The organism is Serratia sp. Je.1.23.a (assembly GCF_051129805.1).
Classification (GTDB): domain Bacteria; phylum Pseudomonadota; class Gammaproteobacteria; order Enterobacterales; family Enterobacteriaceae; genus Serratia; species Serratia liquefaciens.
In genome coordinates this window covers 1-55,278 of record NZ_JBCPSR010000001.1, presented here as the reverse complement: position 1 = coordinate 55,278, position 55,278 = coordinate 1, and the positions used below count along the sequence as shown (strand labels likewise).

Below are 55,278 nucleotides of genomic sequence, written 5' to 3'. Positions count from 1 at the left end.
GCGCCGCAGCTGAGGTGACCGGTGTGTCGGGCAGTTTTGGCTCATGCCAATGGGCGCCAACCGATGCGCAGGTTTACAACCCGGCGTTTGACGTCACACCGGCGAAGCTTATCAGCGGTTGGGTGTTTGACAGCGGCGTGATTACGCCACAGCAGGTCAATGATGGGATCTTCCAGCGGGCGTTAGGCTAACGCCCGCGCAGTATCAGTTGAGACGCGGATAAGCATCGGCGATTTTATCGTCGGTGAAATGTGCCACCCAGCCTTCCGGGTTATCGAACACGCGGATCGCCGTGAAATTCGGTGCCGATCCCATGTCAAACCAATGGCGAGTGTCTGCCGGCACGGAAATCAGATCGTTCTTCTCGCACAGGATCTGGTAGATCTTGCCGTTCAGATGCAGACAGAACAGCCCCGCGCCTTCGACAAAAAACCGCACTTCATCTTCACCATGGGTGTGTTCGGAAAGAAACTTCTCGCGCAGCACTTCGCGCTGGGCGTTGTCCGGACGCATGCTGATCACATCCCAACTCTGGTAGCCTTTTTCCGCCACCAGACGATCAATTTCATGCTGGTAAGCGGCAATCACCGCCGCCGGTTCCGGGTTGTCACCCAGTTCACGATCGGCCTGCCAGCGTTCAAAACGCACGCCGATTTGTGCCAGTTGCTGCTGAATAGCTTCGGCGTCGCGGCTCTGCCACAGCGGCTGCTGCGGCTCTTTATCGCTGAAAATCGTCAATCCACTCATGAGGCAAACTCCCCTAAATCGATGTGATCAAAACGGTTAACCTGCGGGTGCCGGCTCTGCGCATCGGCGTCGTCGCGGATCAGCTGACAGGTGTGCCAACCGGCGGCTCGCGCGGCATCCAGCTCTTGATGAATATCGGAAAGGAACAGCAGCTCGTCAGCGGTGATACCGATTTCATTGGCAATATTGCGGTACGAAGCGGTTTCACGCTTGGCCCCGACGTGGGTATCGAAATACCCGCTGAACAATGGCTGCAGATCGCCGGCATCACTGTTGCCGAACAGCAGTTTCTGCGCTTCCACCGAGCCGGAAGAGTAAACGTATAGCTTCAGCCCCTGCTGCTGCCAGGCGCTCAGTTGCCCGGCCACTTCAGGGTATAAATGCCCGCGGAAATCACCGTTGTGGTAACCACTGCGCCAGATGATGCCTTGCAGTGCCTTCAGCGCGGTGGATTTGCGATCTTCGTCCATAAAACGGTAGAGCGCGGCAATAAGTTGCTCAATATCCGCCTGTGGTTGATCAATCTCATGACGCAGGGCAGCCAGCGGCGCAGCCACCTCAGCCTCTGCCTGGTGCTGACGGATAAACGGTGCCAAACGTTCACGCGCATAGGGAAACAGCACCTGATGAACAAAGCGGATATCGCTGGTGGTACCTTCAATGTCAGTAACGATGGCGCGGATCATTTTGCCTCCAGTAAACGGCGTTGCAGTTCGCACTGGAACAAGAATTCCAGCCCTTCAAGGTGACGACGAGCCTCCGCAACCTGGCGGCCCCAGCAATACAGGCCGTGACCCCGCACCAGAAAACCGTACTGCAATGGCGTCACTTCGGCATAGGCCGCGACGCGTGCGGCCAAGCGCGGAATGTCCTGATCGTTGTCGAAAATGGGGATCGCTACGGTATCCAGATGAGAGCTCTGCCCGGCGAGAGATTTTTGCATCTCATAGCCCTGCAACACCAAACGCTCACTGGATTCAACGCGTGACAACACTGTCGCATTCACCGAATGCGTATGCAACACCGCGCCAATCTGCGGGTACAGCCGGTAAATCAAGGTATGCAGGCCGGTTTCCGCCGAGGGTGTGCGGCCACTCGGCACATGGTTGGTGGCGGTTTCCACCAGCAGGAAATCCGATTCGCTCAGGCTGCCTTTATCCTTGCCGGATTCGCTCACCAGACAGTGTCGGTCATCAAGACGCAGCGACATGTTGCCGCCGGTCGCCGGGCACCAGCCCTTTTCGCCAATCCAGTGACAGGCAGACAACAGCGCTGTAAGTTGCGGATTTTCGGTCATTATCGTTTCCCGGTTAGTAAGGCCGTCCAGCAGGTGAAGCTTAGAATGATTTGATTAATGATTAGATTTTTTCTTCATTTAGCCATCTAAGCGTCTTGATTGCCAAATACTAACATCGTGTTATATTGACGGCAACATAAGCGCCAGGAGTATTAGCCTGCTATGAGCACTTCAGCATTGATTCCCGAAAGCAAACTGCCCGCTCTGGGCACCACCATTTTCACCCAGATGAGCGCGCTGGCAGCGCAGCATCAGGCAATCAACCTGTCTCAGGGTTTCCCCGATTTCGATGGCCCGGACTACCTGAAAGAGCGTCTGACCTGGCATGTCAGCCAGGGCGCAAACCAATATGCACCGATGACCGGCGTCGCGTCTCTGCGCGAAGCCATCGCCGAGAAAACGGCGGCGCTGTATGGCTGGCTGCCGGACGCGACCACCGAAGTTACCGTCACGGCTGGGGCTACCGAAGCGCTGTTCGCCGCCATCAGCGCGTTGGTGCGTCCGGGAGATGAAGTAATTTGCTTCGATCCCAGCTATGACAGCTATGCGCCGGCGGTCACCTTGTCCGGCGGTACGCTGAAACGCATTGCACTGCAGCCGCCGGCCTTTAGCGTCGATTGGCGACAGTTCGAAGAATTATTGTCGCCACGCACCCGCCTGGTGATCCTCAATACGCCGCACAACCCTTCCGCCACCGCCTGGCAGGCGGAAGATATGCAACAGCTGTGGCATGCCATTAGCGAGCGTGAAATCTATGTGCTCAGCGATGAAGTCTATGAGCACATTTGTTTCGCCAAAGGGGGGCATGCCAGCGTGCTGGCCCACCCGCAGCTGCGCCAACGCGCCATTGCGGTGTCATCCTTCGGCAAAACCTTCCACATGACCGGCTGGAAAGTGGGTTATTGCGTCGCCCCGGCAGCGCTGAGTGCGGAAGTGCGCAAGGTACACCAGTACCTGACCTTCTCGGTTAACACCCCGGCACAGTTGGCGCTGGCCGATATGCTGCGCAGCGAACCGGAACACTGGCAGCAGCTATCTGCGTTTTACCGCGCCAAGCGCGACCGTTTCGTGCAGGCGCTGTCCAGTAGCCGACTGGAAATTTTACCCTGCGAAGGGACATACTTCTTACTGGCGGATTACAGCGCGGTCTCGGATCTGGACGACGTGGCATTCTGTCATTGGTTAACCGAGCACGTAGGCGTGGCGGCGATCCCGCTGTCGGTCTTCTGTGCCGATCCTTTCCCTCATAAATTGATCCGGCTGTGCTTCGCTAAACAGGATGCCACGCTGGATGCAGCTGCGGAGCGGTTATGTCGACTTTAAAAATTACCCTGTTGCAGCAACCCCTGGTGTGGCGAGATGGCCAAGCCAATCTGCAACATTTTGACGCCTTGCTGGCCCCCTTAAGCGGCCGCGATCTGATCGTATTGCCGGAGATGTTTACTACCGGTTTTGCCATGGATGCCGGGGAAAGTGCGCTGCCGGAACAGCAGGTGATTGACTGGCTGCACGGTTGGGCGAACAAAAACAACGCGCTGGTTGGCGGCAGCGTGGCGCTGAAAACCGCCGAGGGCGCGGTTAACCGTTTCCTGCTGGTGGAGCCTAACGGCCGGGTGCATGCCTACGATAAGCGCCACTTGTTCCGCATGGCGGGTGAACACCTGCACTATCAGGCAGGCAAACGGCGTGAAATCTTCGAATGGCGCGGCTGGCGCATCCTGCCGCAAATCTGTTACGACCTGCGTTTTCCTGTCTGGTCTCGCTATCAGCAGGATTACGATCTGGCGCTGTACGTCGCCAATTGGCCGGCACCGCGCAGCAAACACTGGCAAACGTTGCTGGCGGCACGGGCCATTGAGAATCAGGTCTACGTGGCCGGCTGCAACCGCGTCGGCGAAGACGGCAACGGTCTGAACTACAGCGGTGACAGCCTGATCCTTAGCCCGCAGGGCGAAACGCTGGCGCAGGCGGAACCCGGCATTGCCGCAAGGCTTGACGCGGAACTGTCGCTGGAAACCCTGCAAAGCTATCGCAGTGCCTTCCCGGCCTGGCGGGATGCCGACAGTTTCCTGCGCCACGATTAAGCATTTCGGGCGCGGTACCGGTACACCGCGCCCGTTGCTTCAGGAAAGCTCTTCTTCCGCCGCTTTTTCTTCTGTCCCCCCAATGCGGTTAAACAACAGGTTCAGCAACAACGCCACCAGGCACGAGGCACTGATGCCCGAATGCAGCAAAGTACGCACCCAGTTCGGAAACTGATCGTAAAAGGTCGGCATCACGATAGGGATCATGCCGAAGGCAATCGCCGTCGCTACCACCACCAGATTCATGTTGTCCTTATACTCAACCTTGGCCAGAGTGCGGATGCCGCTGGCGGCCACCGAGCCGAACAGCACCACACCCGCGCCGCCCAAGACCGGCAGCGGAATGCAGGCCACCAGTCGCCCCAGGACCGGCAACAGCCCCAGCAGCACCAGAATCGTCCCGCCGGCGCTGACCACAAAGCGGCTCTTCACGCCGGTGATCGCCACCAGCCCGATATTCTGGGCAAACGAGCTTTGCGGAAACGAGTTGAATACCGGCGACAGGGCGCTGGACAACATATCGGCACGCAACCCGTTGGCGATACGGCGCGCATTCACCGGCGAACCGACAATTTCACCGACGGCCATCAGCCCGGCGGTGGTTTCCGTAAGTAATACCAGTACGATCAACAGCATGGATAGCACTGCGCTCAGTTCGAAGGTTGGCCAACCGTAGGCAAAAGGCGCGGGGAATGCCAGCCAAGGCCCGTGGCCTACGGCAGCGAAGCTCAGCTTACCCACCCACGCGGCCGCCACACAGCCGACAGCCATCGCCAGCAGCACCGATAACCGTTTTAACGCCGGGGAACCCACCTTGTTCAGCAACAAAATAACCGCAAGTGTGAAAGCCGCCAGGCCAATATTTCCGGTTGATCCCCAATCTGCGGCCTTGGCGTTGCCCCCCATCGCCCAGCGTACCGCCACCGGCATCAGCGACAGCCCAATCACCGTCACCACGGTACCGGTCACCACCGGCGGGAAATAGCGAATAATCTGCGAGAAAAACGGCGCGATCAGTAACCCAATCAACGACGCCGCGATCACCGCACCAAACACCGCAGGCAACCCGCCGTCGCCAGTGACTATGGTCACCATAGTCGCGACTCCCGCAAAGGAAACGCCCTGCACCAACGGCAAACGAGAGCCGAAACCCGGCGCACCAAGCGTTTGCAATAACGTCGCCAAACCGCTGACAAACAGCGCTGCCGTCACCAGCAGGCCAATTTGCGCGGCGTCTAACCCTGCGGCAGAACCTATGATCAATGGCGGCGCTATGATGCCGCCATACATGGTCAGAATATGCTGCAGGCCGTAGGCGAAGGTTTTTGCCAGCGGCAATTTTTCATCTTCCGGGCAGCACGAAGCCGCGCCCTTATCCTGAGACAGAGCCATAGATACCTCGTCAATGCGGGTTAACCGCTAAGGGCGTTTAGCTGCCCCGGTAGGTTGAATAGGAATACGGGCTGATGAGCAGCGGTAAATGGTAATGCTGCGCCGCATCCTTGATGACAAAATCGATGATCGCCGTGGCGTATAACGTTTCACGATTGTCTGCGGTAAAGTAACCGCCCACGTCGGCATGTAGGCGGTAATGCCCCGCGGGCAGCTCATCCGGCGTTAGCTCACGGGCGCGGCCATCGGCATCGGTGGTGCCTTCGGCTATCGCCCGCCATTGCCCCTGCTGTTCCCGCTCCAGCCAGACTCGCACCTTTGCCGCCGGTTTACCCAGAGAGGTATCCAAAATATGGGTGCTGATATTACTCATCGCTCAGTAACTCCTTAAAACGCAGCATCACGATTTCGCGCAGCTGTTCGGCGGTTTCCTGCCGTTCCTGCTCCACGTCGTTGTTCAAGCGTCGTTCCAGCTCACTCAGAATGGCTCGCCCATCTCGGCCGGCGGCACGGATCAAAAACACCTGGCCAAATTGCTGTTCATAACGCCGGTTGCCCACCAGCAGCGCTTGGGCCAATTCCGGCTCCCGGGCATTGACCGCCGACTGTTCACGCTTGGATAACTGCGCTTCTTTCCCCTGGCCTGCGACACGTTCGCCAATGCGCGGGTGCTGTGCCAATGCCTGGCTGACCTCTTCAGGTCGCCAACGCTGCGCCGCCTGCCAGGCCACCGCCAACGCGGCATCGCTGCTGCTGAACGGCCGGGCCGCAATCACTGAAGCTATCCAGCTCGCAATGTTCACGCAGGGCCGCAGTAAACGCTCGGCTTCCGCCACGGGCAATTGATTAAACTGCTGCAGGTTCATCGGTGTTCTCCCAACTGGCCACCGTCTGGCAGTAGGCCTGAATAGCCAGCGCCACATCGGCCTGGCTTACGGCTTCGGCCGGATGATGGCTGATGCCGCGATCGCAACGGACAAACAGCATGCCCACCGGCCAGCAAGCCGCCACGGCAATCGCGTCATGCCCGGCACCGCTGGGCAAAGCCATGCTGCGCCCCTGCACCGCCGCCACGCTCTGCTGCCAACGTTGCTGCAAATCTGTATCACATTCCGTTGCGTTTATGCGATAAAACTCTTCGCTGGCAAAACCTAATCCGCGACGTGCGCAGATCTCCTGTGCACGTTCCAACAGCTGCGTAAGCAATGCCGCCAGCGGGCCATCTTGCGGGCCGCGAACGTCCAGCGACAGTTTCACCTCACCGGGAATGACGTTGACCGCCCCCGGAAGACTTTCGATACAGCCGACAGTCGCCACCAAATGTTCATCGCGGGTACGGGTTATTGCTTCAACCGCCACCATCCACTCTGCCGCGGCCGCCAAGGCGTCTTTGCGTTGCCCCATCGGCACGGTGCCTGCATGGCCTGCCTCGCCGCTAAAGGTGCAATGGAGTCGACGCGCGCCGTTAATCGCCGTCACCACGCCCAGAGCCAGATCGGCGGCCTCCAGACAAGGCCCTTGTTCAATGTGCAATTCCAGATAAGCGCAGATATCACCTGGTGCTCGCCGCGCCTCAACCACCGCCTCCGGATCCAGGCCAAACTCGCGCAACGCCTGCGCCACGCTGGTGCCCTCGGCATCAGTACGCGCCAACCACTCGGCTGGCCACTGGCCGGTAATGCCCCGGCTGCCCAGCAGGGCGACGCTAAATCGCGTCCCTTCTTCATCGGCAAAGCCAATCACTTCAACCGCCACCGGCAGACGCCGCTGCTGCTGATGCAAATGCGCCACCACCTCCAAGGCGGTCAATACGCCGAGCATGCCGTCATAACGGCCGGCATTGCGCACCGTATCCAAATGCGAACCGAGTAACAGCGCGGGCGCACCTGGCGTTTGACCTTCGTAGCGGCCACAAACATTGCCAACGGCGTCCTGCCAGACCCGCATACCGATACTGCGCATCCAGTCGCCTACCAACAGGTTGGCGCGCCGATGCTCCGGCGACAGATAAACCCGCGTCAGCTGGCCTGGCGTAGCGCTGATCGCCGCCAGCGCGTCGCAACGCGCCATCACCCGTGCGGCCGCCTGTTCCGCCTCCTGGACGGTTAACCGCAACGCCATCACCGGCTCCCGTCGTCGTAGGTGTTCCAGGCCGCCTGCAGCGCTTCCCCCTGCTTGCTGGCGAAACCCAGACGGTTCAGCACCGCTTCCAGCGCAGTCAAGGTTTGCAGCACACAGTCTTTACGCGCGTTATAGCCCATGGTGCCGATACGCCAAATCTTGCCCTGCAGCGGGCCAAACGAAGTGCCGATCTCGATGGCAAAATCATTGAGCATCATCTGCCGCACCTGTTCGCCATGCACCTGCGGCGGGATCACCACCCCCAACACGTTGTTCATGCGGTTATCGAGATCGCCGAACACCTCAAGCCCCATGCCCTGAATGCCGGCCAGCATCGCCGCGCCGTGCAGCCTGTGGCGAGCGATGGTGTTATCCAGCCCCTCTTCCAGGATCACCCGGGCACATTCGCGCGCGGCGAACAACATGCTGGTGGCTTCGGTGTGGTGATTCAGACGCTCGGGGCCCCAGTAATCCATGATCATGCCGAGATCAAAATAGTTGGAGTAGATCATCTCATCGTCGCCGTCGGCATGATCGGCAGTGCGGATCCCCTGCTCCACGCACTTGCGACGGCGGACGATCTCTTCGAACTGCGGGCTTAGGGTGACCGGCGAACTGCCGGACGGACCACCCAGACATTTCTGCAGGCCTGCGGATACCGCGTCCAGCCCCCAGGCATCGGTTTCCAGCGGGTTACCTGCGAAGGATGCAGTCGCGTCGGTATAAAACAATACGCCGTGGCGGCGGCAGATATCCCCCAGTTGATCCAGCGGCTGCAGCATGGTGGTCGAAGTGTCTCCCTGCACCGTCAACAGCAGACGCGGACGCACCTTCTTGATCGCATCTTCAATCTGATCGGCACTGAACACTTCCCCCCACGGCGCCTCGAGGGTGTGCACTTCGGCACGACAGCGGCGGGCAATTTCACACAGCAAATGGCCAAAACGGCCAAACACCGGCACCAGCACTTTGTCGCCGGGGCGGATGGAGGAGACCAGCATCGCTTCGATGCCCGAACGGGAGGTGCCGTCGATCAGCATCGTCCAGCGGTTTTCGGTACGAAACAGCGCGCGATACAGCTCCATAACCTGATTCATGTAGCCGGTCATTGCCGGATCATACTGCCCAATCAACTGGCTAGACATGGCACGCAGCACGCGCGGATCGGCGTTGATCGGCCCTGGCCCCATCAGCAGACGGGCAGGTGGGTTAATCTGATCGAACTGGGTAATATCCAACATGTTAATTCCTTACCAGCTTAATAACTCAGTAAACTCAGAACGCAGCACGCGCCTCATGGCATATCACGCCTCGGACAGGCCGCGAACTGAAGCAATAAACTGTTTCAATTCCTGCGTTTGCGGATTGGCGAACAGCGTGCGGCTGTCGCCTTGCTCCCACACTTTGCCCTGGTGCATAAACACCACCCGGTCACCGACCTCACGGGCAAAGTTCATTTCATGGGTCACCAGAATCAGCGTCATACCCTCTTTGGCCAACTGCTCCAGGACTTTCAGCACCTCGCCCACCAGCTCAGGATCCAGCGCCGAGGTGATTTCGTCGCACAACAACACCTTCGGTTTCATCGCCAGCGCCCGGGCGATCGCCACCCGCTGCTGCTGCCCCCCGGAAAGGTTAGCCGGGGAATAATGCATCCGCTCACCCAGCCCAACCTTGTTCAGCATCTCTTCCGCCAGCTCGCGGCATTCCGCCGGGCTTTTCTTCAGCACCCGACGCGGTGCCAACATCACGTTTTCCAACGCGGTCATATGGGGAAATAGATTGAAGTTCTGGAACACCATGCCAATGGAGCGACTGATCTCACGCGCCTGCGAATCACGGTCGGTGATGGTCATGCCACCCAGTTTGATGCTGCCTTCCTGGTACCCCTCGAGCCCGTTGATGCAGCGCAACAGGGTGCTCTTGCCCGACCCGCTACGGCCGATAATCGAAATCACCTGGCCCATATCGATATCCAGATCCACGCCCTTCAGCACGTGGTTCTGGCCGTAATATTTTTGAACCTGATTAATTGTGATGAGCGGCATGGAACTTCCTCTCCAGATAATGGCTGTAGCGCGACAGCGGGTAACACATCAGGAAATAGCCCAGCGCGACCAGGCCGAACACTTTAAAGGGTTGATAAGTGACGTTGTTTAACATGGTGCCTGCCTTGGTCAGTTCGACAAAACCAATGATCGACGCCAACGCGGTGCCCTTGATCACCTGAACTGAAAAACCGACGGTCGGTGCAATGGCAATGCGAACCGCCTGTGGCACCACCACCCGCACCAGGGTCTGGCCGAAGCTCAGCCCAAGACAGCGCGACGCTTCCCATTGGCCTTTGGGCAACGCGGCGATGCTGCCGGACCAGATATCCACCAGAAAAGCGCTGGTAAACAGCGTCAGTGCCAGTGCCGCAGCGGCCCAGGGGCTAACATCAATGCCGAACAGCGCCAGCCCAAAGAAGGCCAGGAACAGCTGCATCAGCAGTGGCGTGCCTTGAAACAGCTCTGAATAACAGCGGACAAAACGCAGCGCCCACCGGCGCTTGCTCAGGCGCAGCAATAACAGCGGCAGCGTCACCAGTGTGCCGCCAAAGAACGCCGTCAGCGACAGCAACAGCGTCCAGCGCACGGCCAGCAGCAGGTTGCGCACAATGTCCCAGTCGGTAAAAGTCAGCATCAGTTCTGGCTCCCTAAAAAGCGGCGGCCGGCGGCCAGCAACAGTTGGCGCATCAGTATCGATAGCAGCAGGTAGAACAACGCCGTCACTAAATACACCTCAAAACTGAGGAAGGTGCGCGACTGGATCAGGTTGGCGGCAAAGGTCAATTCTTCGAACGACACCTGCGACACCACCGACGAGCCCAGCATGACGATAATGCACTGGCTGACCAACGCCGGGTAAATGCGCTGCAGCGAAGGCGGTAACACGATGCGCAAAAATGTCTGGCTGCGGCTAAAGCCCAGCACCCGCCCGGCCTCCCACTGCCCTTTCGGCGTCACCTGAATGCCTGCGCGTATAATTTCAGTGCTGTAGGCGCCCAGATTAATCACCATCGCCAACAGAGCCGCCTGCCCGGCGGTCAGCTTACACCCCAGGCTCGGCAGACCAAAGACGATGAAGAACAGCTGCACCACGAACGGCGTGTTGCGCACCACCTCGACGTAAATCCCCCAGGCACGGCTAAACAGGTTGGCTTTGCCGCTGCGGATCGCCGCCCCGAAAATCCCCAGCGCAACGCCCATCAGGGTGGCCAGTGCCGTCAACTCAATCGTGGTTAGCAAACCGGCCAACAGCTCCGGCAGATAGGGCCACAGCGCGGGAAAATTTAGCTGATAGGTCATCGGGTGCTCCCGTTACGCGCCAAGATGGGCGGGCAGCGGCGCTTTCAGCCATTTTTCCGACAGCCCATTCAGGGTGTTGTCTTTCAGCGCTTGTTCAATCAATTCATCCACTTTGGCTTTCAGCGCCGGTTCGCCCAGACGCAGGCCGACGAAGCATGGCGAATCCTTCAACATAAACTTGGCCACCGGCGCTTTGGTCGGGTTCTGTCGCGCCAGAGCGCTCACCACCAGATTGCCGGTAGCAATGTATTGCACCTGACCGGACAGGTAGGCCGACAGCGTGGTGTTGTTGTCTTCGTAGCGTTTGATCTGCGCGCCCTTCGGCGCAGTGTCGCTCAACACCATGTCTTCAACCGCCCCGCGCGTCACGCCAACGGTCTTGCCTTCCAATTGAGCGGCATCGCTCAACGCGGTGTCTTTAGGGCCAAACACCCCCAGGAAGAACGGCGCATAGGCACGGCTGAAAGCGATGGCCTTTTCGCGTTCAGGATTTTTGCCCAGGCTGGAAATCACCAAATCCACTTTGTTAGTCTGTAGATAAGGAACGCGGTTGGCACTGGTGACCGGCACCAGCTGCAACTTAAGTTTCATCTTGTCGGCCAGATACTGCGCCATATCGATGTCATATCCCTGCGGCTGCAGATCGGTGCCTACCGAGCCAAACGGCGGGAAGTCTTGCGGTACCGCTACCCGCAACACGCCGCGCTGCTGGATTTCTTGTAGTTGATCCGCCATCACCGACGTGGCCTGCGCCATCAACAGCACCGCCCCTAACGCCGCTACCCCGATTTTCTTGAAGTTCATAGACTATCCCCGATGGTGAAATGATGAAACAAAAGATTCTTTGATTATCACTTTGCAACTAATGTGCCAATCGAGAGCGTCAACCAGCTTAACCTTTGCTGTCTTTGAGTTAGGGGGCTAAGAGGAAACTCCCCTGCCATGACTGTGGCAGGAGGAAGGGATATCACGGAGAAAAATGCGCACCATCAAAGTGCGAAGGCACCAAAATGGCGCGGAAATTAGCGCTGTTCCAACTCATCCAGATCGCCATACAGATCGGCGATCTGATGGATCCGTTGGCGTCCTTGCGTCAGCGTCTCATGCAGCAAGGCATTGCTGAGCAGATTGGCCAGGCTCATGGCGGCGGAATAGCTGTCAAAGGCGGAAACGCTATCCAGCGGCGCCGCCAGATGCCAGTTCGCCAGTGGGATCAGCGACTGCGCCTGCGGTTCGCACACCAGCAGCGTCGGAACCTGCTGAATCTGCAACTGCGTCAGCAAGGCCCGCAACTGACGCGGCCGGCGGCGAAAAGCCACAACTACCGCCACGTCCCCGTGGTCCAAATCGACCAGCTCTTCCGCCAGCGTTTGCCCGGGCTGCGGCATCAATAACACCTGCTCACGTACCTGCATCAGTTGCTGGCGCAGGTGCATGGCAATCGGATAACTGTTGCGAAACCCCATCAGTACCACACGCCGAGCCTGCACCAGGGCGGCGATCACCGCATTGAACTGGCCGGCGTCAATATGGTTCACCCACTGAGTAAGGTTGGCCATTTCCTGCTTGTAGTGCCGCGCCAACAGGGTGTTGCCCTGCACCGCATCACGATTATCCGTCAGCGGCATACCGCTCTGGCGCAGGGTGCGCAGTTCATCACGCATTGCACGGTAGCTTGGGTAGCCCAGGCGTTTGAACAGGCGGCTGACGGTAGCTTTGGATATGCCGCTCAGGCGCGCCAACTCGGCGCTGTTGTAGCTGATCAGGTCGTCAAAGTGATCGAAAATAAAATCGGCTACCCGCTGTTCCTGCGGCGTAAGCTGCGAATATTCCCCGCGCAGGCGTTCATCGATCTGCTTCATTGCTGCTCCTGCTTGTAACCTTTGTTTCAGCGGAACATAGCACGGCCAATCTACCCGCTGGCAAGCGTTTATTACCACCGAAGAAAACATGGAACGCCTCTTGCTTGTCTTTGAGACAGAAGCTGACCTCAAACAAGGGCCAAGAAATGATTAACAGCAATACCGCGCCATTGGGCATGGCCGTCACGCCTCACCACCTCGCCAGCGAAAGCGCGCTGGCGGTTCTGCGTGAAGGGGGTAACGCCATCGAAGCCATGGTCGCCGCCGCCGCGACTATCGCCGTGGTTTATCCGCACATGAATGGCCTGGGCGGTGACGGCTTCTGGCTGATTGTGCCGCCACAGGGCGATCCGGTGGCGATCGACGCCAGCGGCGCTGCCGGTTCCTTAGCCACGCTGGATTTTTACGCCGGTGAAAGCCACATCCCGCATCGCGGCCCCAGGGCGGCGCTGACCGTTGCCGGCACCGTTGGCGGCTGGCGTGAAGCGCTAGACTATTCCGGCGAGCTGGGCGGCGAACAGCTGCCGCTACCGCGTCTGCTGGCCGATGCCATTCGCTATGCGGCGGACGGCATTCCGGTTACCGCCTCGCAGGAGGCCGCCACACGCAGCAAATATCATGAACTGGCGGATGTGGAACATTTTGCCCGCACTTATTTACCGCAGGGGGAAATCCCCCTTGCCGGACAGCGTTTCTGCCAGCCACGGTTAGCGGATACCCTGATTGCCCTGGCCGAAGAGGGGTTGGACAGCTTCTATCGCGGCCGACTGGCGCAAAGCATGGCGGCCGATATGGCCCGGCTGGGCATGCCGCTCACCGCCCAAGATCTGGCGGATTATCGGCCGCGTCGGCGCACGCCTTTGCGACTTGAGCATCAGAAAGGTGAAGTCTTCAACCTCACCCCACCGACTCAAGGCCTGGTGTCGCTGGCAATCCTCGGTTTGACCGATCGCCTGCCCCTGGCCAGCAAAAGCGAAGGCGCAGTGGTGCATGGCATCGTCGAGGCCACCAAGCTGGCTTTCGGTCTGCGTGACCAATTCATCACCGATCCACGCCAAATGACGCAGGATCCGCAGGCACTCCTGGCGATCGAACGCCTGGATACGCTGGCCAAGCATATCGATCCTGAGCATGCCGCGGCCTGGGGCAAAGGCAAGGGGCCGGGCGATACCGTCTGGATGGGCGTGATGGACAGCAGCGGTCTGGCGGTGTCCTTTATCCAAAGCATTTACCACGAATTCGGCAGCGGTGTGGTATTGCCGCAAAGTGGCGTGCTGTGGCAAAACCGCGGTGCGTCCTTCAGCCTGGATGCCGCCCATCTGCTGGCACTGGCGCCAGGCAAACAGCCTTTCCACACTCTGAACCCCGCGGCGGCTCGCCTGTATGACGGACGCACGTTGGTGTATGGCTCCATGGGCGGCGACGGCCAGCCGCAAACCCAGGCGGCGGTGTTTGTTCGCCATGTGGTGCAGGGCCTGCCGCTGCAGCAGGCGATCAGCGCGCCGCGCTGGCTGCTGGGCCGCACCTGGGGTGAAAGCTCTGACTCGCTGAAGCTAGAAGGTCGCTTTAGCGCGGAAACCGTCGACTACCTGCGCCAACGGGGCCACGACGTGGAGTTGTTACCGGACTTTAGCGAAGCGGTCGGCCATGCCGGCGCCATTGTTCGCCATACTAACGGCATGCTTGAAGGGGCTTTCGATCCCCGCAGCAACGGCAGTGCCGCCGGCTTCTAGCCGCCATTTTTATTGGGGAGAAGTAAAATGAAAAACCAACCTGTCGTCGACTGGGCGGCCTATATCAGCCAAATGGAAGCGATACTGGCGCTGGAAATGGATGACGCGCGCCGTCAGGAACTGCTGACCCAGTTCAATCGCATTGCTGCACTGGCGGAACCCTTGATGGCCTTCCCGCTCGATCCACGCCTGGAGATCGCAGGGGTGTATCGCGCATGAATTCGTTAAGTGCCCTATCGATCGCCGAGATCCGCGCGGCCCTGAAGCAAGGTGCGATTTCTGCACGTGAGATTGCCCAACAGACGTTAGAGAATATTGACGCACGGGATCCGGCGCTGAACGCCTATACCCACATCACGCGCGAACGCATGTTGAGCGAAGCCGATCACCTCGATCGCGCACGTGCCAAAGGCCTTCCATTGCCGAGCCTGGCGGCGATCCCTTACGCGGTAAAAAACCTGTTCGACGTCACCGGCGAAACCACCCTGGCGGGGGCCAGTCTGTTCAGCGATAACCCGCCGGCCAAACAGGACGCCTGGGCGATCGGCAAACTAGCCAGCCAAGGTGCCTTGCTGTCCGGCATGCTGAATATGGACGCCTATGCGTACGGTTTTACCACCGAAAACAGCCACTACGGCGCGACGCATAACCCGCATGACACCACGCGTATTGCCGGTGGCTCCTCAGGCGGTTCGGCAGCGGCGGTCGCCGCCGGTCTGGTGACATTTTCCCTCGGCAGCGACACCAATGGGTCAATACGCGTACCCGCGTCACTGTGCGGCATCTTTGGGCTGAAGCCAACCTTTGGCCGTCTGTCGCGCAGCGGTAGTCAGCCATTCGTCGCCAGTCTGGATCATCTCGGCCCCTTTGCCCGCCGGGTGCGAGATCTGGCAACGGTGTATGACGTGATGCAGGGCACGGATATTGAAGACCGTTTTCAGGCGGATAAACCGGTCACGCAAACCGAATCGCTATTGCCCCGTGGCCAACAAGGCCTGCGCTGCGCGGTGCTGGGCGGATATTTTCAGCAATGGTGCAACGATGATGCTAAAACCGCTGTAAGACAGGCTGCGCAGGCACTGGAGGCCGTGGCTGAAGTTGAATTTCCGCAGGCCGAATTGGCCCGGTCGGCAGCGTTCATCATCAGCGCCGCCGAGGGGGGCAATCAGTATCTGCCGCTGTTGCGCAGCCAGCCAAACCGCTTTGAGCCGCTGTCGCGTGAACGCCTGCTGGCCGGTGCCATGCTGCCCTCCGCCTGGTATGTGCAGGCGCAGCGCTTTCGTACCCATTTTCAGCAACAGGCGCTGCCGCTGTTCGAACGCTGGGACATCCTCATCGCCCCCGCAACGCCCTGCAGCGCCACGCCGATCGGCCAGGAAACCATGCATATCAACGGCACGGATCTGCCGATCCGCGCCAGTATGGGCATGCTGACGCAGCCGGTCTCTTTCCTCGGCCTGCCGGTAGTGACGGTGCCGCTGAAAACCGACTCTGGCCTGCCGATAGGCCTGCAGCTGATTGCCCCCCCCTGGCGAGAGGATCTGGCACTGCGTGCCGCCTATGCGCTGGAACAACGTGGCGTGGCAAGATGTGTTTTACCGGGAAAACAGGACTAAATGATGAAAAGTGAGTATATCGATCGTCCAGCGGTGCTGGCAGAGGTGAACGCCGCCTTTTATCGTTACGAACAGGCGCTGATCGGCAATGATATTGAGGTGCTGGATGAGTTGTTTTGGCACGATGGTCGTACCGTCCGTTACGGCGCGACGGAGAATTTGTACGGCATCGATCAGATCCGTGACTTCCGCCAACAGCGTCCTTCCAAAGGGTTGGATCGCCTATTGGAGAACACCGTTATCACCACCTACGGTGACGATATGGCCGTCGCCAGTACCGAATTCCGCCGCCCCGGCAGCGAAAGCGTTGGCCGCCAGATGCAAACCTGGGTCAAGTTGCCCTGCGGTTGGCGCATCGTCGCCGCGCACGTGAGCTTGATGGCTTAAGGCAAACCCGGCGCACAAAAAATGGATAGTCTGGCATGTTGAGCCTTATAGTCGTCAGAGGTATTACCTTTAGCTAACTGAGGCTACTTATGACTACGGCTACATCGATAAAAATTGATGATGAGCTCAAGCAACGGGTGCAACAAATCGCGGCCACGCGTCAGCGAAGTGCGCACTGGATTATGCGCGAGGCTATCCGTGAATACGTCGAGCGAGAAGAAAAGCGCGAAGCGCTGCGCAAAAGGCCGTGGCATCCATTCGTAGCAGCATCAATATCCTGGCCCATCATCCTCAGGCCGGTCGGCCCATTGAAGATATGGCAATTGAATTTAGGGAATGGCCGATCGATTTCGGCAACAGCGGTTATATTATTGCCCTGTATCATTTTGATGGCAGCACCGCTGTACTGCTGGCAGTGCGCCATCAAAGTGAAGCCAGTTACTGACCGGGTCCCTCAACACCAGTACGCCATAAAGTTAACGGTGGAGCGATCGAGATCGCGTTCGCCAATCAGATAACGGCGTAGCGCCTTCACCGCGGAAGACTCTGCCGCAACCCAGGCGTAGAAGCTTTTCGCCCCTTCGGCTCGTTCCCACAGCAGATCGCCGCCCAAACTGTTTTCCGCCAGCGACTGCGCTTGCGTCCGCGCCGATTCGGGAATATTTACCCGTTGGCGCACCGACTCCACCAGCAGCGTACCGTGCATCTGCTGATGCCCGACGTCACGCGGCAGCCAATAGACCTCGGCGAATGGGAAGCGATCCATGTTCAGGCAGTCGCCCGCCACAGGAACCTCGAAGAAAGCCTGTACCCGCGGCGGATTGGCCCGCTGCGCCAGCTGTTCCAGAATGCCTACCGCCGCCGGTACCGCCGTCTCGTCGGCGATTAACAGCGCCTGCTGCAGCTCGCTCGGGGGAACCCATTCGTAACCGCCGCTGTCACCGTCAAAATCGGCATTGGGGGCTACGGTTTGAATAACATCCCCCGGTTTGGCATGGGTCGCCCACGCCGAGGCCGGGCCGTTCACACCATGCAGCACAAACTCGACGTCCATTTGATTCTGTTCGGCACGCAGCGCCCGCAGCGTATAGGTGCGCATCACCGGGCGTTGATCTTTCGGTATCGCCATATAGTCGCGATACCAGTCGTCGCTGTTTTCCAAACGCAGGATCTGCCCCTCTTCGGCCGGAAACAACAGTTTGATGCGCTGATCCGGCGCCTCCAGCTTCATGCGATGGACATCCGGCCCCTCGAAAACGCAACGCAGCAAGGAAGGTGATACGTTTTCTTTTATTTTCAGTGTGATATCAAAAATTCTGTAGCTTGATGCGCCGGACATACTTGTTACTCTCCCGCAGAATTTGCACTGATGCGGTGCTGGCGCCACAGCCAGCCGCTGATGCCCCCCAGCAGAACCGCCATCGTCAAAGCCGCCGCAATCAGCTGCGACTCACCATAAAATTTGGCCACCACCGGCACCATCAATGCGCTCAGGCCGTAACCCAGCGTATGGCTGGTAGCAATGGCCCCCGACCCTTTGCCGGTAGACAATTTATCGTTCAACATCAGTTGATAACCCGGCGTCGCCATGGCAGCGCCAAAAGAAGCCAGTGCGCAACCGACATAGAACAGTGCCAAAGGCTGAGCGCACATCAGGCCCAGTCCCACTATCATCAGCACGGCGGCAATCAGCAGCAGCTGCGACGCGCTAAAACGCTGCGGGCGCACCACCAGAAACTGAGCCAACAGCGTACAGGCCGCCGCCACGCTCAGCAACACCGCCACGTGATGACTGACGGTAGTGGCGGAATGACTGAATAAACCGGTCAAATGCGGTGCCAATCCCAATTGCATCAAGCTGACCGACGCGGCCAGCAACAGTGCGCACAGCAGGTAAGGCACCATATTGAGGCGAAGTCGGTTTTGCTGATGGGCAACCGGCGGCAGCGGTGGATCGTTATGCTGGCGGCACACCACCAATAGGGCGATCAATGGCGCAAGCGCCATCAACCACAGCGGCGCCATCGGATGAATCGACAACGCCAGCGCGGCGCACAGCGGCCCCAACAGTCGCCCGCAGCTCAGCCCGGAACTGATGGTCGCCAGCGCCGACATACGCTGTTCATAGCCGGCACGCTGTAGCGCCCAGGTCTGGCTCGCTGGCACCATGCCGGACACCGTCAGCCCGTAGATAATGCGTGCCGCAATCAGGCCGCCCAGCCCCAGCGTCGATGAAAGCCAGCCAGCCGCCAACCCCCAAACCGCCAATGCCAGTAAAGCAAAACTGAACAAATACCCTGCTAACGCCATGGTTACCACGAACTTGCAGCCGCGAATTTCAGACTGCCTGCCCCACCAGGGTGACCCCACCAAAAACAGCATCGAGCCGAGCGTCAATAGCCCGGCCCAGACTGAAAGCGACAGCTGGGTCATGCTGACCAGCACCGGTAACGCCACCAGCAGGCCGTTTTGCCCGATACCCAGCAGCCCGGCGCACAACGCCAGCGGCCAGTTGGAAGGAGACGTATTCGCTATTGGCGGTGATTTAGGGGAAGATGAAATATGCATCAAACGTAAATTTACCGTTAATAAAATTATAAGGTTATGTTCAATTCATTGAAAAATTGTATCATACGACGATTGATAACAATAAATATTATTGATATAAGAATCATTCTCAATTGATTCAATAGTGAAATGGGATCATGACAATCCAGTTTGAAACCGCGACGACCGACGTGGCTGCGCAATGTTTTCTCAACGCGTTGATGCGTGAAACCCGGGACTGGCAAATCGTTCCGGCGGCCAACAACCAACAGTATCCGCAGCTTCATATTCCACTTTCGCCTTCTCAGGCTATCCGCATCACTTTACGTCACACCTCCCCCACCCAACATCACCAGTATCTGTTCCCTGCCCGCTTGCATCAGCAAGACGACGGCGCTGGTGTTGCGCTGAGCGTGGAGCAACTGGTGACCCTGTTGCTGGAAAAACCGTCGGTGAAGGGGGAACTGCCGGATGAGGTCGTTACCCGTTTCCGCCAGCGCGTACTGGAGAGTCATGACAATACCCAACAGGCAATCGCGGTTCGCCTGGACTGGCCGACGCTGCGCGACAAGCCGCTCAACTTCGCTCAGGCGGAACAGGGGCTGTTGGTAGGCCACGCCTTCCACCCGGCGCCCAAATCCCATGAACCTTTCGACGAACAGCAGGCGCGCCGTTACCTGCCAGATTTTGGCGCCCGTTTCCCGCTTCGCTGGTTTGCCGTCGATAAAAATCACCTGTGCGGCGACAGCCTGAACCTGACGTTGCAGCAGCGCCTGCAGCGTTTTGCCGCCGAAAGCGCACCGCAACTGCTGGCGCATTTTACCGATGACGTCTGGCTGTTGCCGATGCATCCGTGGCAGGCCGACCATTTGCTGACGCAGACCTGGTGCCAGGAACTGGTGACCCAGGGATTGCTCAGCGATCTGGGCGAAGCCGGCGAGCGTTGGCTGCCAACCAGCTCTTCCCGCTCGCTGTACAGCGCCAGCAATCGCGACATGATTAAATTCTCCCTCAGCGTGCGCCTGACCAACTCGGTGCGTACCCTGTCGGTAAAAGAAGTGAAGCGCGGCATCCGTTTGGCTCGTTTGGCGCAAACGCCACGTTGGCAGCAACTGCAGGCACGTTATCCCACCTTCCGCGTGATGCAGGAAGACGGCTGGGCCGGGCTGCGCGCTGCGGACGGGACGATTCAGGAAGAAAGCCTGATGGCACTGCGCGATAACCTGCTGTTTGAGCAGCCGGAAAGCCAGACCAATGTGCTGGTAACCCTGACCCAGGCCGCACCGGACGGCGGTGACAGTCTGCTGGCAGCGGCGGTGCGGCGTTTAGCCGCCAGACTGAATCTGCCGGTTCAACAGGCCGCTCATACCTGGCTGGATGCTTACTGCCAACACGTCTTACTGCCGCTGTTCAGCACCGAAGCCGATTACGGGCTGGTGCTGCTGGCCCACCAACAAAATATTCTGGTGGAAATGCAGCAGGATCTGCCGATCGGCATGCTGTATCGCGACTGTCAGGGCAGCGGCTTTACCCGCGATGCCGGGCCGTGGTTAGAAGAAATTGGCGAGGCCGAGGCGGAAAACCGCTTCAGCGAACAGCAGTTACTGCGTTACTTCCCTTACTACCTGCTGGTGAACTCCAGCCTGGCGGTCACTGCGGCGTTAGCCGCGGCCGGCTTCGACACTGAAGAACAGCTGATGGCCCGGGTGCGCGATGCGCTGAGTGGTCTGCGTGCCAACGCCAAAAACACCCTGTGTCTGGACTACGTCCTCGACAGCAGCCACTGGAACTGCAAAGGCAACTTCTTCTGTTATCTGCATGACCACAACGAAAACACCATCGTCGATCCGGCGGTGATTTATTTCGACTTCGTCAACCCGCTGCGCCAGGGAGCCGCTCAATGATGCCGCAAGCCAAACTGACGCATGCCGGCAACGGTTTTTGCTGCGAGCAGCTGGGAAAGGCGCTGCAACTCAGTCTGGGCCTGGACGGTAGCGCGGTGTTGCACTATCCGGGGCCACTGCCGCAGGACTGGCTGGTGCAGGCGCTGGACCAGTTGCTGGTGGCGGCACCGCAGCTCAGCGGTGTCACCTTGCCCTATGCGCAATGGTGCGAAGAACCGCAGGCACAGGCGCTGTTCGCGTTAGCCAGCAGTGACTATCTGGCACGCGAAACCTTTTATCAGTTACCGCTGTGGCTCGGTGCCGAGCGCCACTCCGCGTCCGGGAAAATGCAGTATGACGCCGAGCGTAGCCTGTGGTTCCCACAGCGCCCCGCACGCCCCAGCGGCGAGGTGTATCGCCGTTACGATCCGCAGCTCAAGCGAACCCTGAGCTTCCGCCTGCCGGAAGTGGCACACGACGCCGAGCAGTTCACCCGCTGGATGAATTCACCGCGCGTGGATGCCTTCTGGGAAATGAGTGGCCCGCTCGAAACCCAGGCCGCCTACCTGCAGCGTCAGTTGGACTCCAGCTACTGCTATCCGTTGCTGGGGTGCTTTGACGATCGCCCGTTCGGCTATTTCGAAGTCTATTGGGCTCCGGAAGATCGCATCGGTCGCCACTACCGTTGGCAGCCGTTCGACCGCGGGCTGCACATGCTGGTCGGTGAAGAAGACTGCCGCGGCGCGCAATACATCCGCAGTTGGCTACGCGGCCTGACGCATTATCTGTATCTGGATGAACCGCGCACCACGCGCGTGGTCGCCGAACCGCGCGCGGATAACCAGCGACTGTTCCGTCACCTGCCGACAGCCGGCTACCACACAGTCAAAGAGTTCGATTTCCCGCATAAGCGCTCGCGTTTGATCATGAATCAGCGTGATGAATTCTTCCGGGGGGCTTCAGTATGAACACCGTAGATTACGCCGACTGGCAGCGCGTAAACCGTCAGATGATCGCCAAGATCCTCGCAGAGCTGGAGTATGAACGCACGCTGCAGGCCGAACAACACGGCGAGCAATGGCGCATTCTGCTGGGCGACGCTCAGTATAGCTTCAGCGCCGAACGCGGCATTTGGGGTTGGCTGCACATCGATCCGGCAACGCTGACCTGCGATCAATCGCCGTTAGCCGCCGACCAAACGCTGCGCCAACTGGCTCAGGTGTTGAAAATGGACGATGCGCAGGTTGCCGAACATCTGGAGGATTTGTACGCCACGCTGCGCGGCGATATGCAGTTGCTGTCCGCCCGTCACGGCATGAGCGCACAGGATTTGATTGCCCTCGACGCTGACGCGCTGCAGTGCCTGTTGGCCGGACATCCCAAGTTTATCTTCAATAAAGGCCGTCGTGGCTGGGGCCTGACCGCGCTGCATCAGTACGCGCCCGAATACCAGGGGCAGTTCCAACTGCACTGGGTGGCGGCTAAACGCGGCAGCTTTGTCTGGTGCGCCGACGAAGAATATTCACTGGATAACCTGCTTAACAGCGCGATGGACAGTGCCGAACGCCAACGCTTCGATCGCCGCTGGCGCGAACTGAAGCTGACCCATGACTGGATCCCGGTCCCGCTGCACCCGTGGCAGTGGCAGCAAAAGATCGCTTTGCACTTCCTGCCGCAGTTGGCCGAAGGGGATCTGGTGGAACTGGGTGAATTCGGCGACAGCTATCTGGCGCAGCAATCGTTGCGCACGCTGACCAACATCAGCCGCCGTTCCGCTTTCGACATCAAGCTACCGCTGACCATTTACAACACCTCGTGCTATCGAGGCATTCCGGGCAAGTACATCAGCGCCGGGCCGGCCGCTTCCCGTTGGCTGCAGCAGATTTTTACCGAGGACGATACGCTGAGCGCCAGCGGTGCCGAGATCCTCGGCGAGCCGGCGGCAGGCTATATGACCCACCCGACCTACGCCTCTTTGGCCAAAGCGCCTTATCGCTACCAGGAAATGCTGGGGGTGATCTGGCGTGAAAACCCCTCTTGCTACCTGCAGGAAGGCGAACAGGCCATCTTGATGGCGACGCTGATGGAAACCGACAACCACGGCCAGCCTCTGATTGCCGCCTATATCGCCCGTTCCGGCCTGAGCGCTGAAGCCTGGCTGCAGCAGATGTTCAGGGTGGTGGTGGTGCCGATGTACCACCTGATGTGCCGCTACGGCGTAGCGCTGATCGCCCATGGGCAAAACATCACGCTGGTGATGAAAGATCATGTGCCGCAGCGCGTGCTGTTGAAAGACTTCCAGGGCGATATGCGTCTGGTGGATCAGGACTTCCCCGAAGCGACATCACTGCCGAAAGTGGTGAGAGACGTCACCGTGCGCCTGTCCGCCGACTATTTGATTCATGATTTGCAAACCGGGCATTTCGTCACCGTGCTGCGCTTTATCTCGCCGCTGATGAAGGCCTGTGGGGTCAGTGAAACCCGCTTCTATCTACTGCTGGCACAGGTGCTGAAAGGCTATATGGCACAGCATCCGGACATGGCGGAACGCTTTGCGTTGTTTGATCTTTTCAAACCACAAATTATTCGCGTGGTGCTCAACCCGGTAAAACTCACCTACTCAGAGCAGGATGGCGGCAGCCGCATGTTGCCAAACTATCTGCAGGATCTGGATAACCCTCTTTACTTGGTCACCAAGGAGTTTGCCCAATGAATCAGCCCCTGGATTTCATCGGCATTGGTATCGGCCCGTTCAACCTCAGCATTGCCGCACTCGGCAGTGAAGTTGCCGGTTTTAACAGTAAATTCCTCGAACGCAAGCCGCACTTTTCCTGGCATCCCGGCATGATGGTGCCGGATTGCCATATGCAGACCAGCTTCCTGAAAGATCTGGTCAGCGCGGTATCGCCAACCAATCCCTACAGCTTTCTTAACTACCTGGTGAAAAGGAAGAAGTTTTATCGATTCCTGACCACCGAGCTGCGTACGGTGTCGCGCGAAGAGTTCGCCGACTACCTCGACTGGGCCGCCAACGGGCTGAAGTCGCTGGAGTTCAGTCAGGATATTCAGAGCGTCGATTTTGACGACCAGCAGCGCCAATTCGTCGTCACTACCCAGCGTGCGACTTACCGGGCGCGCCACGTCTGCCTGGGCATAGGCAAACGCATCAAACTGCCGGACTGCGTTACCGAGCAAAACGATCGCTGCTTCCATGCCAGCGAAATGACGATGCGCAACCCGAACCTGGCCGGAAAACGCGTCACCATCGTCGGTGGCGGCCAGAGCGGTGCAGACCTGTTCCTGAACATCTTCCGCGCCGAATGGGGGCAGCCTGCGCAACTGAATTGGATCTCGCGCCGCAATAACTATAACGCGCTGGATGAAGCCGCTTTCGCCAACGAGTACTTCACGCCGGACTACGTTGACAGCTTCTATGGCCTGAACGACGGTGCCAAGCAGCGCATGCTGACCGAGCAGAAGATGACCTCTGACGGCATCACAAGCGATTCGCTGCTGGCTATTTATCGCGCGATGTATCACCAGTTTGAAGTGTTGCGCGAAAAGCCCTGGGCGCACCTGCTGCCAAGCCGCTCGCTGGCAGCAATCCAGGCCGCAGGCGATGGCTGGCAGTTGGTTACCCATCACCATCTTGATCAGGGTAAAGAAACCTTCGACACCGACGTGGTGATTTTCGCCACCGGCTATCAGCAGGATCGCCCGGCGTTCCTCGAACCGCTGGACGATCGCCTGCTGACCACCGCCGATGAGCAGTTCCGCGTAGCCCCCGACTTCAGCCTGGAGTGGGAAGGCCCCAAGGAAAACTGCCTGTTTGCCGTTAATGCCGGCATGCACAGCCACGGCATCGCTGAACCCCAGCTCAGCCTGATGGCCTGGCGTTCGGCACGCATTCTCAACCGGGCTTTAGGACGCGACCAGTTCGATTTAACGTCCACCCCGGCTGTGATCCAATGGCGTAGTCGGCAGCCGGGTATTCCGTCCCGCGCCGAGCACGTCATGCTCAATTACACCGAGTTTTAACTACACACCAATATGGGACACTCTGGAAAATAACGATGAAACGCAAACACCTCTGGGTATTAAACCCTTGCCTGCTGGCGATGCTCGCCCCTACGGCCTGGGCAGAAGAACAAAAAAGCGAAGAGCAAATGGTGGTTTCCGCCAGCCGTACGCACCGTACAGTGGCAGAAATGGCGCAGACCACCTGGGTGATTGAGAGCCAGGAAATTGAGCAGCAAGTCCAGGGCGGTAAAGAGATCAAGGACATGCTGGCGCAGTTGATCCCGGGCATGGACGTCAGCGGTCAGGGGCGTACCAACTACGGCATGAACCTGCGCGGCCGCTCAATGATGGTGATGATCGACGGCGTACGTTTGAACTCATCGCGCAGCGACAGTCGCCAGTTGGATTCGATCGATCCCTTTAATATCGATCACATTGAAGTGATCTCCGGTGCTACCTCGCTGTACGGCGGCGGCAGCACCGGCGGCTTGATCAACATCGTTACCAAAAAAGGCCAGAAAGAGCAGCAGGTTGAACTGCAGATCGGCGGTAAAACCGGCTTTGGCGGCCACACCGACCACGACGAGAACGTAGCGGCAGCGGTCAGCGGCGGCAACGACAACGCCTCGGGCCGGTTGTCGGTCTCCTATCAGCGCTACGGTGGCTGGTATGACGGCAAGGGCAACGAAGTCCTGATTGATAATACTCAGACTGGCCTGCAATATTCCGATCGCCTCGACGTGATGGGCACCGGCACCATCAATATCGATGACCACCAGCAGTTGCAGTTGACCACTCAGTATTACAAAAGCCAGTCCGATGGCGACCACGGCCTGTTCCTGGGGGAAAATTTCGCCGCGGTGACCGGCAGCGCCAAGGCGTACAACAGCGGCAATCTCAATTCGGATCGTATTCCAGGCACCGAACGCCACCTGATCAACCTGCAGTACTCCAACACCGATTTCCTCGGCCAGGATCTGGTAGCGCAGGTCTACTATCGTGATGAGTCGCTGACCTTCTATCCGTTCCCGACGCTGGCGGGCAAAGCCCCGAATTATTACGTCAGCAGCATCGGTGCTTCCCAGCAAAAAACCGACTTTTACGGCGGCAAGCTGACGCTGAACAGTAAGCCGATCGAGGCCCTGACGTTAACCTACGGCATCGACGCCGAGCATGAGACGTTCAACTCCAACCAGCAGTTCTTCGATCTGGCGAAAGCGCAGCAGTCTGGCGGTATGGACCTGCAAAACGCCTATAACACCGGCCGCTACCCAGGCTACAGCACCACCAACCTGGCGTCCTTCCTGCAGGCAAGCTACGACATCAACCCTATCTTTACCCTGAGCGGCGGCGTGCGCTACCAGTACACCGAAAACAAGATTGATGACTTCGTCGGCTACAACCAGCAGCAGGCTATCGCTACCGGCGCCGCCACCTCGGCTGATGCTATCCCGGGCGGGAAAACGGACTACAACAACGCCCTGTTCAACGCCGGCCTGTTGGCACACCTGACCGAACGTCAGCAGACCTGGATCAACTTCTCGCAGGGTTACGAGATCCCGGATCCGGGCAAATATTACGGCAACGGTACCTATGCGCTGAACAACGGCCACTACCAGTTGAACAAAAGCGTCAACGTTGGCGACTCCAAGCTGGAAGGCATTAAGGTTAACTCCTACGAACTTGGCTGGCGTTACACCGGCGATAACCTGCGCACGCAGATTGCCGGCTACTACTCCCTGTCCGATAAGAGTATTTCGATCAACAAAACCGACATGACCATTAACGTCAACTCGGACAAACGCCGTATTTACGGGATGGAAGGCGCGGTCGATTACTTCTTCGAAGACAGCGACTGGAGTGCGGGCACCAACTTTAACTTCATCCGCTCCGAGACCAAGGTCAACGGCGAATGGAAAAAGCTGGTAGTGGATACCGCCAGCCCATCCAAAGTGACTGCCTATGTCGGCTGGGCGCCGGGCGACTGGAACCTGCGCCTGCAGTCACAGCAGACTTTCGACGTATCGGATGACGGCGATTACACCAAGGCAGGCTCTACCCAGGGACGTAAAATTGATGGCTACAACACCATCGATTTCCTCGGCAGCTACGCGTTGCCGGTGGGTAAACTCAGCTTCAGCGTAGAAAACCTGCTGGATAAGGAATACACCACCGTTTGGGGCCAGCGCGCACCCATTCTCTATAGCCCGACCTACGGCTCGCCCGAGCTTTACAGCTATAAAGGCCGCGGCCGTACCTTTGGTCTGAACTACTCCGTACTGTTCTGATCCATGCAGGAGTGAATCCTGCGCTCAAACATAACGAAAAGGGCCACATCGGCCCTTTTTTACTTCTTAAAAGGATGCTGTGCCAGCCAGTGGTCAGCAATATCCTGGCGTCGACATACCCAAACCCGATCGTATAGCTCGATATAGTCCAGGAATCGCTGCAGCGCGCGAAACTTGCCCGGACGGCCCAATAAACGGCAGTGCATGCCGATCGACAGCATCTTCGGCGACTCCTCGCCTTCGGCATACAGCACGTCGAAGCTGTCTTTCAGATAGGTAAAGAACTGCTCGCCGGTGTTAAACCCCTGTGGCGAGGCAAAGCGCATATCGTTGGCCTCGAGAGTATAGGGTACGATCAGGTGCGGCTTTGTTTCACCATTGGCGCACTGCACCTCGGTCCAGAACGGTAAATCGTCTCCGTAATAGTCGCTGTCGTATTGCAAGCCACCGTGCTCTACCACCAAACGACGGGTATTGGGACTGTCCCGCCCGGTATACCAACCGAGCGGTGCCTGGCCGAACAGATCCCGCAATACCGTCATCGCCTGCTGCATGTGCTGCCGTTCGGTCACTTCATCCATCTGCTGATAGTGGATCCAGCGCCAGCCGTGGCTGACCACATCGTAACCGGCGTTTTTAATCGCTTCGACCACCTGCGGGTTACGCGCCAGCGCCATCGCCACGCCAAACACCGTCAATGGCAGGCTGCGACGCTGAAACTCATCGTGGATGCGCCAGAACCCGGCGCGTGAACCATATTCGTAAAGGGAATCCATCGACATATGCCGTTCTGGATAGCTGGCCGCACCAATGATATCGGAAAGAAACTGTTCGGAGCCGGCGTCGCCATGCAGCACGTTGTTTTCAGCCCCTTCCTCATAATTGAGGACAAACTGCACCGCGATGCGCGCCTGACCAGGCCAACGAGCATGCGGCGGACGACCGGCGTAGCCGATCAAATCACGGGGATAATCTTTATTGAACGCGAAATCACTCATCGTTGTTTCCCCTTACCGATCACCCGTTAAAATGACTGAACATGCCGGACAAAGGTTTTGCTCGCGGAAAATCCAGATCGCCGTGCTTGCTGGTGCTCAGACCGAGCGCGCTTAGCGACTCGATCATTTTTACCGCAGCGCTGACGCCGTCGATTACCGGGATCCCCAATTCCAACGTCAGTTCGCGCGCCAAATCGGCCATGCCGCCGCAGCCAAGCACAATCGCCCCGCTGCCATCCCGTTGTTTAGCCTGGATGCACTGCTCACGCACTTTTTGCTGAGCCCGACCGCTGCCGTCCTCCAGCGCCAACACCGGCAGATCAATCGCATGCAGCGCCGCACAGTGCCGCTCAAAACCGTATTGATGCAGTAAATGCCTTGCAATGACCAACGTGCGCGGCAGCGTGGTAACAATGGAAAAACGCGTCGCCACCAGCGTCGCCATGTGCATTGCCGCCTCGGCGATACCGACCACCGGCTTGTCGGCCAGTTCACGCGCGGCCAGCAAACCCGGATCGCCAAAGCAAGCAATGACATGACCGCTCACACCGGCTTCTCGGCCGGCTTTCACCTGCTGCAAAACGCCAATGGCAGCAATGGCTTCGTCAAAATGTCCCTCTATCGATGGCGCCCCTTCCTGCGGGCAGACCGCCAGGATTTCGGTGCCCGGCGCAGCCACCGCACGCGCCGCAGCGGCGATGGTTTCGGTCATTGCCTGGCTGGTGTTCGGATTGATGACCTGAATAATGCAGCGAGTTGTCATAGCGTCTCCCGCGGATCGGCGTCGGCAAAAATATGGGCGAAATCCGGCGTTTCATTCGCGTCGTGGTTAAACCGTAAATTCGCCACAATATCGTCAAAATGGCGGACCATATGATCTGCCAGGGCCGCGCTGTCTTTCCCCCTCAACAACGCCAGCAAATCGCTGTGATCGTGGCAGCGACATCCCTGCTGCCAGGGTGAACCATAAACGGCAATCGCCAGCGACGATCGCAAAGTGAGCTGCGACACCATTTCGGTCAGCACCTGATTACCGGCGATAGCCTGCAGTTGAACGTGAAACGCGGCAGACAGGCGGATCGCCGCAGCGCCGTCCTGATCGCGGTGCGCCTGCTGTTCCTGCGCCACGATCTCTTCCATCGCCAGCAGATGATTTTCGTCGCAGTGGGCAAGCACCTGCGGCAGGTTGGTGCATTCCAGCATCTTGCGCGTCTGGAATACCTGGGTTGCCTCGTCCTGCCCGGGCGTAGCGACCTGTGCACCACGTTTGGGCAGTTGGGTCACCAATTGCACTGCGGCAAGGCGCTGCAGCACCCGACGGATCCCGGTTCGGCTTACGCCGAAGGTCTCGGCCAAGGCTTCTTCCGGCAATTTGCTGCCGGGCAGCAAGCGATGTTCGACAATGGCTTTCACCAACGAGTTGTAAATATGATCGTCTTTATCTTCAATGAAATAAGTGGCCTGTTGCCCATGCCACGCGGCGTTGGTACCGATCGTCGTGCCGACCATTTTTCTGCTCCCCGTCCCCTTGAATAGTCAAATCGTATACAAGATGAAGATATTTTGTATACAAAAAAGAAAAGTCTGGCCTGGATCCTGCAAAAGCCCTCTCAGCAACCTTTGCCAAAAAACAGATAACAACATCCGGGTGACGTTCTTGAGAGGAGCACGATTTATGCCAAACCCTAATGAAAACTACAGTCCCAAGCTGTGCAACGACGATCTGGCACCAACGCGCGACCAGAACTGGAGCTGGTACAACATTTTTTCTTTCTGGATGTCCGATGTACACAGCATGGGCGGCTATGTGGTGGCCGCCAGCTTCTTCGCCCTCGGCCTGTCGAGCTGGCAGGTCCTGATTTGCCTGCTGGTGGGGATTTGCATCGTGCAGTTTTGCGCTAACCTGGTGGCCAAGCCCAGCCAGCTCGGCGGCGTGCCCTACGCCGTATTAAGCCGCCAGGCGTTTGGCGTGTTCGGCGCCAATATCCCGGCGGTGATCCGCGGCATGATCGCCTTCGCCTGGTATGGCATCCAAACCTATCTGGCCTCCAACGCGCTGATGCTCACACTGCTGAAATTCTTCCCGTCGCTGGAACCGATGACCCAGCCGCATTTTCTTGGGCTGTCGCAGCTTGGCTGGGTTTGTTACATCACCATGTGGCTGCTGCAAGCGATGGTGTTTTGGCACGGTATGCAGGCGATTAAGCGTTTTATCGACATCGCCGGGCCGGCGGTTTACGTGGTGATGTTCGCACTGGCAGGCTGGATTGTATACCGAGTCGGTTTCTCTAATCTCTCCCTTACTCTGGCGAGCAAAAACCTGAGTGCCGGCGAGCAGGGCTGGCTGATGCTGACCGCCACCGCGCTGGTGGTTTCTTACTTCTCCGGCCCGCTGCTTAACTTCGGCGACTTTACCCGCTACGGCAAAAGTTTTGCTGAGGTACAGCGCGGTAATCGCTGGGGTTTACCCTTCAACTACCTGCTGTTTTCGTTGGTCACCGTGGTGATCGTTTCCGGCACCCTGCCGCTTTTCGGGCAGCTGATCACCGATCCGATCGAAACCGTCACCCGCCTCGACAGCGATATCGCCGTGGCCCTTGGGTTGCTGACGATGATCGTCGCCACCATCGGCATCAATATCGTGGCCAACTTTGTCTCACCGGCCTTTGATTTTTCCAACTGTTCGCCGCAGAAGATCAGCTTCCGTACCGGCGGGATGATTGCCGCCGTCGGCTCGTTCCTGTTGACCCCCTGGAATCTGTTCCAGTCACCCGAGCTGATTCACTACACGCTGGACGTATTAGCGGCCTTTATCGGCCCATTGTTCGGCATTCTGTTGGTGGATTTCTACATTATCAAACGCGGTGAACTGCACGTCGACGACCTGTACAATGCCACACCAGGCGGCCGTTACTGGTATAAAAACGGCTTCAATCCGAATGCGATTTGGGCACTGGTACCCTCAGTGATTATCGGGTTGGCGATCAGCTTCACACCGAGTTTGCATCAGGTGGCTAACTTCAGTTGGTTTATCGGGGCAGCGTTGGGTGGGGGCTGTTATCGGATCATTGCTCGCCGGGAGTGGGCAGCCAATCAGGCGGTGACCTTCGCCAAAACGCAATTGAGCAAAGATTAAAAACAACGAAGCCCTGAGTTATTGCTAACTCAGGGCTTCTAAATGTTGGCGGAACGGACGGGGCTCGAACCCGCGACCCCCTGCGTGACAGGCAGGTATTCTAACCAACTGAACTACCGCTCCGCGCCGTTCTTCTCTTGCGAGAGGAACGAGGCGCATATTACGGTTGAGCCACTATGTCGTCAATGCCTTTTTCTTACCAAATGAACCGTTTGCACAGTTTTTCAGCTAACGGAACCCAAAGGTGATAACGCCCGGTTTATTTACGGCGAAAATACCGTTATTCCGCTTCCGCACGCCACAGGCAACTGCCGCCCTTTTTCGCCACCAAATCCAGACGCGCCTCATGGGCCATCACTTCTTCATCGCTGGCGTAGACCACTTTCATTGCCGTTGCCGGACGCACAATGCGCTGAATGTCCTGCGTCGAATTGTTGTTTTGCGTATCCCCTTCCATCTGGAAGGCCATTGACGTCTGACCGCCGGTCATCGCCAGATAGACTTCCGCCAGGATCTCGGCATCGAGCAATGCGCCGTGCAGCGTACGCTTGCTGTTGTCTATCTCATAACGACTGCACAGGGCATCGAGGTTGTTGCGCTTGCCCGGGAACAGGCGACGCGCCATTAACAGGCTGTCGGTGATGGTGCAGAAGGTATCGGTCTTCGGAATGCCTTGCTGCAGCATGCGGAATTCGTGATCCATAAAGCCGATGTCGAACGCCGCATTATGGATAACTAACTCACCGCCGCGGATAAAGTCGATAAACTCATCGGCAATTTGGTCGAACGTCGGTTTATCCGCCAGGAACTCGTCGCTGATGCCGTGAACCCCATAGGCCTCCGGATCCACCAGCCGGTCCGGCTTGATGTAGACATGGTAGTGGCGACCGGTCGGGCGACGGTTAATGACCTCGACCGCACCAATTTCAATGATGCGATGGCCTTCGTAATGCACCCCGAGCTTGTTCATACCGGTGGTTTCGGTATCGAGGACAATCTGTCTGGTGGTTGTAGTGATCATATTGCAGTGCTCACAGCGTTCGTTTATGTCAGACTTGGCTTTTATAAAACTGATAGGAAGAGTCTACCAGAGATGCTTAAACAGGTAGAAATTTTCACCGACGGCTCCTGCCTTGGCAACCCGGGTCCCGGTGGTTACGGCGCCATACTGCGCTATAAGCAGACGGAAAAAACTTTTAGCGCGGGCTTCCGCCTGACCACCAACAATCGCATGGAGATGATGGCGGCGATTGTCGCATTGGAAGCGCTGACCACGCCTTGCGAAGTGATCCTCAGCACCGACAGCCAATATGTGCGCCAGGGCATTACCAGTTGGATCCATAACTGGAAAAAGCGTGGCTGGAAGACCGCCGACAAAAAGCCGGTCAAGAATGTCGATCTTTGGCAGCGTCTGGACCTGGCCATTCAGCGCCACACCGTCAAATGGGAATGGGTCAAGGGCCACGCCGGCCATCCGGAAAACGAACGCTGCGACGTACTGGCACGCGAGGCGGCCGGCAATCCAACGCAGGAAGACGTGGGTTACAAACCGGAAAACTAAGGCTGCTTGCGATAACTCTTGGTCGCGCCGACGGCGCGGCTGAGAGAAGGCTTTCGCGCCCCGAACTTCATCGGCGTTGGCGTCAACGGCAAAGTGCGCTTACGCGCCACAATCACGCTCATACACCCCAGCGCCGGTAAATGGGTGCACAAAAACTTCCCGCCCTTACGCTGCCACGGCAGCACGTGAAAACGCGACTGATGCAACACCTCATAATTCAACAGGCTCAGCCAGTCCAGCAGGCGCATTTGAGTAAACATCCGGCTCACGTAAGGCTGGCGGCGACGTAACCCTGGCACCAGTTTCCCCAACCCCAACAGACTGAACGGGTTGAAGCTGCTGATCACCAGCCAGCCGTCGTCGATCAACACGCGATCGACTTCACGCAGCATGCGGTGCGGATCGTCAGCATAGGATAGCGTGTGTGCCAGCAAACAGGCATCTACCGACTTGGCGGCGAAGGGCAATTGGTAAGCATCTGCGACCACCTGCAGGTTATCGCCTTCCAGGCTGACGTTGACCTGGTGGGAAATGGCGCATTTATCCGTTGCCAGACTGGCGCTGAGATTACCGATTTTAAGCAGGTGGAAACCAAACAGCTTCGGCCACCAGGGTTGCAACTGCCGCTCTAGCGCCTCACGATAGTATTCCCCCCACGGCAACTCGGCCCAAGACTGTGGGCTGGCGAGCTTTTGTAGAGTATGGGCTGGTTTCATGATTTATTATCTTCTTTCAAGCCGTTGCCAACGAGAGGTCCAAGATGAATCTTATCAGTATTCCCGCCTTCCAGGACAATTACATTTGGTTGTTAGATAACCAGCAGGGGCACGGCATCATTGTCGATCCCGGTGAGGCACAGCCGGTACTTGATGCGCTGGAACGCCTGAATTTGACGCCTGACGCGATTCTGTTGACCCACCATCATCACGATCACGTCGGTGGCGTAGCGCAAATTGTGGCACGCTATCCTGGGCTGAAGGTCTATGGGCCACAGGAAACTGCCGACAAAGGCGCCAACCACATCGTTCATGACGGAGAAACCCTCGAGATCGATGGCCGAAAATTCGCCGTAATCGCGGTTCCCGGACATACCTTGGGCCATATTGCATTCTATAGCGCCCCTTATCTTTTCTGCGGAGACACTATTTTTTCTGCCGGCTGCGGCAGGCTGTTTGAAGGGACCGCAGAACAAATGTACGACTCATTTCAACAACTCGCGCAACTTCCCGATAACACCTTAATTTGTTGCGCGCATGAATATACACTTTCAAATCTTAAGTTTGCGCGGGCTATTTTGCCGGAAGATCGAGGAATTGAAACATATCAGCAACAAGTTGAAGCGTTACGGGCAAAAGGCCTGCCTAGCGTCCCCACTCAGCTACAATTAGAGCGTAAAATTAACCTATTTTTACGCTGTCATGACACTGATTTACAAAGAAAATTAGGCTTTCACTCGCCACCACAGCACCTTCATTCGGTTTTTTCCGAATTACGCCTGCGAAAAGACAACTTCTGAGCTTTTAGTTGTGTTATTTGACGAAGCAAAGTATGATTGCTCGTCTTTTAAGCAACTACATTGACACACACATGAAGGCTAAAGCGATATTTCTCGCCTCAGTCTTGCTAGTGGGGTGCCAGTCGTCCAGGCAGGACGCACCGGCCCCAGAACAGCATGCACAGAGTTTGTCTTCGGCAGGTCAAGAGAGTGAAGCAGGAGAGTACACAGCGAATGGTCGAGCGAGCTCGGCGCGGTGGCTAGATAACAATAGTGGTGCCGCGCAACAGAACCTGTGGAACTTCATTAGCGACGAGCTGAAGATGGAGGTTCCGGAAAATTCCCGGATCCGTGATCAAAAAAGAAAGTACCTAAAAAGTAAGAGCTATCTCCACGATGTAACATTACGGGCAGAGCCGTACATGTACTGGATAGTCGGGCAGATTAAGAAACGCAATATGCCGATGGAACTGGTACTGCTACCCATAGTGGAGAGCGCTTTTGACCCACACGCCACGTCAAGTGCCAACGCCGCAGGGCTATGGCAAATCGTGCCGCAAACGGGTCGCAATTATGGTTTGAAAAACAACCAGTGGTATGACGGGCGACGTGATGTCGTCGCCTCGACGACTGCTGCGCTTGATATGATGCAGTATTTGAACCGCATGTTTAACGGTGACTGGTTACTGACCGTTGCCGCTTATAACAGTGGTGAAGGCCGTGTCATGCAAGCGGTTAAGGCGAATAAACGCCAGGGTAAGCCAACCAATTTCTGGGCATTGTCGCTTCCGCGTGAAACGTCAATTTATGTTCCGAAAATGCTGGCGCTGAGCGACATCATTAAAAACAGCAAGAAGTACGGTATCAATCTTCCGAAGACTGATAATACCCGTGCACTGGCGCGTATCGATGTTGGGCAGCAAATACAGTTAACTCAGGCGGCTGAGATGGCTGGGCTTTCAATCACCAAGATGAAAGCTTATAACCCAGGCTACAAAAAAGGCGTTACGGCACCCAACGGGCCCCATTACATTATGGTTCCCAAAGGTCATGCCGATCAGCTGAAAGACTCGTTGGCCGATGGCCAGATCGCAGTGACTCAGCCAACCACTCAGTTGGCGAAGAATAGCGGTTTGACAGGCGGTAGCTCGTATAAGGTTCGCTCCGGCGACACGGTATCGGGCATTGCCAAGCGGTTGAATATTAAGTCCAGCGATTTGCAGAGTTGGAACAACTTACGTGCCAAGAGCACCTTAAAAGTTGGGCAAACCCTGCAAGTGGCCAGCAACACCGGCAGTAACAGCAGTATCACCTATCAGGTTCGCAAAGGTGATTCGCTGGCCAGTATTGCACGTCGTCACGGCGTCGATATTAACGACGTGATGCGTTGGAACTCAACGCTAGCCAAGGCTAACAATCTGCAACCGGGTCTGAAATTGACCCTGTTTGTCAGTGATAAGTCGTCGCCGGACACCTAAATTTTCGGCACAAAAAAAGCACCCTTCGGGGTGCTTTTTTATTGTCTGAATACGGACGATAATCACCAGTGCGGTTTGTCAGCCTCGGGATGAAACTCCACCAGCAGCGGATTATGGTCTGACGCGCTGGTCACCAGCACCGAAGCCTCCGCCACGCCCATATTGCGATAAAACACAAAGTCCAGCGGGCGGCCAAACGCCTTACGACGATGATCGTCCGTGAAGTTCACCTCACGCAGTGCCATATCGCTGGCGAACTGATACAGCGCATTGATTCGTTTGCGGCTCCAGGCATTAAAATCCCCGGCCATGATCACCGGCCCGTGGTGGTTGGCAATCTGCTCACCAATCGGCCCCAGTTGCTTACTGTAGACGTCCACGCCCAGGCTGAAGTTCACCGCATGAATATTTACGACCATCAAAAGCTGGCCGTTAAACAACGGGTAAACGGTGATTAACGCCGATTTGGCCAGCCGCAGCAGTGGTTCGCGTTCGCGTAATGGGCAGCAATACACCGGATGCGCTGCCGCCAAAGTCATCACGCCCGAAGGGTGTTGCGGCAATACAAAAGCCGGCACCTGATCGGCAGCCAGATAGTTTGACGTGGCAAAGCTCACCAGTTCAGGCGTGGTTTGCGCCTCCTGCAGCAGGACCAGTTGCGCATCCTTGCCATAGCTTTTCAACACCGAGAGCCAGTCTGCCCGTTGCTGTTTAAAGATGTTCCACACCATCACTCGCAACGCGCCGGACGTAGGCAATGCAGCCCCGGGCGGCAGCGGTTGATTAATGGCGCCAGGGAAAATTCGCTCAACTGGCTGACCTGCAACATACCTCATTGCATAAGTTCGTTTCGGCACGCTATTCGCCTATTTCCCATTAGGATGAAACTGGCGGTGACATTCCCGCCAACATTGAATCGATTATACGCCTGCCCTCACCTGACGGCATGGCTTTTACGGGGTATATCCTTTCCAGTTATAGGGGCGTGGTGCAGGGATTTCAATCTTCTGACAGTATATGTGTGTAAAGGTTAGCGGTGATCGATGATAAATGCGAAAAGGCCCGCATTTTGCGGGCCAGATAAGGGGAAGGTGCTGCTATCAAGCCAATTGCTGCCGGTACTTCTTATCCAGACGCCCGCTAACCCCCACCAGCAGCAGAGCCACCAGCACGATCAGCGCACCAATCCACGGCGTTTGCGCCAGGCCCAGCGTGGATACGGTCTGACCGCCGATGACCGAGCCCAGAGCAATGCCCACGTTGAAAGCTGCGATGTTCAGACCGGAAGCGACATCTACCGCATTCGGCGTGTACTGTTCGGCTTTCTGCACCACGTAAACCTGCAGCCCCGGTACGTTACCGAAGGCGAATACGCCCATCACCACCACCGTCATCAGCGCTGCGATGCTATGGCTGGCGGTGAACTGGAACACCAGCAGCAAAACGGCCAGCGCGGCAAAGATAAAGCTGAGAGCACGGACGGCACCATGGCGGTCAGCCAATTTTCCGCCCCAAATGTTGCCAATCGCTACCGCAATGCCGTAGGCCAGCAGGATCCAACTGACCGCGGGGGCGGAGAACCCCGCCAGTTCCTGCATCATTGGCGCCAGGAAGGTGAAGGTGGTGAATACGCCGCCGTAACCCAGCGCGGTGATGGCGTAAATCAGCAGCAGGCGTGGATGAGTCAGCACTTTAAACTGCTCGCCAATGCTGGCGCTGGCCTGATTTTTAATGTTGTTGGGTACCAGGATGACGCTGGCCACCGTGGCAATCACGCCAATAAGCGATACCGCCAGGAAGGTTTCACGCCAGCCAAAATGCTGGCCAATAAAGGTCCCCAAGGGTACCCCTGTCACCAACGCCACGGTCAAGCCGCCGAACATAATGGCGATCGCCGAGGCGGCTTTCTCTTTCGCAACCAAGCTGGTAGCGATAGTAGAGCCGATGGAGAAGAATACCCCGTGGGCCAGGCCGGTCAACAAGCGGGCCACGACCAACGACTCGTAGCTCGGCGACTGCCAGGCCAACAGGTTGCCGAGGGTAAACAGCACCATCAGGCTGATCAGCAGCAGCTTGCGCGGTACGCGGCCGGTTAAAGCCGTCAGTACCGGCGCACCAATCGCCACGCCGATAGCATAAATGGTAACCAGCAGCCCGGCGGACGGTACTGTCACTCCCAGTTGTTCCGCGATAGTCGGGATTAGCCCAACGATCACAAACTCGGTAGTACCAATAGCAAAGGCGCTGATGGTCAATGCAAGTAATGCGAGAGGCATCTTTTTTACTCCAAATAGCGTTCAGGTTGATGGCGACTATTATCGGCCTGTGCTTAAATGATAAAAATGCTCAAAATATCAAATGAATTTTGCCAATGGAGCAACAGTGAAAGCGAATTCCGATGAATTGATTACTTTCGTGACCGTGGTGGAAAGCGGCAGTTTCAGTCGTGCGGCCGAACGGCTGGATCAGGCCAATTCGGTGGTTAGCCGCACCGTCAAAAAGCTGGAAACCAAGCTCGGAGTCACGCTGCTCAACCGCACGACGCGTCAGATCAGCCTGACGCAGGAGGGGGAAAACTATTTCCGCCAGGTGCAGAAGGTACTGAGTGATATGGCCGCGGCGGAGAATGCGCTGATGGAAAGCCGTCAGCGTCCACAGGGGCTGTTGCGCGTCGATGCAGCCACGCCAGTCGTGCTGCACGTATTAACGCCGCTAGTGGCGGAATTTAGGGCCCTGTACCCGGAAATGTCGCTGTCACTGGTGTCGTCAGAGAACTTTATTAACCTGATCGAGCGTAAGGTGGATATTGCCATCCGCGTCGGTGAGTTGACCGACTCCAGCCTGAAGGCACGCAAACTGATGACCAGCTATCGACGCGTGCTGGCCTCCCCTGCCTATTTGGCACAATATGGCATGCCACAAAAGGTGGAAGACTTAGCGCAACACTGCTGCATCGGTTTTAACGATCTGCCCAGTTTGAATCGTTGGCCACTGGCCTGCGCCGACGGTCGGCAGTTGGAAATCACCCCAGGCCTCACCACCAACAGTGGTGAAACTCAGCGTCACCTGTGCCTGCATGGCAACGGCATTGCCTGCCTGTCCGATTTTATGATTAGCGCAGACATCGAGCGCGGCGATCTGGTGCCTGTTTTGGTGGAGGAGACGCTGCCGGTCGCCATGCCAATCAATGCGGTGTATTACAGCGACAGTGCCGTCAGCAACCGCCTGCGCAGCTTTATCGACTTTCTCAGCAAACATCTGGGGCAATAAAAAAGGCGCCCGTCTGGGCGCCTCTCTGATGCAAAGATACGGAAAATTAATCCCAGTTCGGTGCCAGGCCTTCCGGGCTGACCAAACGGCCATTGCTTTCCAGCTTGGCAATTTCTGCCATTTCCTCACTGCTTAACGTCAACTGCTGCGCCAACAGGTTGCTCGCCAGGTTTTCACGTTTGGTCGATGATGGGATCACCGCGTAACCCAGCTGCAGCGCCCAGGCCAGAATAACCTGTGCCGGAGTGGCATTGCGGCGTGCCGCAATCGCCTTGATGGTCTCATCCTTCAGCGCCTGACCATAGGCCAGCGTCATGTAGGAAGTGATGGCAATGCCGTGCAGCTGGGCAAACTCCACCACTTTGCGGTTTTGCAGGTAGGGCGAGAGCTCAATCTGGTTTGTGGCGATCTGCTCTGCCCCAACGGCGTCAATCGCTTGCTGCATCAGATCCAGAGTGAAGTTGGAAACGCCAATTTGGCGCGTCAGGCCTAATTTTTTCGCCTCCGCCAGTTCGGCCATAAACTCGGCAACAGGAACTTCGTCGTTCGGCGAAGGCCAGTGAATCAGGGTCAGATCAACATAGCCGGTTTGCAACTTGCTCAGGCTCTCTTGCAGGCTCGGGATCAGCTTGCCTTTCGCCAAATTGGCGATCCAGATCTTGGTGGTGATAAACAGCTCTTCACGCGGTACGCCGCTGGCGGCAATCGCCTGCCCCACCGCCGCTTCGTTTTCATAGATTTGCGCCGTATCGATCGCGCGGTATCCCAGCTCGAGTGCCGTAGTGACCGAGTCGATCACCACCTGTTCCTGGAGACGGAAGGTGCCTAAACCAAATGCAGGGATGCTCATAATTTTATTCTCTCATTAGGATGTTGAAGCGATATGAGAGGATTATGGCAACTGTTTTGTTGATCAAAAACGCCCTATTGTGCATAAGACTTTTGATTAGATAGCAACAATTGCCGGAGGAAAACCTCCGGCAGTGCAAGATTACGCCCAGCGGCGCAGGATCAGTGAAGTATTGATGCCGCCGAAAGCGAAGTTATTCGACTGCACAAACTCGGTATCAATCTGACGATAGCCGCCCATGATGTAGTCCAGATCGCCACAGGCGCTGTCCGGTTCGCTGAGGTTGATGGTAGGGGCGAAGCTACCTTCGCGCATCATCTCCAACGTCATCCAGGCTTCCAACGCACCACAGGCGCCCAACGTATGGCCAAAATAACTTTTCAGCGAGGAGATCGGCGTTCGATTGCCGAAAATCGCCGCCGTTGCCTGACTTTCCGCGATATCGCCACGATCGGTCGCCGTGCCGTGGGCACTGATATAGCCGATATCACCGGTTGCCAACCCGGAAGCCCTCAGCGCCTGCTGCATGCAAATCTGCATGGTTTCCTGCTGCGGCTGAGTGATATGTGCCGCATCACAGTTGGTGGCAAAGCTGATAACCTCGCCGTAAATGGTCGCACCACGCGCCTGTGCATGTTCCAGTGACTCCAGGATCAGCGTTCCTGCCCCTTCGCCAATCACTAATCCATCTCGCTGACGGTCAAACGGCCGTGGCGAAAACTCGGGGCGATCGTTCTGCTGGCTGGTTGCAAACAGCGTATCGAACACCGCCGCTTCCGAAGGGCACAGCTCTTCGGCCCCGCCGGCCACCATCACCGTCTGATACCCGTGGCGGATACTCTCATAGGCATAACCAATCGCCTGACTGCCGGAGGTGCAGGCACTGGATGTCGGGATCACCCGGCCTCGCAGGCCGAAGAACAGGCCAGTGTTTACCGCCGCGGTATGAGGCATCATCTGCACATAGGTGGTGCCGGTAATATTGCCGGTGTGCTTCTCGGTGAGCATGGTGGCGAATTCACTGACCGGCTTGGTGCTGCCGGTCGAAGAACCGTAGGCGATACCGGTCTCACCGTTAGTCAGTACCTTCTCGCCCAGCAACCCGGCCTGTTCGAGCGCCAGTTCCGTCGCTCGAGTCGCCAACAGCGAAACACGGCCCATGGAACGAATACGCTTGCGCGTATAGTGATCAGGCAGTACGAAATTATCGATAGGGGCACCGAGGTGGGTGTTCAACCCCTGGTATTCTTCCCATTGCGTCATGTAACGCACCGCATTCTTGCCCTGCTTCAACCGGCTGGATACCTCTGCCCAGCTATTGCCGAACGCCGTAACGCCCGCCATGCCGGTGACGACCACTCGTTGCGTCATACCATTCCTCCATTAATGGAAATGACCTGCCGCGTTACATAGCCGGCGATATCCGACATCAGGTAGCTGGCCAACCCCGCCACCTCTTCCGCCGACCCCATACGCTTAAGCGGGATTGCCCGCATCGCTTCATCCAGCGCCGCCGGCTCGATGTCGATCATGCCAGTGTCAATCAAACCCGGGGCGATGCAGTTAACGGTAATTTTGCGTTTCGCCAGTTCGATAGCCAACGCCTTACAGGCACCGATCACACCTGCCTTGGCCGCACTGTAGTTTACCTGTCCACGGTTGCCCATGACGCCCGACACCGACGACAACGCGATGATCCGCCCGCCTTTGCGCAGGCCAATCATTGGCATGACACAGGGGTGAAGCACGTTGTAGAAGCTGTCGAGATTGGTATGGATCACCCCATCCCAATCCTCCTCGCTTAACGCCGGGAAAGCGCCATCGCGGGTGATCCCTGCATTATTCACCACGCCGTAGTAGGCGCCGTGGGTTTCAATATCCTGCTCCAACGCCTCACGGCACTGCATGCGGTTGCTGATATCAAACTGCATCAATCGCCCTTGCCCGCCGGCACTGACAATTTGCTGCAAGGTGTGTTCTGCCCCGGTCTTATCGCTGTGGTAGTGGACTACAATCAAAAAGCCATCCGCAGCCAGGCGGCAGGCGATGGCCTGACCGATCCCTTTACTGGCGCCGGTGACTAAAACGGAACGCATCATGCGTCTCCCCTTAAGGTCGTCAATTGAATAATTTCTTGTTGATCAGGTTGATAGGTGTTCAACCTGCCCTGTGCGATCGGCACATTATCGATACTGATTTCACACTCAAAACTGGCTAATTTCTCGTCTTTCAACAACTGTTGCACGCGAACCACCAGCTCGCTGCCGGCAGGAAAAGCGGGCAACTCACAGTGAATGGCCCGCCCGCCGAGCAGCATACCCAGCTGCGGAGGCTTGGCACTCTGGCGACCGTGCCAGCCACTCCAAACCCCAATCGCCTGCGCCATCAGCTCAATGCCGTACCAACCAGGAAGTGCCCCCTGCTCGTCGAGAAACGGCGCCAGCACGCTATTCGCACTGACGTTGACCGCGCAGCGTGCATGCTCTTCACCCACTTCCAGCACCCGTTCCAGCAGCACCATCGGTGAGGCATGAGGTAAGTAATATTCTGCCGTCCGGTAAGCATTCATGGAGCATCTCCCAATAACAGGCAGGCATTGTTGCCGCCGAAGGCAAATGAATTGGAGAGGATAGCGCGCGCTCCCAACGTCTGGGGCTCACACACCAGGCCGATCGGCGCCAGTTCGGCATCGCGGGGAACTGCACTGAAATCTTGCTGCGGCAGCGGCAATGACTGGGTCAACAACAGCCAGCTCAGCGCTGCCTCCACCGCTCCAGCCGCCCCCAGCGTATGGCCGGTAAGATGCTTGGTTGAACTGCACGGCGTTTGTTCGCCAAACAGGCGATTCACCACCAGGGCTTCAACCTGATCGTTAAGCCGCGTGGCCGTGCCGTGCAAATTAATATAACCAACTTGGTCGGTACTCAAACCGGCCTGCTGCAATGCCATGGTCATTGCACGCTCGGCGCCTTCACCGGCTGGATGCGGTGCCGACATGTGCCAGGCATCCGAAGATTCGCCAACGCCCAACAACGCCACCGGCGCAGGTTCCCGCGTCAACAGCATTAACGCCGCCGCCTCGCCGATATTAATCCCGCTGCGTCCTGTTGCAAAAGGCGTGCAGCGCTCCGCGGACAGTGACTCCAGGCTGTGGAAACCGTTAATCGGCATTTGGCACAGGCTGTCTGCCCCGCCTACAATCGCCGCGTCCACTAACCCGGCGTCAATCAGACGTTTACCGCTGATGATGGCGCGTGCGCTTGAGGAGCATGCCGTCGACAGGGTATAGGCCGGACCGCGGGTCGAGAGAAAAGCGCTGAGAAACTGGCTCGGATCGCCCAGCTCCTGCTGGTGATAATGGTAACCCGGTGGCCACTGCCCCGCCTGATACTGTTGCAGCGCCAGTTCGCCTTCGTGAATGCCGGAAGTGCTGGTGCCCATAATCACCGCGACACGATCGGCGCCGTAACGGGCAATGGCCTCGCGTACCGGCGTCTCGATCTGCGCAAAAGCGGCCAACAGCAGGCGATTATTGCGAGAATTATGCCGCTTGAGCGACTCGGGGATCACCGGTAAATCCCCCTGTACGTTGCCAAACCAGGATGGCGCGCCGCCCGTCAGCCACTGCGTCTGCTGCTGCATGCCGGGCGAAATACCACGCGCCAGGTTTTGCGCGATCTGCGGCAGATCGTTGCCCAGCGCATTCACCATCCCTACGGCGGAGAAATAGATCATTATTCGTTCCCCAGCGTTTGAATGATGATGCGGTAATGGAAGGCAGATTGCGCGATCGACACCGGTTCTCGCCTTCCGTCCATCTGCTGGTAACGGATTTCATTGATCACCGCCCCATGCTCGTCATACAAGCGACGCACCAGCGCCTGGTCTTCCAGTCGCCACCCTGCTGGCAGCAAGGGTTGCCAGTCCTTCACCGGCCAGTAGCTCAACATGATATCCGCCAGCACCTGGCTGGCTGGCGGCAGTTCCCCCACCTTGATCAATTGTTCGGTGTGGATCCCCTGACGATCGTAGGTCAGGTTAAACAGACGGATACCGAGCGGCGACATGCCCACCAGTTGCAAGTGCTGACCGTCGGCATTGAGCAGCACCAGCATCGAGTGCTGTTGCCCTTTGACTTCGGCGGTCAGCAACTGTTGCTGATTAATAGGCTGAACCAGCGCAGGAGGTGGTAAGGTCACCTGCGTACCGGGTTTTAGCCACGCCTGCGGCAGCGTCGGATCCTGCGAACCGGCACAGCCGGCCAGCACGACAATCCACATTAACAGCACCATTCGTAAGCCGCGCATCAGGCTTTCCCTCTTTTTCTTTTCGATACTAACGTCAGCGGTGCCAATAAAAATGCCACGGCAATTCCGCTGCTCAATACGATACCAAAACTACTGATGGCCTGAGTGTGGCTCAGTACCAGCATGCCGAACGTCAGTTGGGTGGTGAATACCGCCATAAAAATGGCGAACATCGAGGTGGTCGGCGTGCCCCGGGGATTGGTAAAGAACAACGTATAGTTGATGCCGATCCCCAAAACCAGCACCAGCGCCAACAGTGAAAACAGATTTAGCGTATGGCCACTCAGTGCCAATACCGCAATACCGCTTCCCAGTGACAGTAGCGTCGGCACCATGCAGCGCAAGCCATGACGCAGACCAAAACGCCACAGGTAAATCAGCGCAATCGCTGCAACCGACAATGCCAACAGATAAGAAAGATACAGGCGATATTGACCAAACAGGTCACTGAACTCGGTTTTCCGATCGATCCAACCGGTGCCGGGAACCTGCTCCGCCAGTGTCTTCATCGCCGCACTGTTCTTCACGCCGTTAACGGGCACCAGCGCCGCACTGCGCCCATCGGGCAACGTCAGCCACAGCAGACGCCAACCCTCGCTAACCACGCTGCCCAACCACTGCTGCGGGCTGACCCATTCAGGCGTTAAATCTGGTGTACTCAGTACCAACTCTGCCTGCTGCAGGTTGTTCATCACCTGTGGCGCCACGCGCTGCAATAAAGCGATGTTTTCTTGCTGGCGTTGGAGAGAAGGCAGAGGCAACAGACGATAATCCGCCAGCACGCCTTGCTGTTTGGCCTCAGCCAGTTTGGGTTGCAACAACTCGATACGTTGCAACAGCTGCTCGGCATTGGCGCCGTAGACCACCAGCCACTTCTGATCGTTATGTTGGCCCGTCAGTGCGGCGATACGCTGCTCCTGCTGCTGTAACGCCACAGGTAATGCCTGCAGTTGGCCAATGTCGTCATCTACCTTCAACTGGCTGAACCCCGCGACCACCAGCAACAGCACCGCGCCGGGCAACCCATAACGCAACAGCGGCCGATGGCGCCAGGCATGCAGCCAATTCAGGATCAGCGTTAACCCCGGCGCTGGGCGTACCGGCAACCGTCGCGACAATTGCGGGTACCAGCAAATAACGGTAATGCAGGCGGCGCTCAATCCGGCAGCGGCAAATACCGCCAACTGCTGCAAACCGGGGAACGGCGCAATCAACAGCGCCAGGTAGGCCACTACGGTGGTCAGCAACGCCATCGACAATGCCGGCAACAGCTTTTGCAAACTGGCTAATGGCGTCGACTGCCGACCATGCACCATTCGCTCGGTCAGGAAATAGAGCGTGTAGTCAGCCGAAATGCCGACGATGCTGATGCTCAGCACCAGCGTCATCAAATGTATTTCGCCAAAGGCCAGCAGCGTAGCGACGGTGCCGGCCAGAGCGCCAATACCCACCGACAGCGCGCACAACACCAGCGGCAAAGGTGAGCGGAACATAAACAACACCAATAAAAACACGCCCGCCACCGACGCCAGGCCAATCGTGGAAATATCCTTTTCGGCCTGTTGGCTGGCGTAGTTACTGTAAAACAACGTGCCGCGGCTGAGCACTTCGGCTCCCGGCCAGCGCTGCTGCAGCTGTTGCTGCAACGCTGTCAGTTTATCTACCGTTAGCCGGGCACTGCTGATGTCATAAGATGATGCGCTAAGCTCGGCGTGCAACAAATACCAACTGCGCCCCTGTGCATCACGCGCCACCAGCCAACCCTTGGACAGGCTTAGCAAGCCGCCGTTCTGTTGCTGCGCCAACTGTGAGGCACGTACCAGCATCAACGGATCGTTCGCCAGCTCTTTGCCGCTGACGCCGGCGAAAGCAGAGTAGAGCTGGCCGAGGATCCACTGGCTCTGCGCGTCTGCCCCCTTCTGCAAACGTTGCCGCGTGGCATCATCCAGCAGCACATTGCGATGCTGGTAGAAAAAACGCCCCCACTGCTGCTGACGTTGTGCATCCATAGGCCCGCCAACCCGCTGCAGCTCAGGCATCTGACGTAGCTGCTGCCACCACCAATCCACTGCGGCGTTGTCCGCCCCTGGCGGCGGGCTGACGAGCCACATCAGTTGACGATCCAGGCGGCGGCTGAAGCCGTCGGCCAATTCATCCGGCACGCCAACCAGTTGCTGTTTCGGCAATAACGCCAGGACGCTGCTGTTGATTTGACTGCGCGGCAACAGCCAGCACAAGGCCGCAATCAGCAGCAGGCAAATCGCCAGCCAGCCAAATGCCAGCCGCCGATGCAGTTCAGGACGCAAAACGCTGTTGCTCCTCGTCAGTCAGCGCCTGCGGCACCGTACGTTGATTAAAGAAGCGAATATGGGTGGCGTCACTTTGCATATCGTCGATATCAATAGTTTCCAGGTACTGTTCGCCGTTGAGGGTAATGCGCTTGAACAGTTTGTCGAGCGGCGTGGTTTTCGGCGTCAGCACCAGCCGCCAGTGGTTATGCCCCAAATCGGTGAACTGCAGAGCAAAGTTTTGTTCCAGCGCCTGGCTGTCGGCATGAAACAGCGCGGTCAGCAGGTGATTGAACTGGAACATCTGCGGGTTGTTGTCCGCCGTTACCACCTGCGGCGGCTGGCCCGCCAGGGTTTGCACCATGCGTTTATCATCCAGCAGCAGGGTCAGCGGGAAAGGCTTCTGTTGCGCCCACCACAATCCTTTCTGCTGGGAAATCAACAGTTCGCCGCTGGACTTCAACGGTTTTGCCATGCCGCTGATACTGCGCTGCTGCTCAAATTCGGCGCGCAGCACCGGCTGTTGGCTAAACCGCTGCTGCAGCTCCGGCAGCGTTACCGCCTGCACGCCCAGACTGAAGAAGGTCACAACAGCCAGCATCCAAAATTTCATTGCGCCCCCTCGATGTTATCCAACAGTGCTTGCGGGGAGACAAAGCACATTTCTTTGCTGTCGGCGTCCACCGCGACCTGAATAGTATGGCCGCGGGTGGTGGTTATTCCGCTCTCTGCATCCAGAATGCGGTAGCCGATGCGCAGGCGGTTTTCATACTCTTCCAGCTCTGCACAGACGATAATGCGCTGCTCAAACAGGACAGGCGCAATATATTTCACCCGCGTATCTACGATCGGCCAGACATAGCCCGACGCCTGCATCTGCCGGTATCCGTAATTGAACTGTTTGAGCAAGGCTTCGCGGGCAATCTCGAAATAACGGAAGTAGTTACCGTGCCAGACCACGCCCATGGCATCGGTATCATGGAAAGGGATGGTGATTTCAACCCTGACGGAGAATCGCGGATTGTCTTTAAGCTTCATGTCTCAGGCCCCTGTTGCGTTGGCGACGGTGCCGCCAACTGCCAGAAATCGAAAAAATTAAACCAGTCGAGCGGCGCCAGCAGGCAATAATGCTCCAGCCGGGCGGCATAGCGGTCCACCGCATCCTGCAACGCCTGTTGGCGCTGCTGCCGGGGTAATGACAGCGGATCGGCAAACGGTTCGAAATAAACGTTCAGACGCCCCTGCTGTTTGAGACCGAACATCAGGTATACCGGACAACGCAGCGCAGCGGCCAGAACAAAAGGCCCCTGAGGGAAGGGTGCCGGTTGGCCGAGAAAGCGGCTCCACACCACCCTCGGTTGCTCACCGCGCTGATGTTTTCCGGCCGAGGTGCGATCGCCAACGATAGCCACCCACTCGCCAGCGTCGAGTTTGTCCTGCAGACGCATGGCGGTTTCAGGCCCCAGTGAAGTCACCGGTATCAGGTTAAGGTTGGCACGAGGGTTGACCTCTTTCATCACCTGATTAAAGCGCTCGGCATGCTCGGTAAACACCAGAGCATTCACCTTGACGCCAGAATTCAACTCACCCAAGGCGCGGCAAGACTCGATATCCCCCAAGTGCGAGGCCAGGATCAGCGTACCTCTGCCGGAAGCGATCTGCCGTTCACAGGCCGCGGGATCTACCAGCCGAACGTCACGAAGTTCACCACGCCAGCTCGCCAGCTTGTCGAGCATCGCATCGCCAAAACGCATAAAGTGCCGAAAGCTGTTGAGCGGCGCGGGTAATGGTTGCTGTCGATTGTGGGCAAACTGCCGCAGACGTTGCAGATAATCACGCGAAGCTTCACGTTGGGCACGCCCGGTCAGCCAGAAGTAGCCGATCACCGGGTACAGCAGCCATTGAAATGCCCGGCGGCCAAACATCCGGTAGACCTTCAGCATAAGCCGAATCCCCCACAGGCCATGACGCTCCTGAGTTGCTGACCAATGCTGCGCTTTCTTCGCCCGTTGGCGTTGACGCAGTAAACGCGGAATCCGCGGCAACATGCCGAAAAACAACCGGGTGTGCATCCAGGAAATACGCAAGTTATCGCGCAGCGCATCGAAATGCGAAACGCCATCGACCGGGTAAGTAACCCGCGTCGGCAAGAAACGGCTTTGCACCCCCTGCCAATACAGCCGGACCATCACTTCGGTATCGAAATCCATGCGTTTGCCAAGCGGTCGGCGCGCCGTCAACGCCAGCGTCGGCGCTACCGGGTAAACGCGGAAACCGCACATGCTGTCCTTTAATGACAGCGACAGGGTTTCGATCCACACCCAGACGTGGGTGACGTAACGCCCATACAGGCGCGCTTTGGGTACCGAGCTGTCATAGACTGGCCGGCCGGAAATCAGACAGTTCGGGTGAGCGCGCGCTTCGGCAATCATTGCCGGTATATCACTCAGTTGATGCTGACCGTCGGCATCCACCTGCAAAGCATGGCTGTAGCCCTGTCGCTGAGCCAATTGCAGACCGGCGATGACCGCTGCGCCCTTCCCCTGGTTTTTTTCCAACCGCAACAGGCTAACCCAGGGCAGTTCGGCGGCCAGCCGCTGTAGCGTTTCGGCGGTGGCAGCAGCGCTGCCGTCGTCCACCACCAGGCAAGGCAGGCCATAACCCGCCAACGATGTCAGTACCGCGGCCATCATCTGCCCGTGATTAAAACAAGGGATAAGAAGACAGGGGGAAAAAGGGGCGCTTACTGACATAACGAGATCTTGCCGCTGCTGGCGGTCGCCTCACCGACGCGATAGCTGAACAACAGCTTGTGCCGTTCCGGTTGCCATTCGAGTTGCAGCAACACCCTCTGCCCCGGCAGTAACGGTTGTTGAAACTTGACCACCTCGATCCCTTTGAATCCGGCCTCGATAGCCAACAGCTGACGGGCATACTGCATGACCCAGTTCAGTTGCGTGACCCCCGGCAGGATCGAATGTTGCGGAAAGTGGCCGCGAAACCAAAACAGTTCAGCGGGCAAATGTAGCTGCAGGCTGGCATGGGTGGCATCGCTCACCTGCTGTTGCAGCACCTCAGGTTGCATCATAAGAACAGCTCCTGTAGCTCAGCATAGGCGCGCTTGCCCTGCGGATTAAGCGGAATGGCATCGATAATGCGCCAACTGCGCGGCAGAGCCACCGGCTCCAGCCAGCCCCGCAGCGCCTGGTGCAGTTCACGGGTAAAAGCCCCTTCGGACAAGGTTTGTCGGCGGAGCTCGCCGTACGGAGATAGCACGACAACGGCCACCAGCAGCGTGCGCCCTCTTTGCTGCTGCGTTAGCACGGCAGCATCGGCAACCTCCGGCAAGGCCACCAGGCGACGTTCCACCTCGGTTAACGACAACCGTTTCTCTTCCAGCTTGATAATGCGGTCGGCGCGGCCATTTAACTGGAATTGTCGACCATCCGGCGCCAGTTCGATAATGTCGCTCAGCAACGTTTTACCCGTGTCAGGTATCAGGGGTGACATAACCTCAATCCGATTGTCTGAATCCACCTTTAACCTGACGCAAGCAAACGGCCGCCACAGGGCAATGTCCCGATTTTGCCTGCGCCAGGCCAGTGAACCGGTTTCCGTGGTACCGTAGATTTCCAGTGGCAATACCCCCAGCATTTGCCGGGCAAGCTGTGCTTCCACCTCGGATAACGGGCCGCCGGCGGAAAAAACCTCCACGCACTCGGCGAGCGTCAAACGATTATCCAAACGCTTGAGCCATGCCGGGCTGCTGACAAACACCAAACGCCGGCCCTGATGTCGGGCAATCAACTGCTCTTGGTATTGCGTCAACTGCGCATCAAACGGCAGCCCTAAAGCCAGCGGCAGAAACAGCCGGAAGCTCAGGCCATACATATGCTGATGGGATACCGATGCGACGACGCAGCATCCTCGCAAGACGTCACCAAAAGCGGCAGCCAACAGTTCGCTTTCACGGTCCATGCAGGCGACGGATTTGCACACAGCCTGCGGTTGGCCGGTCGAGCCGGAAGTGTAAAGAATAAAACGAGGATCCTGAGGCCAGGCGGGTAGCGCGATATCCTCAGAACCGCCCTCGCGCACCGTCAAAACGGGCACGCCAGGATCGAGAGGCAAATCGGTCAGTAGCGCATCGTAATCCGCTCGTTGCTCTTTGAGGATAGCTTCTCGCTGGTGACCAAAAATCACCGGCAGCCTGCCGGCATACAACGACGCCAGCAAGGCGACGGCAAAGCGATAGCTATCATCAAAGCACAGCGCCCAGCGGTGCTCTTCCCTACTAGCCAGTATCGCGGCCAATGCGGCAACGTCACGGCGAAATTGGCCGAGACAGAATAGCTGATCGCCACGCCAGGCGATCGGCACCGAATCATCGCGTTGCGTGCTGAGCCAGCGGTTCATTGGCAAACTCAGGCGTGCCGGATCCTTTTCCTGACTATCCATTCAATACCCATTAATGCCCCCATCAGCAGATAGCTGATGCCGCCGTTATACAGCGTCCAGAGTGTGATATCACCGGACAGACAGGTTGTCAGCGCTATCGCACCGTTAACAATAAAGAACCCGCACCACACCTGAGTCACCCAGCGAGTATAAGCAATGCCGGCAGCGTCCAACTGCGGTTCCGTTATACGGGCCAGTCGCTCCACCACCGTAGGCGGGGCAAACAGCGAATAGGCAAACAGCAGCAGCAGTATTGCGTTGACCAGCACCGGGTAGTACAGCAACCAGTGGCTCTGCTTTAGCACCCAACTGGCGAGCGCCAGCAAGATGCCCACTATGGCCAAGGCTTTTCCCAGCCACATTTGTTGGCGCAGTTTCCCGCGCAACATCAGCAGGCGCAAGCTAAAGACCCCCACCAATAACGGTGCCAGGAGAGCGGTTCCCCAATGCGTCAGGCCGACCCAAACCGCCAGCGGATACAGCAACAGCACCAGCCATACTGCGCCCTGCAGCAACCGCAACATCGGGGTCAGCCAACGACTCTCCACCTTAGCCCGCAGCCTTAGCTTTCTGACTTCAGCAGTTCATCAATGGCGTCAACCACGTCTTGTACGGTTCGCACCGACTTGAACATTTCCGGTTTGATCTTTTTGCCGGTCGTTTTCTGCAGGTGCACCACCAGATCCACCGCATCGATGCTGTCTAGCTCCAGCTCTTCGTACAAACGGGACTCTGGCTTGATGTCATCGGCGTCCAGCTCGAACAGTTTGACCAGCAGCGCCTGAATTTGCAGGTAAATTTCTTGCTTATCCATGAAAACCCCTTATTGGCTACGCTGTGCAGAAACAAACTTCGCCAGCGTTTCCACGGAATAAAAGTGTTGGCGCATATCCTGGCTTTCAGCCGACAGCACCACGCTGTAACGGTTCTTTAAAGCCAGCCCCAGTTCCAATGCATCAATGGAGTCCAGACCCAGTCCATCACCAAACAGCGGCGCTTCGGCGTCAATCTCCTCCGGTGTCATACCTTCAAGATTGAGCGTATCAATGATCAATTGCTTGATTTCGGTGCTCAATAAATTCATTACGCTATTTCTCATTATTTATAGGTTCTGACTGTAAAGCGTCAGTTAAATGCTGGGTTAATCTTCTTGCCGCAAGGGCGGGCGAAACATCATTTGCATGAATGAATGCGCGGGTGTCGATCTTATCCTGAACGGTGATCCGGAATTGCGGTTTTACCGGCGGGATCTTATACCATTTGCCTTGCTTCGTCAGCATGGGGGGGTGGCAGTGGATATGCACAATGCGGATGCTACATTGACCGCGCAGCGCAATATTGGCCGCTCCTCGCTGCAGTGCCAGAGCCTTGCCTGGTGTGGTGCGGGTGCCTTCCGGGAAGATTAAGATTGTCCCCCCGGCAGCCAGCCTTTGTCCGCACTGTTCCAACAATATATCCGACTGCGCATTGGCCAGATATCCGGCGGCCTTGATCACTCCGCTGACAAACACATTGCTCAGCAAAGCCTCTTTCACTATGCAGTCGCAACGTGGCATTTGCGAAGCCAATAACACGTAATCCAACAGGCTGGGATGATTGGCGATCACCAAACAACCGCGATCTTCGCGAAAGCGCTCCGCATTGTCGAAATGGTAGTCCAGTACGCCGAAAAACCTCGTGGTAGCCAGGAAGAAACGGAAACTGTGGCGGATAGAACTTTGCGTCAGTTGGTTGCGACGAGCAGGATCACGCACTGCAAGACGCATAAGATTAAACCAAACACCGGACAATAACAGACCGCCCAGGCCAAACAACGAGAAACAAAAACCCGTAGCTATCACCCGCCAACAACGGTTAAACCATGAGGATTGTTCCGGCGTATTTTCTGCAGGCATCGCCTTTTCCATCAGCGTCCCCACGCCCAGTCATGCCGTTGACCGGGGACAGTGAATTCCTCATCAGCGCCAAGCCAACCGCGCAAAAATGCCAGACTCTGTGGTTCCTGAATGCAAGCCTGAACCTGCGCCGACTCAGCAACCTTGCAGTGTAACGAGCCACCGTTTTCCAGCAACAGGGCGACGGCATAAGGGAATGTATTTTCTGGCGCGAAAGGCCGATAGACATCCGGTACGGTACCGTCGAAATCAATTAATAACACCCGCTGCGCACTGCCCGTAGCTAACAAGGCCTGAGCCTCTATCATGCCCTGCTGAAAACTGTCCTCGCCGGCAGCCAACGAGGTGGTTGGCAAAGTATTCTTCGCTATAATCGTTAACCATCCCGCCGCCGTGTTATGCACCGACATGGCAAAATCCGTTGGCGATAGCGGTTGTTCCTGATGCAGATGTTGAAGAATCTTGTGCGTCCGCTCCAGCTCACCATGCCGACTGGTGAAGATCGCCATATCTGCCCGATAGTCCTTCAATAAGATCAGCCCGCTTTCTACTGCCAAACGCGTTCCGGCGCTCATTCGGCGCAGCGACATCATGGGGATATGAGAACAGGCAGGCAACGAGCCCTGATAATCGGAGGCAAGAAAGTCATCTGATGACCATTGACGCCATGCTTCACGCGTTCCACGATCGGGAGCCATTGCCCACCAACTGAGTATATTCATGTCGCCCGCCATTAATGGTATTACCGGTCAGAAAAATTCCGTGGCTAAATCTATTATATTTAATCCTGGATTGCATTCCCAAAATTCCTATTTTTAGCTGAAATGCGCGATTAACCGATTAGAGTTATTTATCGACATAACGCCATGAGACTTGAGCGCAGAGGGAATTATCACAATGAAAAGCAGCAATATTTGTCGAAAATCTCCCGGAGGAGTATCTTATTGAGGGTAAGCATACATAACATCTCATGTATGAATATTACACATCTTAATAACGAACACTCATGGAAAAGAGTATGAAACCTTTAAAACTCATTTTAACGGGCGTATTCGCAGCGATTCTGGTCAGTGGCTGTGCGGGCACTGCGCCAGTAAAAAACGTCAGTCAAAACGTTGCGGGTAGCCACAGTAATGCGCAGGTGCGTCAGGCCATTCTCGCCGCAGGGCTTAACCGTGGTTGGATCATGAACCCAGTCAGTGACGGTGTGATCGATGGCAAGATCTTACTGCGTGGCCATAGCGCCGATATTCGTATAAATTACAATTCGAATAGTTATCAGATTAAGTATATTGCCAGCAGTAATATGGATGCCAAAGGCGGAAATATTCACCCGAATTATAACCGCTGGGTCGCCAACCTGGATAAAGATATTCAACTGGAACTGGCCCGTCAGAATATCAAATAACGATAAAGAAAAAGACTACCCGGCGAGAATAACATTGCCGGGTATATTATTCTTTATATTGGTGCACAATTCAGACAATGATTTATAAAAGCAGATTTTCACCGCATAAATCACGTAGTGATTTGGCTTTTCTTGAATTTTGCATATGAAAAAGCCCTGAGTCATAGACTCAGGGCTTATCAAATAAGTGGCGGAACGGACGGGGCTCGAACCCGCGACCCCCTGCGTGACAGGCAGGTATTCTAACCAACTGAACTACCGCTCCACCGATTCTTTTACGTCACATCTTTCGATGTGGGCAAAACCGCACTTGGCGATCCTGCTCATTACCAGTTGTCAGGCTGATAACGTTTAATTGATGCCTGGCAGTGTCCTACTCTCGCATGGGGAGACCCCACACTACCATCGGCGCTACGGCGTTTCACTTCTGAGTTCGGCATGGGGTCAGGTGGGACCACCGCGCTATTGCCGCCAGGCAAATTCTGTTTCATTCCAACCGCCACTCCCGTAGCCATTGAAACCAATCTCGGAACTCGCTGAAAATCTCTACAATCTCTCTAAAACACCTTTGGTGTTGTAAGGTTAAGCCTCACGGATCATTAGTACTGGTTAGCTCAATGCATCGCTGCACTTACACACCCAGCCTATCAACGTCTTAGTCTTAAACGTTCCTTCAGGGACCTTAAAGGCCCAGGGAAGACTCATCTCGAGGCAAGTTTCGCGCTTAGATGCTTTCAGCGCTTATCTTTTCCGCACTTAGCTACCGGGCAGTGCCATTGGCATGACAACCCGAACACCAGTGGTGCG

At 57.1% G+C, this 55,278-nt stretch carries 58 protein-coding genes, 2 tRNA genes, 2 rRNA genes and 1 pseudogene (1 of these 63 only partly in view); 20 read left to right on the top strand and 43 right to left on the bottom strand.

Going from position 1 to position 55,278, the window contains the following annotated elements:
- On the top strand, positions 1-191 hold the end of the coding sequence (gene mtnA / locus AAZT04_RS00315) for an S-methyl-5-thioribose-1-phosphate isomerase (RefSeq protein WP_046374428.1). 838 nt of this gene lie to the left of the window's left edge; 191 of the gene's 1,029 nt are visible here — the last part of the coding sequence; the start codon falls outside the window, past its left edge; the stop codon is at positions 189-191.
- Between the two features lie 13 nt (positions 192-204).
- Here the strand turns inward: mtnA and AAZT04_RS00310 are convergent, their stop codons facing one another.
- Genes AAZT04_RS00310 through AAZT04_RS00300 form a run of 3 tightly spaced genes read right to left on the bottom strand, consistent with a single transcriptional unit; the run spans position 205 to position 2,044 of the window.
- Positions 205-747: a 1,2-dihydroxy-3-keto-5-methylthiopentene dioxygenase gene (locus AAZT04_RS00310; RefSeq protein WP_434678604.1), complete on the bottom strand. Its 543-nt coding sequence runs from the start codon at positions 745-747 to the stop codon at positions 205-207.
- Complete coding sequence (mtnC, locus tag AAZT04_RS00305) at positions 744-1,433, bottom strand: acireductone synthase (protein ID WP_434678602.1); 690 nt, start codon at positions 1,431-1,433, stop codon at positions 744-746. Before mtnC ends, AAZT04_RS00310 begins: the two co-directional genes overlap by 4 nt.
- Positions 1,430-2,044 (bottom strand): methylthioribulose 1-phosphate dehydratase, encoded by a 615-nt coding sequence (locus AAZT04_RS00300; protein WP_020825358.1) that lies wholly within the window; start codon positions 2,042-2,044, stop codon positions 1,430-1,432. Before AAZT04_RS00300 ends, mtnC begins: the two co-directional genes overlap by 4 nt.
- Before the next feature lie 162 nt (positions 2,045-2,206).
- Here AAZT04_RS00300 and AAZT04_RS00295 point away from each other — a divergent pair, with 162 nt between their 5' ends.
- Complete coding sequence (locus AAZT04_RS00295) at positions 2,207-3,367, top strand: pyridoxal phosphate-dependent aminotransferase (RefSeq protein ID WP_046374430.1); 1,161 nt, start codon at positions 2,207-2,209, stop codon at positions 3,365-3,367.
- Positions 3,355-4,128, top strand: coding sequence for an amidohydrolase (locus AAZT04_RS00290; RefSeq protein WP_115059976.1), 774 nt, complete (start codon positions 3,355-3,357; stop codon positions 4,126-4,128). Before AAZT04_RS00295 ends, AAZT04_RS00290 begins: the two co-directional genes overlap by 13 nt.
- A gap of 39 nt (positions 4,129-4,167) precedes the next feature.
- Here AAZT04_RS00290 and AAZT04_RS00285 read toward each other — a convergent pair whose 3' ends face one another.
- The 10 genes from AAZT04_RS00285 to AAZT04_RS00240 all read right to left on the bottom strand — a co-directional run bounded on the left by AAZT04_RS00285 (position 4,168) and on the right by AAZT04_RS00240 (position 12,853).
- On the bottom strand, positions 4,168-5,520 hold the full coding sequence (locus AAZT04_RS00285; RefSeq protein WP_128864365.1) for a nucleobase:cation symporter-2 family protein: 1,353 nt from the start codon (positions 5,518-5,520) through the stop codon (positions 4,168-4,170).
- 37 nt (positions 5,521-5,557) lie between these two features.
- Positions 5,558-5,893 carry a hydroxyisourate hydrolase gene (gene uraH / locus AAZT04_RS00280; protein WP_046374433.1) on the bottom strand — a complete coding sequence of 112 codons (336 nt, stop codon included), beginning with the start codon at positions 5,891-5,893 and terminating at the stop codon, positions 5,558-5,560.
- Complete coding sequence (gene uraD, locus AAZT04_RS00275) at positions 5,886-6,386, bottom strand: 2-oxo-4-hydroxy-4-carboxy-5-ureidoimidazoline decarboxylase (protein ID WP_434678598.1); 501 nt, start codon at positions 6,384-6,386, stop codon at positions 5,886-5,888. The genes uraH and uraD overlap by 8 nt, the downstream gene beginning before the upstream one ends.
- Positions 6,367-7,641 (bottom strand): allantoate amidohydrolase, encoded by a 1,275-nt coding sequence (hpxK, locus tag AAZT04_RS00270; protein WP_434678596.1) that lies wholly within the window; start codon positions 7,639-7,641, stop codon positions 6,367-6,369. The genes uraD and hpxK overlap by 20 nt, the downstream gene beginning before the upstream one ends.
- Positions 7,641-8,882 carry a pyridoxal-phosphate-dependent aminotransferase family protein gene (locus tag AAZT04_RS00265; protein ID WP_046374436.1) on the bottom strand — a complete coding sequence of 414 codons (1,242 nt, stop codon included), beginning with the start codon at positions 8,880-8,882 and terminating at the stop codon, positions 7,641-7,643. Before AAZT04_RS00265 ends, hpxK begins: the two co-directional genes overlap by 1 nt.
- 63 nt (positions 8,883-8,945) lie before the next feature.
- Positions 8,946-9,689, bottom strand: a complete 744-nt coding sequence (locus AAZT04_RS00260) for an amino acid ABC transporter ATP-binding protein (RefSeq protein WP_262033236.1) — start codon at positions 9,687-9,689, stop codon at positions 8,946-8,948.
- Complete coding sequence (locus tag AAZT04_RS00255; protein WP_434678593.1) at positions 9,670-10,326, bottom strand: amino acid ABC transporter permease; 657 nt, start codon at positions 10,324-10,326, stop codon at positions 9,670-9,672. Before AAZT04_RS00255 ends, AAZT04_RS00260 begins: the two co-directional genes overlap by 20 nt.
- On the bottom strand, positions 10,326-10,991 hold the full coding sequence (locus AAZT04_RS00250; RefSeq protein ID WP_434678591.1) for an amino acid ABC transporter permease: 666 nt from the start codon (positions 10,989-10,991) through the stop codon (positions 10,326-10,328). The genes AAZT04_RS00255 and AAZT04_RS00250 overlap by 1 nt, the downstream gene beginning before the upstream one ends.
- A gap of 12 nt (positions 10,992-11,003) precedes the next feature.
- Positions 11,004-11,795 carry a transporter substrate-binding domain-containing protein gene (locus AAZT04_RS00245; RefSeq protein WP_044548462.1) on the bottom strand — a complete coding sequence of 264 codons (792 nt, stop codon included), beginning with the start codon at positions 11,793-11,795 and terminating at the stop codon, positions 11,004-11,006.
- Positions 11,796-12,013: 218 nt separating this feature from the next.
- Positions 12,014-12,853, bottom strand: coding sequence for a MurR/RpiR family transcriptional regulator (locus AAZT04_RS00240; protein ID WP_349526092.1), 840 nt, complete (start codon positions 12,851-12,853; stop codon positions 12,014-12,016).
- Positions 12,854-12,999: 146 nt separating this feature from the next.
- Between AAZT04_RS00240 and AAZT04_RS00235 the strand changes: the two genes are divergently transcribed.
- The 6 genes and pseudogenes from AAZT04_RS00235 (at position 13,000) to AAZT04_RS00210 (ending at position 17,034) form a co-directional block, all read left to right on the top strand.
- Positions 13,000-14,586, top strand: a complete 1,587-nt coding sequence (locus AAZT04_RS00235) for a gamma-glutamyltransferase family protein (protein ID WP_349526093.1) — start codon at positions 13,000-13,002, stop codon at positions 14,584-14,586.
- A gap of 27 nt (positions 14,587-14,613) precedes the next feature.
- Positions 14,614-14,805: an oxalurate catabolism protein HpxX gene (gene hpxX, locus AAZT04_RS00230; protein ID WP_115059989.1), complete on the top strand. Its 192-nt coding sequence runs from the start codon at positions 14,614-14,616 to the stop codon at positions 14,803-14,805.
- Positions 14,802-16,202 carry an AtzE family amidohydrolase gene (locus tag AAZT04_RS00225; protein ID WP_434678588.1) on the top strand — a complete coding sequence of 467 codons (1,401 nt, stop codon included), beginning with the start codon at positions 14,802-14,804 and terminating at the stop codon, positions 16,200-16,202. The genes hpxX and AAZT04_RS00225 overlap by 4 nt, the downstream gene beginning before the upstream one ends.
- Before the next feature lie 3 nt (positions 16,203-16,205).
- Positions 16,206-16,589: an oxalurate catabolism protein HpxZ gene (hpxZ, locus tag AAZT04_RS00220; protein ID WP_041415223.1), complete on the top strand. Its 384-nt coding sequence runs from the start codon at positions 16,206-16,208 to the stop codon at positions 16,587-16,589.
- Positions 16,590-16,678: 89 nt separating this feature from the next.
- A pseudogene (locus AAZT04_RS00215) lies at positions 16,679-16,792 on the top strand (CopG family ribbon-helix-helix protein); the annotation flags it as partial.
- A 44-nt stretch (positions 16,793-16,836) separates the two neighbouring features.
- Positions 16,837-17,034, top strand: coding sequence for a type II toxin-antitoxin system RelE/ParE family toxin (locus tag AAZT04_RS00210; RefSeq protein WP_434678586.1), 198 nt, complete (start codon positions 16,837-16,839; stop codon positions 17,032-17,034).
- A 9-nt stretch (positions 17,035-17,043) separates the two neighbouring features.
- Here the strand turns inward: AAZT04_RS00210 and AAZT04_RS00205 are convergent, their stop codons facing one another.
- Positions 17,044-17,928, bottom strand: a complete 885-nt coding sequence (locus AAZT04_RS00205; protein WP_041414248.1) for a siderophore-interacting protein — start codon at positions 17,926-17,928, stop codon at positions 17,044-17,046.
- Between the two features lie 5 nt (positions 17,929-17,933).
- The gene (locus AAZT04_RS00200; protein ID WP_427691833.1) at positions 17,934-19,157 is read right to left on the bottom strand and encodes an MFS transporter; all 1,224 of its coding nucleotides are present in this window, start codon (positions 19,155-19,157) and stop codon (positions 17,934-17,936) included.
- 137 nt (positions 19,158-19,294) lie between these two features.
- On the opposite strand from AAZT04_RS00200, the gene AAZT04_RS00195 reads away from it, so the two are divergent.
- Genes AAZT04_RS00195 through AAZT04_RS00175 form a run of 5 tightly spaced genes read left to right on the top strand, consistent with a single transcriptional unit; the run spans position 19,295 to position 27,327 of the window.
- Entirely contained in the window at positions 19,295-21,040 is a 1,746-nt protein-coding gene (locus tag AAZT04_RS00195) for an IucA/IucC family protein (protein ID WP_261134952.1), read from the top strand.
- The gene (locus AAZT04_RS00190; protein WP_048759745.1) at positions 21,037-21,987 is read left to right on the top strand and encodes a GNAT family N-acetyltransferase; all 951 of its coding nucleotides are present in this window, start codon (positions 21,037-21,039) and stop codon (positions 21,985-21,987) included. The genes AAZT04_RS00195 and AAZT04_RS00190 overlap by 4 nt, the downstream gene beginning before the upstream one ends.
- Positions 21,984-23,732: an aerobactin synthase IucC gene (gene iucC, locus AAZT04_RS00185; RefSeq protein ID WP_434678582.1), complete on the top strand. Its 1,749-nt coding sequence runs from the start codon at positions 21,984-21,986 to the stop codon at positions 23,730-23,732. Before AAZT04_RS00190 ends, iucC begins: the two co-directional genes overlap by 4 nt.
- The gene (locus AAZT04_RS00180; RefSeq protein WP_261103937.1) at positions 23,729-25,057 is read left to right on the top strand and encodes a lysine N(6)-hydroxylase/L-ornithine N(5)-oxygenase family protein; all 1,329 of its coding nucleotides are present in this window, start codon (positions 23,729-23,731) and stop codon (positions 25,055-25,057) included. Before iucC ends, AAZT04_RS00180 begins: the two co-directional genes overlap by 4 nt.
- A gap of 35 nt (positions 25,058-25,092) precedes the next feature.
- Positions 25,093-27,327, top strand: a complete 2,235-nt coding sequence (locus AAZT04_RS00175; RefSeq protein WP_048759747.1) for a TonB-dependent siderophore receptor — start codon at positions 25,093-25,095, stop codon at positions 27,325-27,327.
- 59 nt (positions 27,328-27,386) lie between these two features.
- Here the strand turns inward: AAZT04_RS00175 and puuE are convergent, their stop codons facing one another.
- Genes puuE through AAZT04_RS00160 form a run of 3 tightly spaced genes read right to left on the bottom strand, consistent with a single transcriptional unit; the run spans position 27,387 to position 29,834 of the window.
- The gene (puuE, locus tag AAZT04_RS00170; protein WP_434678579.1) at positions 27,387-28,325 is read right to left on the bottom strand and encodes an allantoinase PuuE; all 939 of its coding nucleotides are present in this window, start codon (positions 28,323-28,325) and stop codon (positions 27,387-27,389) included.
- Positions 28,326-28,344: 19 nt separating this feature from the next.
- The gene (gene hpxA, locus AAZT04_RS00165) at positions 28,345-29,088 is read right to left on the bottom strand and encodes an allantoin racemase (RefSeq protein ID WP_048759749.1); all 744 of its coding nucleotides are present in this window, start codon (positions 29,086-29,088) and stop codon (positions 28,345-28,347) included.
- Positions 29,085-29,834: a GntR family transcriptional regulator gene (locus AAZT04_RS00160; protein ID WP_020825330.1), complete on the bottom strand. Its 750-nt coding sequence runs from the start codon at positions 29,832-29,834 to the stop codon at positions 29,085-29,087. Before AAZT04_RS00160 ends, hpxA begins: the two co-directional genes overlap by 4 nt.
- 166 nt (positions 29,835-30,000) lie before the next feature.
- Between AAZT04_RS00160 and AAZT04_RS00155 the strand changes: the two genes are divergently transcribed.
- A complete protein-coding gene (locus tag AAZT04_RS00155) occupies positions 30,001-31,461 on the top strand; it encodes an NCS1 family nucleobase:cation symporter-1 (protein WP_020825329.1) in 1,461 nt (486 codons plus the stop codon).
- Between the two features lie 46 nt (positions 31,462-31,507).
- Here AAZT04_RS00155 and AAZT04_RS00150 read toward each other — a convergent pair.
- Positions 31,508-31,584 (bottom strand) — tRNA-Asp (locus tag AAZT04_RS00150).
- A gap of 157 nt (positions 31,585-31,741) precedes the next feature.
- A complete protein-coding gene (gene dnaQ / locus AAZT04_RS00145) occupies positions 31,742-32,482 on the bottom strand; it encodes a DNA polymerase III subunit epsilon (protein ID WP_373417546.1) in 741 nt (246 codons plus the stop codon).
- A gap of 72 nt (positions 32,483-32,554) precedes the next feature.
- Between dnaQ and rnhA the strand changes: the two genes are divergently transcribed.
- Complete coding sequence (gene rnhA / locus AAZT04_RS00140) at positions 32,555-33,022, top strand: ribonuclease HI (protein ID WP_020825327.1); 468 nt, start codon at positions 32,555-32,557, stop codon at positions 33,020-33,022.
- Here rnhA and AAZT04_RS00135 read toward each other — a convergent pair.
- The gene (locus tag AAZT04_RS00135; RefSeq protein WP_020825326.1) at positions 33,019-33,738 is read right to left on the bottom strand and encodes a class I SAM-dependent methyltransferase; all 720 of its coding nucleotides are present in this window, start codon (positions 33,736-33,738) and stop codon (positions 33,019-33,021) included. The two genes, rnhA and AAZT04_RS00135, sit on opposite strands and share 4 nt — an antisense overlap.
- A gap of 44 nt (positions 33,739-33,782) precedes the next feature.
- On the opposite strand from AAZT04_RS00135, the gene gloB reads away from it, so the two are divergent.
- Together gloB and mltD are read left to right on the top strand one after the other, a co-directional pair.
- Positions 33,783-34,538: a hydroxyacylglutathione hydrolase gene (gene gloB, locus AAZT04_RS00130; protein ID WP_046374451.1), complete on the top strand. Its 756-nt coding sequence runs from the start codon at positions 33,783-33,785 to the stop codon at positions 34,536-34,538.
- A 71-nt stretch (positions 34,539-34,609) separates the two neighbouring features.
- Positions 34,610-35,995: a murein transglycosylase D gene (gene mltD / locus AAZT04_RS00125; protein WP_170868526.1), complete on the top strand. Its 1,386-nt coding sequence runs from the start codon at positions 34,610-34,612 to the stop codon at positions 35,993-35,995.
- A gap of 62 nt (positions 35,996-36,057) precedes the next feature.
- Here the strand turns inward: mltD and AAZT04_RS00120 are convergent, their stop codons facing one another.
- Positions 36,058-36,852, bottom strand: a complete 795-nt coding sequence (locus AAZT04_RS00120; RefSeq protein ID WP_071844577.1) for an endonuclease/exonuclease/phosphatase family protein — start codon at positions 36,850-36,852, stop codon at positions 36,058-36,060.
- Positions 36,853-37,095: 243 nt separating this feature from the next.
- Complete coding sequence (locus AAZT04_RS00115) at positions 37,096-38,271, bottom strand: MFS transporter (protein ID WP_020825321.1); 1,176 nt, start codon at positions 38,269-38,271, stop codon at positions 37,096-37,098.
- A 106-nt stretch (positions 38,272-38,377) separates the two neighbouring features.
- Here AAZT04_RS00115 and yafC point away from each other — a divergent pair, with 106 nt between their 5' ends.
- Positions 38,378-39,265 (top strand): DNA-binding transcriptional regulator YafC, encoded by an 888-nt coding sequence (gene yafC, locus AAZT04_RS00110; RefSeq protein WP_115060016.1) that lies wholly within the window; start codon positions 38,378-38,380, stop codon positions 39,263-39,265.
- A 46-nt stretch (positions 39,266-39,311) separates the two neighbouring features.
- Here yafC and dkgB read toward each other — a convergent pair whose 3' ends face one another.
- The 17 genes from dkgB to AAZT04_RS00025 form a co-directional block, all read right to left on the bottom strand.
- Complete coding sequence (gene dkgB / locus AAZT04_RS00105; protein ID WP_261138801.1) at positions 39,312-40,115, bottom strand: 2,5-didehydrogluconate reductase DkgB; 804 nt, start codon at positions 40,113-40,115, stop codon at positions 39,312-39,314.
- Positions 40,116-40,256: 141 nt separating this feature from the next.
- A complete protein-coding gene (locus tag AAZT04_RS00100; RefSeq protein ID WP_434678573.1) occupies positions 40,257-41,486 on the bottom strand; it encodes a beta-ketoacyl-ACP synthase in 1,230 nt (409 codons plus the stop codon).
- Positions 41,483-42,214 (bottom strand): 3-ketoacyl-ACP reductase FabG2, encoded by a 732-nt coding sequence (locus AAZT04_RS00095; RefSeq protein WP_046374455.1) that lies wholly within the window; start codon positions 42,212-42,214, stop codon positions 41,483-41,485. The genes AAZT04_RS00100 and AAZT04_RS00095 overlap by 4 nt, the downstream gene beginning before the upstream one ends.
- Positions 42,211-42,684 carry a hotdog family protein gene (locus AAZT04_RS00090; RefSeq protein WP_261103951.1) on the bottom strand — a complete coding sequence of 158 codons (474 nt, stop codon included), beginning with the start codon at positions 42,682-42,684 and terminating at the stop codon, positions 42,211-42,213. The genes AAZT04_RS00095 and AAZT04_RS00090 overlap by 4 nt, the downstream gene beginning before the upstream one ends.
- Positions 42,681-43,850 carry a beta-ketoacyl-[acyl-carrier-protein] synthase family protein gene (locus AAZT04_RS00085; RefSeq protein WP_261138807.1) on the bottom strand — a complete coding sequence of 390 codons (1,170 nt, stop codon included), beginning with the start codon at positions 43,848-43,850 and terminating at the stop codon, positions 42,681-42,683. The genes AAZT04_RS00090 and AAZT04_RS00085 overlap by 4 nt, the downstream gene beginning before the upstream one ends.
- A complete protein-coding gene (locus AAZT04_RS00080) occupies positions 43,850-44,422 on the bottom strand; it encodes a DUF3261 domain-containing protein (RefSeq protein WP_020825314.1) in 573 nt (190 codons plus the stop codon). The genes AAZT04_RS00085 and AAZT04_RS00080 overlap by 1 nt, the downstream gene beginning before the upstream one ends.
- Complete coding sequence (locus AAZT04_RS00075) at positions 44,422-46,728, bottom strand: MMPL family transporter (protein ID WP_434678569.1); 2,307 nt, start codon at positions 46,726-46,728, stop codon at positions 44,422-44,424. The genes AAZT04_RS00080 and AAZT04_RS00075 overlap by 1 nt, the downstream gene beginning before the upstream one ends.
- Positions 46,718-47,323: a LolA family protein gene (locus AAZT04_RS00070; RefSeq protein WP_020825312.1), complete on the bottom strand. Its 606-nt coding sequence runs from the start codon at positions 47,321-47,323 to the stop codon at positions 46,718-46,720. The genes AAZT04_RS00075 and AAZT04_RS00070 overlap by 11 nt, the downstream gene beginning before the upstream one ends.
- Positions 47,320-47,748, bottom strand: a complete 429-nt coding sequence (locus tag AAZT04_RS00065) for an acyl-CoA thioesterase (RefSeq protein WP_020825311.1) — start codon at positions 47,746-47,748, stop codon at positions 47,320-47,322. The genes AAZT04_RS00070 and AAZT04_RS00065 overlap by 4 nt, the downstream gene beginning before the upstream one ends.
- Positions 47,745-49,463 (bottom strand): glycosyltransferase family 2 protein, encoded by a 1,719-nt coding sequence (locus tag AAZT04_RS00060; RefSeq protein ID WP_046374460.1) that lies wholly within the window; start codon positions 49,461-49,463, stop codon positions 47,745-47,747. The genes AAZT04_RS00065 and AAZT04_RS00060 overlap by 4 nt, the downstream gene beginning before the upstream one ends.
- A complete protein-coding gene (locus tag AAZT04_RS00055) occupies positions 49,454-49,798 on the bottom strand; it encodes a 3-hydroxyacyl-ACP dehydratase FabZ family protein (RefSeq protein WP_046374461.1) in 345 nt (114 codons plus the stop codon). The genes AAZT04_RS00060 and AAZT04_RS00055 overlap by 10 nt, the downstream gene beginning before the upstream one ends.
- The gene (locus tag AAZT04_RS00050) at positions 49,795-51,168 is read right to left on the bottom strand and encodes an AMP-binding protein (RefSeq protein ID WP_434678565.1); all 1,374 of its coding nucleotides are present in this window, start codon (positions 51,166-51,168) and stop codon (positions 49,795-49,797) included. Before AAZT04_RS00050 ends, AAZT04_RS00055 begins: the two co-directional genes overlap by 4 nt.
- Positions 51,135-51,692 (bottom strand): hypothetical protein, encoded by a 558-nt coding sequence (locus AAZT04_RS00045; protein ID WP_427693194.1) that lies wholly within the window; start codon positions 51,690-51,692, stop codon positions 51,135-51,137. The genes AAZT04_RS00050 and AAZT04_RS00045 overlap by 34 nt, the downstream gene beginning before the upstream one ends.
- A gap of 38 nt (positions 51,693-51,730) precedes the next feature.
- Positions 51,731-51,982 carry an acyl carrier protein gene (locus AAZT04_RS00040; RefSeq protein ID WP_046374464.1) on the bottom strand — a complete coding sequence of 84 codons (252 nt, stop codon included), beginning with the start codon at positions 51,980-51,982 and terminating at the stop codon, positions 51,731-51,733.
- Positions 51,983-51,991: 9 nt separating this feature from the next.
- Complete coding sequence (locus tag AAZT04_RS00035; protein ID WP_434678562.1) at positions 51,992-52,252, bottom strand: phosphopantetheine-binding protein; 261 nt, start codon at positions 52,250-52,252, stop codon at positions 51,992-51,994.
- Positions 52,253-52,256: 4 nt separating this feature from the next.
- Positions 52,257-53,075: a lysophospholipid acyltransferase family protein gene (locus AAZT04_RS00030; protein ID WP_115060037.1), complete on the bottom strand. Its 819-nt coding sequence runs from the start codon at positions 53,073-53,075 to the stop codon at positions 52,257-52,259.
- Positions 53,075-53,797, bottom strand: coding sequence for a beta-ketoacyl synthase chain length factor (locus tag AAZT04_RS00025; protein ID WP_020825304.1), 723 nt, complete (start codon positions 53,795-53,797; stop codon positions 53,075-53,077). Before AAZT04_RS00025 ends, AAZT04_RS00030 begins: the two co-directional genes overlap by 1 nt.
- Before the next feature lie 284 nt (positions 53,798-54,081).
- On the opposite strand from AAZT04_RS00025, the gene AAZT04_RS00020 reads away from it, so the two are divergent.
- Positions 54,082-54,471, top strand: coding sequence for a hypothetical protein (locus tag AAZT04_RS00020; protein WP_115060041.1), 390 nt, complete (start codon positions 54,082-54,084; stop codon positions 54,469-54,471).
- A 188-nt stretch (positions 54,472-54,659) separates the two neighbouring features.
- Here AAZT04_RS00020 and AAZT04_RS00015 read toward each other — a convergent pair.
- From AAZT04_RS00015 to AAZT04_RS00005, 3 genes are all read right to left on the bottom strand, one after another.
- A tRNA-Asp gene (locus tag AAZT04_RS00015) sits at positions 54,660-54,736 on the bottom strand.
- Positions 54,737-54,831: 95 nt separating this feature from the next.
- A 5S ribosomal RNA gene (rrf, locus tag AAZT04_RS00010) occupies positions 54,832-54,947 on the bottom strand.
- Positions 54,948-55,049: 102 nt separating this feature from the next.
- Positions 55,050-55,278 (bottom strand): 23S ribosomal RNA (locus AAZT04_RS00005); the annotation flags it as partial.

Coding starts and splice junctions, on each gene's coding strand:
- AAZT04_RS00310 (WP_434678604.1), bottom strand. CDS start 747: ATGAGTGGATTGACGATTTTCAGCGATAAAGAGCCGCAGCAGCCGCTG.
- mtnC (WP_434678602.1), bottom strand. CDS start 1,433: ATGATCCGCGCCATCGTTACTGACATTGAAGGTACCACCAGCGATATC.
- AAZT04_RS00300 (WP_020825358.1), bottom strand. CDS start 2,044: ATGACCGAAAATCCGCAACTTACAGCGCTGTTGTCTGCCTGTCACTGG.
- AAZT04_RS00295 (WP_046374430.1), top strand. CDS start 2,207: ATGAGCACTTCAGCATTGATTCCCGAAAGCAAACTGCCCGCTCTGGGC.
- AAZT04_RS00290 (WP_115059976.1), top strand. CDS start 3,355: ATGTCGACTTTAAAAATTACCCTGTTGCAGCAACCCCTGGTGTGGCGA.
- AAZT04_RS00285 (WP_128864365.1), bottom strand. CDS start 5,520: ATGGCTCTGTCTCAGGATAAGGGCGCGGCTTCGTGCTGCCCGGAAGAT.
- uraH (WP_046374433.1), bottom strand. CDS start 5,893: ATGAGTAATATCAGCACCCATATTTTGGATACCTCTCTGGGTAAACCG.
- uraD (WP_434678598.1), bottom strand. CDS start 6,386: ATGAACCTGCAGCAGTTTAATCAATTGCCCGTGGCGGAAGCCGAGCGT.
- hpxK (WP_434678596.1), bottom strand. CDS start 7,641: ATGGCGTTGCGGTTAACCGTCCAGGAGGCGGAACAGGCGGCCGCACGG.
- AAZT04_RS00265 (WP_046374436.1), bottom strand. CDS start 8,882: ATGTTGGATATTACCCAGTTCGATCAGATTAACCCACCTGCCCGTCTG.
- AAZT04_RS00260 (WP_262033236.1), bottom strand. CDS start 9,689: ATGCCGCTCATCACAATTAATCAGGTTCAAAAATATTACGGCCAGAAC.
- AAZT04_RS00255 (WP_434678593.1), bottom strand. CDS start 10,326: ATGCTGACTTTTACCGACTGGGACATTGTGCGCAACCTGCTGCTGGCC.
- AAZT04_RS00250 (WP_434678591.1), bottom strand. CDS start 10,991: ATGACCTATCAGCTAAATTTTCCCGCGCTGTGGCCCTATCTGCCGGAG.
- AAZT04_RS00245 (WP_044548462.1), bottom strand. CDS start 11,795: ATGAACTTCAAGAAAATCGGGGTAGCGGCGTTAGGGGCGGTGCTGTTG.
- AAZT04_RS00240 (WP_349526092.1), bottom strand. CDS start 12,853: ATGAAGCAGATCGATGAACGCCTGCGCGGGGAATATTCGCAGCTTACG.
- AAZT04_RS00235 (WP_349526093.1), top strand. CDS start 13,000: ATGATTAACAGCAATACCGCGCCATTGGGCATGGCCGTCACGCCTCAC.
- hpxX (WP_115059989.1), top strand. CDS start 14,614: ATGAAAAACCAACCTGTCGTCGACTGGGCGGCCTATATCAGCCAAATG.
- AAZT04_RS00225 (WP_434678588.1), top strand. CDS start 14,802: ATGAATTCGTTAAGTGCCCTATCGATCGCCGAGATCCGCGCGGCCCTG.
- hpxZ (WP_041415223.1), top strand. CDS start 16,206: ATGAAAAGTGAGTATATCGATCGTCCAGCGGTGCTGGCAGAGGTGAAC.
- AAZT04_RS00205 (WP_041414248.1), bottom strand. CDS start 17,928: ATGTCCGGCGCATCAAGCTACAGAATTTTTGATATCACACTGAAAATA.
- AAZT04_RS00200 (WP_427691833.1), bottom strand. CDS start 19,157: ATGCATATTTCATCTTCCCCTAAATCACCGCCAATAGCGAATACGTCT.
- AAZT04_RS00195 (WP_261134952.1), top strand. CDS start 19,295: ATGACAATCCAGTTTGAAACCGCGACGACCGACGTGGCTGCGCAATGT.
- AAZT04_RS00190 (WP_048759745.1), top strand. CDS start 21,037: ATGATGCCGCAAGCCAAACTGACGCATGCCGGCAACGGTTTTTGCTGC.
- iucC (WP_434678582.1), top strand. CDS start 21,984: ATGAACACCGTAGATTACGCCGACTGGCAGCGCGTAAACCGTCAGATG.
- AAZT04_RS00180 (WP_261103937.1), top strand. CDS start 23,729: ATGAATCAGCCCCTGGATTTCATCGGCATTGGTATCGGCCCGTTCAAC.
- AAZT04_RS00175 (WP_048759747.1), top strand. CDS start 25,093: ATGAAACGCAAACACCTCTGGGTATTAAACCCTTGCCTGCTGGCGATG.
- puuE (WP_434678579.1), bottom strand. CDS start 28,325: ATGAGTGATTTCGCGTTCAATAAAGATTATCCCCGTGATTTGATCGGC.
- hpxA (WP_048759749.1), bottom strand. CDS start 29,088: ATGACAACTCGCTGCATTATTCAGGTCATCAATCCGAACACCAGCCAG.
- AAZT04_RS00160 (WP_020825330.1), bottom strand. CDS start 29,834: ATGGTCGGCACGACGATCGGTACCAACGCCGCGTGGCATGGGCAACAG.
- AAZT04_RS00155 (WP_020825329.1), top strand. CDS start 30,001: ATGCCAAACCCTAATGAAAACTACAGTCCCAAGCTGTGCAACGACGAT.
- dnaQ (WP_373417546.1), bottom strand. CDS start 32,482: ATGATCACTACAACCACCAGACAGATTGTCCTCGATACCGAAACCACC.
- rnhA (WP_020825327.1), top strand. CDS start 32,555: ATGCTTAAACAGGTAGAAATTTTCACCGACGGCTCCTGCCTTGGCAAC.
- AAZT04_RS00135 (WP_020825326.1), bottom strand. CDS start 33,738: ATGAAACCAGCCCATACTCTACAAAAGCTCGCCAGCCCACAGTCTTGG.
- gloB (WP_046374451.1), top strand. CDS start 33,783: ATGAATCTTATCAGTATTCCCGCCTTCCAGGACAATTACATTTGGTTG.
- mltD (WP_170868526.1), top strand. CDS start 34,610: ATGAAGGCTAAAGCGATATTTCTCGCCTCAGTCTTGCTAGTGGGGTGC.
- AAZT04_RS00115 (WP_020825321.1), bottom strand. CDS start 38,271: ATGCCTCTCGCATTACTTGCATTGACCATCAGCGCCTTTGCTATTGGT.
- dkgB (WP_261138801.1), bottom strand. CDS start 40,115: ATGAGCATCCCTGCATTTGGTTTAGGCACCTTCCGTCTCCAGGAACAG.
- AAZT04_RS00100 (WP_434678573.1), bottom strand. CDS start 41,486: ATGACGCAACGAGTGGTCGTCACCGGCATGGCGGGCGTTACGGCGTTC.
- AAZT04_RS00095 (WP_046374455.1), bottom strand. CDS start 42,214: ATGATGCGTTCCGTTTTAGTCACCGGCGCCAGTAAAGGGATCGGTCAG.
- AAZT04_RS00090 (WP_261103951.1), bottom strand. CDS start 42,684: ATGAATGCTTACCGGACGGCAGAATATTACTTACCTCATGCCTCACCG.
- AAZT04_RS00085 (WP_261138807.1), bottom strand. CDS start 43,850: ATGATCTATTTCTCCGCCGTAGGGATGGTGAATGCGCTGGGCAACGAT.
- AAZT04_RS00080 (WP_020825314.1), bottom strand. CDS start 44,422: ATGCGCGGCTTACGAATGGTGCTGTTAATGTGGATTGTCGTGCTGGCC.
- AAZT04_RS00070 (WP_020825312.1), bottom strand. CDS start 47,323: ATGAAATTTTGGATGCTGGCTGTTGTGACCTTCTTCAGTCTGGGCGTG.
- AAZT04_RS00065 (WP_020825311.1), bottom strand. CDS start 47,748: ATGAAGCTTAAAGACAATCCGCGATTCTCCGTCAGGGTTGAAATCACC.
- AAZT04_RS00060 (WP_046374460.1), bottom strand. CDS start 49,463: ATGTCAGTAAGCGCCCCTTTTTCCCCCTGTCTTCTTATCCCTTGTTTT.
- AAZT04_RS00055 (WP_046374461.1), bottom strand. CDS start 49,798: ATGATGCAACCTGAGGTGCTGCAACAGCAGGTGAGCGATGCCACCCAT.
- AAZT04_RS00050 (WP_434678565.1), bottom strand. CDS start 51,168: ATGGATAGTCAGGAAAAGGATCCGGCACGCCTGAGTTTGCCAATGAAC.
- AAZT04_RS00045 (WP_427693194.1), bottom strand. CDS start 51,692: ATGTTGCGGTTGCTGCAGGGCGCAGTATGGCTGGTGCTGTTGCTGTAT.
- AAZT04_RS00040 (WP_046374464.1), bottom strand. CDS start 51,982: ATGGATAAGCAAGAAATTTACCTGCAAATTCAGGCGCTGCTGGTCAAA.
- AAZT04_RS00035 (WP_434678562.1), bottom strand. CDS start 52,252: ATGAATTTATTGAGCACCGAAATCAAGCAATTGATCATTGATACGCTC.
- AAZT04_RS00030 (WP_115060037.1), bottom strand. CDS start 53,075: ATGGAAAAGGCGATGCCTGCAGAAAATACGCCGGAACAATCCTCATGG.
- AAZT04_RS00025 (WP_020825304.1), bottom strand. CDS start 53,797: ATGGCGGGCGACATGAATATACTCAGTTGGTGGGCAATGGCTCCCGAT.
- AAZT04_RS00020 (WP_115060041.1), top strand. CDS start 54,082: ATGAAACCTTTAAAACTCATTTTAACGGGCGTATTCGCAGCGATTCTG.